Source organism: Streptomyces sp. G-G2 (assembly GCF_030063135.1).
Taxonomy (GTDB): domain Bacteria; phylum Actinomycetota; class Actinomycetes; order Streptomycetales; family Streptomycetaceae; genus Streptomyces.
Genome location: NZ_JASISO010000005.1, coordinates 55,292 through 109,186 on the forward strand (window position 1 = coordinate 55,292; position 53,895 = coordinate 109,186).

Annotated in this window: 56 protein-coding genes and 2 pseudogenes (2 of these 58 only partly in view); 29 read left to right on the forward strand and 29 right to left on the reverse strand. The window is 72.7% G+C overall.

From position 1 onward, the window contains the following. The 3 genes from QMF80_RS05870 to QMF80_RS05880 all read left to right on the forward strand — a co-directional run. Positions 1–548, forward strand: partial view of an ABC transporter permease gene (locus tag QMF80_RS05870; protein WP_283450159.1) — the end only. It extends 2,092 nt beyond the left edge of the window; the window shows 548 of its 2,640 coding nt (coding positions 2,093–2,640); the start codon falls outside the window, past its left edge; its stop codon occupies positions 546–548. Between the two features lie 323 nt (positions 549–871). Beyond that, complete coding sequence (locus tag QMF80_RS05875) at positions 872–1,303, forward strand: hypothetical protein (RefSeq protein ID WP_283450160.1); 432 nt, start codon at positions 872–874, stop codon at positions 1,301–1,303. A 59-nt stretch (positions 1,304–1,362) separates the two neighbouring features. Then, positions 1,363–1,602, forward strand: a complete 240-nt coding sequence (locus tag QMF80_RS05880; RefSeq protein ID WP_283450161.1) for a hypothetical protein — start codon at positions 1,363–1,365, stop codon at positions 1,600–1,602. 86 nt (positions 1,603–1,688) lie between these two features. Here the strand turns inward: QMF80_RS05880 and gap are convergent, their stop codons facing one another. Beyond that, a complete protein-coding gene (gap, locus tag QMF80_RS05885; RefSeq protein WP_283450163.1) occupies positions 1,689–2,702 on the reverse strand; it encodes a type I glyceraldehyde-3-phosphate dehydrogenase in 1,014 nt (337 codons plus the stop codon). Between the two features lie 122 nt (positions 2,703–2,824). Further along, positions 2,825–3,784, reverse strand: a complete 960-nt coding sequence (locus QMF80_RS05890) for a GlxA family transcriptional regulator (RefSeq protein WP_283450165.1) — start codon at positions 3,782–3,784, stop codon at positions 2,825–2,827. Positions 3,785–3,904: 120 nt separating this feature from the next. Between QMF80_RS05890 and QMF80_RS05895 the strand changes: the two genes are divergently transcribed. Together QMF80_RS05895 and QMF80_RS05900 are read left to right on the forward strand one after the other, a co-directional pair. Then, positions 3,905–4,426, forward strand: coding sequence for an SRPBCC family protein (locus QMF80_RS05895; protein WP_283450167.1), 522 nt, complete (start codon positions 3,905–3,907; stop codon positions 4,424–4,426). 53 nt (positions 4,427–4,479) lie between these two features. After that, positions 4,480–5,235: a BlaI/MecI/CopY family transcriptional regulator gene (locus QMF80_RS05900; protein WP_283450169.1), complete on the forward strand. Its 756-nt coding sequence runs from the start codon at positions 4,480–4,482 to the stop codon at positions 5,233–5,235. A gap of 124 nt (positions 5,236–5,359) precedes the next feature. Here the strand turns inward: QMF80_RS05900 and thpR are convergent, their stop codons facing one another. After that, positions 5,360–5,974: an RNA 2',3'-cyclic phosphodiesterase gene (thpR, locus tag QMF80_RS05905; RefSeq protein ID WP_283450170.1), complete on the reverse strand. Its 615-nt coding sequence runs from the start codon at positions 5,972–5,974 to the stop codon at positions 5,360–5,362. Between the two features lie 68 nt (positions 5,975–6,042). Next, entirely contained in the window at positions 6,043–7,182 is a 1,140-nt protein-coding gene (locus tag QMF80_RS05910; RefSeq protein ID WP_283450172.1) for a DUF5954 family protein, read from the reverse strand. 273 nt (positions 7,183–7,455) lie between these two features. Here QMF80_RS05910 and QMF80_RS05915 point away from each other — a divergent pair, with 273 nt between their 5' ends. Then, entirely contained in the window at positions 7,456–8,028 is a 573-nt protein-coding gene (locus QMF80_RS05915) for a dihydrofolate reductase family protein (RefSeq protein WP_283450383.1), read from the forward strand. Between the two features lie 144 nt (positions 8,029–8,172). On the opposite strand, the pseudogene QMF80_RS05920 reads toward QMF80_RS05915, so the two are convergent. The 7 genes and pseudogenes from QMF80_RS05920 to QMF80_RS05950 form a co-directional block, all read right to left on the reverse strand. Then, positions 8,173–9,424 (reverse strand): annotated as a pseudogene (locus tag QMF80_RS05920) (glycosyltransferase). Between the two features lie 218 nt (positions 9,425–9,642). Continuing rightward, entirely contained in the window at positions 9,643–10,827 is a 1,185-nt protein-coding gene (locus tag QMF80_RS05925) for an anhydro-N-acetylmuramic acid kinase (protein ID WP_283450174.1), read from the reverse strand. After that, positions 10,824–12,140: an MFS transporter gene (locus QMF80_RS05930; protein WP_283450175.1), complete on the reverse strand. Its 1,317-nt coding sequence runs from the start codon at positions 12,138–12,140 to the stop codon at positions 10,824–10,826. The genes QMF80_RS05925 and QMF80_RS05930 overlap by 4 nt, the downstream gene beginning before the upstream one ends. Before the next feature lie 92 nt (positions 12,141–12,232). Next, positions 12,233–13,132 (reverse strand): class I SAM-dependent methyltransferase, encoded by a 900-nt coding sequence (locus QMF80_RS05935; RefSeq protein ID WP_283450177.1) that lies wholly within the window; start codon positions 13,130–13,132, stop codon positions 12,233–12,235. A gap of 94 nt (positions 13,133–13,226) precedes the next feature. Beyond that, complete coding sequence (locus QMF80_RS05940; RefSeq protein WP_283450385.1) at positions 13,227–13,838, reverse strand: helix-turn-helix domain-containing protein; 612 nt, start codon at positions 13,836–13,838, stop codon at positions 13,227–13,229. A gap of 155 nt (positions 13,839–13,993) precedes the next feature. Next, a complete protein-coding gene (locus QMF80_RS05945) occupies positions 13,994–14,242 on the reverse strand; it encodes a hypothetical protein (RefSeq protein ID WP_283450178.1) in 249 nt (82 codons plus the stop codon). Positions 14,243–14,690: 448 nt separating this feature from the next. Beyond that, positions 14,691–15,263 carry a TetR/AcrR family transcriptional regulator gene (locus QMF80_RS05950; RefSeq protein ID WP_283450180.1) on the reverse strand — a complete coding sequence of 191 codons (573 nt, stop codon included), beginning with the start codon at positions 15,261–15,263 and terminating at the stop codon, positions 14,691–14,693. Between the two features lie 76 nt (positions 15,264–15,339). Between QMF80_RS05950 and QMF80_RS05955 the strand changes: the two genes are divergently transcribed. The 4 genes and pseudogenes from QMF80_RS05955 to QMF80_RS05970 form a co-directional block, all read left to right on the forward strand. Beyond that, entirely contained in the window at positions 15,340–16,596 is a 1,257-nt protein-coding gene (locus QMF80_RS05955) for an FAD-dependent oxidoreductase (RefSeq protein ID WP_283450181.1), read from the forward strand. 229 nt (positions 16,597–16,825) lie between these two features. After that, on the forward strand, positions 16,826–18,151 hold the full coding sequence (locus QMF80_RS05960) for an AI-2E family transporter (RefSeq protein WP_283450183.1): 1,326 nt from the start codon (positions 16,826–16,828) through the stop codon (positions 18,149–18,151). Between the two features lie 116 nt (positions 18,152–18,267). Then, positions 18,268–18,531, forward strand: coding sequence for a DUF4404 family protein (locus QMF80_RS05965; protein ID WP_283450185.1), 264 nt, complete (start codon positions 18,268–18,270; stop codon positions 18,529–18,531). A 3-nt stretch (positions 18,532–18,534) separates the two neighbouring features. Continuing rightward, a pseudogene (locus tag QMF80_RS05970) lies at positions 18,535–18,866 on the forward strand (TetR/AcrR family transcriptional regulator C-terminal domain-containing protein); the annotation flags it as partial. On the opposite strand, the gene QMF80_RS05975 reads toward QMF80_RS05970, so the two are convergent. The 3 genes from QMF80_RS05975 to QMF80_RS05985 all read right to left on the reverse strand — a co-directional run bounded on the left by QMF80_RS05975 (position 18,853) and on the right by QMF80_RS05985 (position 20,895). Then, positions 18,853–19,494, reverse strand: coding sequence for a class I SAM-dependent methyltransferase (locus QMF80_RS05975; protein ID WP_283450187.1), 642 nt, complete (start codon positions 19,492–19,494; stop codon positions 18,853–18,855). The pseudogene QMF80_RS05970 and the gene QMF80_RS05975 sit on opposite strands and share 14 nt — an antisense overlap. Positions 19,495–19,594: 100 nt before the next feature. Then, the gene (locus tag QMF80_RS05980; protein WP_283450189.1) at positions 19,595–20,212 is read right to left on the reverse strand and encodes a hypothetical protein; all 618 of its coding nucleotides are present in this window, start codon (positions 20,210–20,212) and stop codon (positions 19,595–19,597) included. 86 nt (positions 20,213–20,298) lie between these two features. Continuing rightward, positions 20,299–20,895, reverse strand: a complete 597-nt coding sequence (locus tag QMF80_RS05985; protein ID WP_283450190.1) for a hypothetical protein — start codon at positions 20,893–20,895, stop codon at positions 20,299–20,301. A gap of 257 nt (positions 20,896–21,152) precedes the next feature. Between QMF80_RS05985 and QMF80_RS05990 the strand changes: the two genes are divergently transcribed. The 3 genes from QMF80_RS05990 (at position 21,153) to QMF80_RS06000 (ending at position 23,182) form a co-directional block, all read left to right on the forward strand. Next, positions 21,153–21,776, forward strand: coding sequence for a TetR/AcrR family transcriptional regulator (locus QMF80_RS05990; RefSeq protein WP_283450192.1), 624 nt, complete (start codon positions 21,153–21,155; stop codon positions 21,774–21,776). Then, complete coding sequence (locus QMF80_RS05995; protein WP_283450194.1) at positions 21,773–22,639, forward strand: alpha/beta fold hydrolase; 867 nt, start codon at positions 21,773–21,775, stop codon at positions 22,637–22,639. The genes QMF80_RS05990 and QMF80_RS05995 overlap by 4 nt, the downstream gene beginning before the upstream one ends. Before the next feature lie 246 nt (positions 22,640–22,885). Beyond that, entirely contained in the window at positions 22,886–23,182 is a 297-nt protein-coding gene (locus QMF80_RS06000) for a hypothetical protein (RefSeq protein ID WP_283450196.1), read from the forward strand. Between the two features lie 208 nt (positions 23,183–23,390). On the opposite strand, the gene QMF80_RS06005 is transcribed toward QMF80_RS06000, so the two are convergent. The 3 genes from QMF80_RS06005 to QMF80_RS06015 all read right to left on the reverse strand — a co-directional run bounded on the left by QMF80_RS06005 (position 23,391) and on the right by QMF80_RS06015 (position 26,486). Beyond that, positions 23,391–24,431, reverse strand: a complete 1,041-nt coding sequence (locus QMF80_RS06005; protein ID WP_283450197.1) for a vWA domain-containing protein — start codon at positions 24,429–24,431, stop codon at positions 23,391–23,393. Positions 24,432–24,761: 330 nt separating this feature from the next. Then, positions 24,762–25,868 (reverse strand): chloride channel protein, encoded by a 1,107-nt coding sequence (locus tag QMF80_RS06010; RefSeq protein WP_283450198.1) that lies wholly within the window; start codon positions 25,866–25,868, stop codon positions 24,762–24,764. Positions 25,869–26,060: 192 nt separating this feature from the next. After that, positions 26,061–26,486, reverse strand: a complete 426-nt coding sequence (locus tag QMF80_RS06015) for a DUF3592 domain-containing protein (RefSeq protein ID WP_283450199.1) — start codon at positions 26,484–26,486, stop codon at positions 26,061–26,063. Positions 26,487–26,784: 298 nt separating this feature from the next. Here QMF80_RS06015 and QMF80_RS06020 point away from each other — a divergent pair, with 298 nt between their 5' ends. The 4 genes from QMF80_RS06020 to QMF80_RS06035 all read left to right on the forward strand — a co-directional run bounded on the left by QMF80_RS06020 (position 26,785) and on the right by QMF80_RS06035 (position 30,505). After that, positions 26,785–27,240: an SRPBCC family protein gene (locus QMF80_RS06020; protein ID WP_283450200.1), complete on the forward strand. Its 456-nt coding sequence runs from the start codon at positions 26,785–26,787 to the stop codon at positions 27,238–27,240. After that, entirely contained in the window at positions 27,227–28,831 is a 1,605-nt protein-coding gene (locus QMF80_RS06025) for a phytoene desaturase family protein (protein ID WP_283450201.1), read from the forward strand. Before QMF80_RS06020 ends, QMF80_RS06025 begins: the two co-directional genes overlap by 14 nt. Before the next feature lie 37 nt (positions 28,832–28,868). Beyond that, complete coding sequence (locus QMF80_RS06030; RefSeq protein WP_283450204.1) at positions 28,869–29,738, forward strand: oxygenase MpaB family protein; 870 nt, start codon at positions 28,869–28,871, stop codon at positions 29,736–29,738. A gap of 446 nt (positions 29,739–30,184) precedes the next feature. Next, positions 30,185–30,505 (forward strand): MerR family transcriptional regulator, encoded by a 321-nt coding sequence (locus QMF80_RS06035; RefSeq protein ID WP_283450206.1) that lies wholly within the window; start codon positions 30,185–30,187, stop codon positions 30,503–30,505. A 48-nt stretch (positions 30,506–30,553) separates the two neighbouring features. Here QMF80_RS06035 and QMF80_RS06040 read toward each other — a convergent pair whose 3' ends face one another. Next, on the reverse strand, positions 30,554–31,420 hold the full coding sequence (locus QMF80_RS06040) for an MBL fold metallo-hydrolase (RefSeq protein WP_283450387.1): 867 nt from the start codon (positions 31,418–31,420) through the stop codon (positions 30,554–30,556). Positions 31,421–31,541: 121 nt separating this feature from the next. Continuing rightward, positions 31,542–32,147 carry a TetR/AcrR family transcriptional regulator gene (locus QMF80_RS06045; RefSeq protein ID WP_283450208.1) on the reverse strand — a complete coding sequence of 202 codons (606 nt, stop codon included), beginning with the start codon at positions 32,145–32,147 and terminating at the stop codon, positions 31,542–31,544. Between the two features lie 219 nt (positions 32,148–32,366). Here QMF80_RS06045 and QMF80_RS06050 point away from each other — a divergent pair, with 219 nt between their 5' ends. The 5 genes from QMF80_RS06050 (at position 32,367) to QMF80_RS06070 (ending at position 36,214) form a co-directional block, all read left to right on the forward strand. Further along, the gene (locus QMF80_RS06050; protein WP_283450210.1) at positions 32,367–33,245 is read left to right on the forward strand and encodes a heavy metal-binding domain-containing protein; all 879 of its coding nucleotides are present in this window, start codon (positions 32,367–32,369) and stop codon (positions 33,243–33,245) included. A 1-nt stretch (position 33,246) separates the two neighbouring features. Beyond that, positions 33,247–34,110, forward strand: a complete 864-nt coding sequence (locus QMF80_RS06055) for a heavy metal-binding domain-containing protein (protein ID WP_283450212.1) — start codon at positions 33,247–33,249, stop codon at positions 34,108–34,110. Further along, positions 34,103–34,495, forward strand: a complete 393-nt coding sequence (locus QMF80_RS06060) for a hypothetical protein (protein ID WP_283450214.1) — start codon at positions 34,103–34,105, stop codon at positions 34,493–34,495. Before QMF80_RS06055 ends, QMF80_RS06060 begins: the two co-directional genes overlap by 8 nt. Positions 34,496–34,675: 180 nt before the next feature. Continuing rightward, entirely contained in the window at positions 34,676–35,074 is a 399-nt protein-coding gene (locus tag QMF80_RS06065) for a nuclear transport factor 2 family protein (protein WP_283450216.1), read from the forward strand. Positions 35,075–35,104: 30 nt separating this feature from the next. After that, positions 35,105–36,214, forward strand: coding sequence for an ABC transporter substrate-binding protein (locus tag QMF80_RS06070; protein WP_283450218.1), 1,110 nt, complete (start codon positions 35,105–35,107; stop codon positions 36,212–36,214). Between the two features lie 146 nt (positions 36,215–36,360). Here the strand turns inward: QMF80_RS06070 and QMF80_RS06075 are convergent, their stop codons facing one another. From QMF80_RS06075 to QMF80_RS06095, 5 genes are all read right to left on the reverse strand, one after another. Then, a complete protein-coding gene (locus tag QMF80_RS06075) occupies positions 36,361–36,717 on the reverse strand; it encodes an STAS domain-containing protein (RefSeq protein ID WP_283450220.1) in 357 nt (118 codons plus the stop codon). Beyond that, positions 36,714–38,015 carry a SpoIIE family protein phosphatase gene (locus QMF80_RS06080; RefSeq protein ID WP_283450222.1) on the reverse strand — a complete coding sequence of 434 codons (1,302 nt, stop codon included), beginning with the start codon at positions 38,013–38,015 and terminating at the stop codon, positions 36,714–36,716. The genes QMF80_RS06075 and QMF80_RS06080 overlap by 4 nt, the downstream gene beginning before the upstream one ends. Continuing rightward, positions 38,015–38,824: an alpha/beta fold hydrolase gene (locus tag QMF80_RS06085; protein ID WP_283450223.1), complete on the reverse strand. Its 810-nt coding sequence runs from the start codon at positions 38,822–38,824 to the stop codon at positions 38,015–38,017. Before QMF80_RS06085 ends, QMF80_RS06080 begins: the two co-directional genes overlap by 1 nt. A 70-nt stretch (positions 38,825–38,894) precedes the next feature. After that, the gene (locus tag QMF80_RS06090; protein WP_283450226.1) at positions 38,895–41,231 is read right to left on the reverse strand and encodes an ATP-binding protein; all 2,337 of its coding nucleotides are present in this window, start codon (positions 41,229–41,231) and stop codon (positions 38,895–38,897) included. 491 nt (positions 41,232–41,722) lie between these two features. Further along, a complete protein-coding gene (locus QMF80_RS06095) occupies positions 41,723–42,184 on the reverse strand; it encodes a hypothetical protein (RefSeq protein ID WP_283450228.1) in 462 nt (153 codons plus the stop codon). A 1,750-nt stretch (positions 42,185–43,934) separates the two neighbouring features. Here QMF80_RS06095 and QMF80_RS06100 point away from each other — a divergent pair. Together QMF80_RS06100 and QMF80_RS06105 are read left to right on the forward strand one after the other, a co-directional pair. Then, on the forward strand, positions 43,935–44,117 hold the full coding sequence (locus QMF80_RS06100; protein ID WP_283450230.1) for a hypothetical protein: 183 nt from the start codon (positions 43,935–43,937) through the stop codon (positions 44,115–44,117). Positions 44,118–44,199: 82 nt separating this feature from the next. Then, positions 44,200–45,075, forward strand: coding sequence for a restriction endonuclease (locus tag QMF80_RS06105; protein WP_283450232.1), 876 nt, complete (start codon positions 44,200–44,202; stop codon positions 45,073–45,075). Between the two features lie 92 nt (positions 45,076–45,167). Here QMF80_RS06105 and QMF80_RS06110 read toward each other — a convergent pair whose 3' ends face one another. Continuing rightward, positions 45,168–45,779 carry a TetR/AcrR family transcriptional regulator gene (locus QMF80_RS06110; RefSeq protein ID WP_283450234.1) on the reverse strand — a complete coding sequence of 204 codons (612 nt, stop codon included), beginning with the start codon at positions 45,777–45,779 and terminating at the stop codon, positions 45,168–45,170. A gap of 113 nt (positions 45,780–45,892) precedes the next feature. On the opposite strand from QMF80_RS06110, the gene QMF80_RS06115 reads away from it, so the two are divergent. From QMF80_RS06115 to pip, 3 genes are all read left to right on the forward strand, one after another. After that, positions 45,893–46,900: an alpha/beta fold hydrolase gene (locus QMF80_RS06115; RefSeq protein WP_502962780.1), complete on the forward strand. Its 1,008-nt coding sequence runs from the start codon at positions 45,893–45,895 to the stop codon at positions 46,898–46,900. 119 nt (positions 46,901–47,019) lie between these two features. Next, complete coding sequence (locus QMF80_RS06120) at positions 47,020–47,460, forward strand: VOC family protein (RefSeq protein WP_283450236.1); 441 nt, start codon at positions 47,020–47,022, stop codon at positions 47,458–47,460. A gap of 545 nt (positions 47,461–48,005) precedes the next feature. Further along, positions 48,006–48,971 (forward strand): prolyl aminopeptidase, encoded by a 966-nt coding sequence (gene pip, locus QMF80_RS06125; RefSeq protein ID WP_283450390.1) that lies wholly within the window; start codon positions 48,006–48,008, stop codon positions 48,969–48,971. Positions 48,972–49,040: 69 nt separating this feature from the next. Here the strand turns inward: pip and QMF80_RS06130 are convergent, their stop codons facing one another. The 3 genes from QMF80_RS06130 to QMF80_RS06140 all read right to left on the reverse strand — a co-directional run bounded on the left by QMF80_RS06130 (position 49,041) and on the right by QMF80_RS06140 (position 51,671). After that, the gene (locus QMF80_RS06130) at positions 49,041–49,697 is read right to left on the reverse strand and encodes a pyridoxamine 5'-phosphate oxidase family protein (RefSeq protein WP_283450238.1); all 657 of its coding nucleotides are present in this window, start codon (positions 49,695–49,697) and stop codon (positions 49,041–49,043) included. 38 nt (positions 49,698–49,735) lie between these two features. Further along, positions 49,736–50,800 (reverse strand): globin domain-containing protein, encoded by a 1,065-nt coding sequence (locus QMF80_RS06135; protein ID WP_349372183.1) that lies wholly within the window; start codon positions 50,798–50,800, stop codon positions 49,736–49,738. A gap of 709 nt (positions 50,801–51,509) precedes the next feature. After that, entirely contained in the window at positions 51,510–51,671 is a 162-nt protein-coding gene (locus QMF80_RS06140; protein WP_283450242.1) for a hydrophobic protein, read from the reverse strand. Between the two features lie 390 nt (positions 51,672–52,061). Here QMF80_RS06140 and QMF80_RS06145 point away from each other — a divergent pair, with 390 nt between their 5' ends. Continuing rightward, on the forward strand, positions 52,062–52,415 hold the full coding sequence (locus QMF80_RS06145; protein ID WP_283450244.1) for a hypothetical protein: 354 nt from the start codon (positions 52,062–52,064) through the stop codon (positions 52,413–52,415). Positions 52,416–52,578: 163 nt separating this feature from the next. Further along, on the forward strand, positions 52,579–53,379 hold the full coding sequence (locus QMF80_RS06150) for a TIGR04222 domain-containing membrane protein (RefSeq protein WP_283450245.1): 801 nt from the start codon (positions 52,579–52,581) through the stop codon (positions 53,377–53,379). Positions 53,380–53,578: 199 nt separating this feature from the next. Here QMF80_RS06150 and QMF80_RS06155 read toward each other — a convergent pair whose 3' ends face one another. Then, on the reverse strand, positions 53,579–53,895 hold the 3' portion of the coding sequence (locus QMF80_RS06155; RefSeq protein WP_283450247.1) for a serine hydrolase domain-containing protein. Its footprint extends 817 nt past the window's final position; only the last 317 of its 1,134 coding nucleotides appear in the window; its start codon lies off the right edge, out of view; the stop codon is at positions 53,579–53,581.

Genomic DNA, 53,895 nt, shown 5'->3' on the forward strand with positions numbered 1-53,895 from the left:
TCCAGCGGATCCTCGTCCGTACCGACAGCGCGGCCGCCGTCTCGAAGACCACCGAGGACCGGCTGCGCGCCGCCGTGGGCAACAGCCCGCTGCTCCAGGTGAAGGACCGCGAGGCACTCGTCCGCGACGCCGCCGGAAGTGTGGGTACCCTGCTCACCCTGATGTACGGGCTGCTCGCCATCGGCGCCGTGATCTCCGCCCTCGGCATCATGAACACCCTGGCCATGTCGGTGTCGGAACGCACCCGCGAGATCGGCGTCCTGCGCGCCATCGGCATGGACCGCGCCGGGATCCGGCGGATGATCCGCCGGGAGTCGCTGACCGTGGCGGCCTTCGGTACGGCCCTGGGCCTGGCGGGCGGCCTGTTCGGAGCCTGGGCGGTCGGCGCGCTGGCCAACGGCGCGGTCGCCCAGTACTCCCTGGCGCTGCCCTGGGGGACCCTCCTCCTGGTCTGTCTGGCGTCCCTCGCGATCGGCGTGCTCGCAGCCGCGGTCCCGGCCCGCCGGGCGGCCGCGCTGAGCCCGCTGGAGGCCGTCGCGGAGGCGTGACGCACCCACCGCCGGCGGGGCCTCCGTGAGCTGGTCCGCGAGGACGGGCGGTACGGCCGGTACGACGGCCGACCGAGCCCGCGAGGGGGCGGAGCGGGGACATCCGCATGGTGAGATGGGGCGGCGTCGGCTCGTGGCCTGTGCCAGAATCGGCGCCATGCTGCGCCAGCCGATTATTAGCGCCGGCGTGCCGGCCCGGAGCTGACGGAGCGAACCTCCCCGCAGCCCACCGCCCGCACGCAGACCTCTCGCATCCGCGAGGGGTCTTTTTGTTTTCCGTCACGAGTGGCTTTCCGCCCCACAGGACAGGAGCACCCCCTCTCATGACCCTCGCCCCGCTCATGGCACCCGAGACCCTCGGCGACACCGTGTCGCGGACCGGACTCCCCGAAGGCCGCGAACTCCCCGAGCCCGCCAGCGCGTTCACCGTCACCGTGAATCTCAACGGCCGCGCGCACGCGCTCTCGCGCATCGTGACCGTCCTCAACACCCTGCCGGTGCTGGAGTTTTCGTTCAGGACCTCGGGGACCGACCGGGCCGTGTGCGAAATCGTCGTGCCCGCCGCCGACGCCCACCGGGCCGGGGGACGGCTGATGCGCTGTGTGGACGTGGTCGAGGTCGTCGAGGTCGTCGAAGCGAGGCCCCGCCGTTCGGCGGATCAGGGCCCACGCGGCGACCGTACGGGGGACGCGTCCCGGGGCCGTTCGGGTGGTGTGGCGTGTCCCGTCGCCGTCCGGCCAGGTTTCACTGTGTGACCCGCCGCTCGCATCACTGTCCTGTGGTGTGACCGGCCCCTGGATCTCTTGGAGCACTCATGCGTATGCGCACTGCCCTGACCGCGACCGTTCTCGCCGGTGGCGTCCTGCTCGGTGGCGCCGGAGCCGCCATGGCCAGCTCCGGTGCGGACTTCGAGTCGTACACCGCCGGTGCGACCCGCTACTTCTCCCACTGCGACTCCATCGCCGCGATCCCCGCGCACTTCGGCCCCCTCTACACCTCTTCCTGCGCCAAGGGCGGGGAGACGGAGCACGAGGCCTACCAGCACCTGGGCTGACCCTCCCGCCGTACCGGCCCCGGTCGTCGTACCGGGGCCGGTGCGGTCCATGAAGACACAGGGGGAACCGGAGACAGCGCCAGCGCTCAGTGTGCGGGGGTGGCGGCGAGGAGTTCGAGGGTGTCGATCACCCGGTTCGAGAAGCCCCACTCGTTGTCGTACCAGGCGACCACCTTGATGTGGCGGCCGTCTACCCGGGTGAGTGCCGAGTCGAAGATCGACGAGGCCGGGTTGCCCGTGATGTCGGACGAGACGAGCGCGTCCTGCGAGTACTCCAGCACCCCCGCCAGCGGTCCGTCCGCGGCGGCGCGGTACGCCGCCAGCACGTCCTCGCGCGTCACGTCGCGCGCCACGGTCGTGTTGAGTTCCACGATCGATCCCACCGGCACCGGAACGCGGATCGAGTCACCCGACAGCTTGCCCTCGAGGGCCGGCAGCACCAGGCCGATCGCCTTGGCGGCCCCCGTCGTCGTCGGGACGATGTTGACGGCCGCGGCGCGGGCGCGCCGCGGGTCGCGGTGCGGGCCGTCCTGAAGGTTCTGCTCCTGCGTGTAGGCGTGCACCGTCGTCATGAAACCGTGCTCGATACCGGCCAGGTCGTCGAGCACCTTGGCCAGCGGCGCGAGCGCGTTGGTGGTGCACGAGGCGTTCGAGATGATCGTGTGCACGGCCGGGTCGTACGCGTCGGTGTTCACCCCGAACGCGAGCGTGACGTCGGCGCCGTCCGCCGGAGCGCTGACGAGCACCCGCTTCGCTCCCGCGTCGATGTGGGCGCGGGCCGCCTTGGCCGAGGTGAAGCGACCGGTCGCCTCCAGCACGATGTCCACGCCGAGTTCGGCCCACGGAAGCTGCGAGGGTTCGCGCTCGGCGAGCACCTTGATACGACGGCCGTCGACGACGAGGGTGTCCCCGTCGACCGTCACCGGACGGCCGAGCCGCCCCGCCGTCGTGTCGTAGGCGAGCAGCCGCGCGAGGGTCGCGGGCTCCGTGAGGTCGTTGACGGCGACCACTTCGAGGCTGCTGCCGCTGTCGCGCTCGAGCAGTACGCGCAGCGCGTTGCGTCCGATGCGGCCGAATCCGTTGATGGCGATGCGAGTCATGAGGGGTGTCCTTTCGGGTCACCCCCAGGTTCGCTCGATCCGGCCGCCGGCGACAGCGGCGTGATCGCCACGGTCCGCAAGGATCGCGCCACGCGTGCCCGGCTCGGGGCGCCGCTCGCGCCTCACTCGCCCCGCGCGAAGGTGCGCCGGTACTCGCTCGGGGTGGTGCGCAGGATGCGCTGGAAGTGTGCCCGCAGGTTCGCGCCGGTACCGAGACCGACGTCCGCCGCGATCTGCTCGACGCTCCGCTCCGAACGTTCCAGCAGCTCACGGGCCACATCGATACGGGCACGCATCACCCACTGCATCGGCGTGTACCCGGTGTCGTCGGCGAACCGCCGGGAGAACGTGCGGGCCGACACCGCCGCGTGCCGGGCCAGCACCTCCAGGGTGAGCGGCTCGCCCAGCCGGCGCAGCGCCCATTCGCGGGTGGCGGCGAACCGCTCGCCGAGCGGTTCGGGCACGCTGCGCGGTACGTACTGCGCCTGGCCGCCGCTGCGGTAGGGGGCCGCGACCAGCCGCCGGGCCGTGTGGTTCGACGCGGCCACCCCGAGGTCGCCGCGCAGGATGTGCAGGCACAGGTCGATGCCCGAGGCGGCGCCCGCCGACGTCAGTATGCCGCCCTCGTCGACGAACAGGACGTTCTCGTCGACCCGGACCAGCGGGTGCTGGGCGGCGAGGGCCCGGGTGTAGTGCCAGTGCGTCGTGGCGCGCTTGCCGTCGAGGAGACCCGTCGCGGCGAGCGCGAAGGCACCCGTCGAGATGGCGGCGAGCCGCGCCCCGCGGTCGTGGGCGGCGGTCAGCGCGTCGACGACGGCCCGCGGCGGGTCCTCCCGGTCCGGGAAGCGGTAGCCGGGGACGAAGACGATGTCGGCCCACGTCAGCGCGTCGAGGCCGTGGGCTACGGAGTACGACAGGCCGTCTCCGCCGCTCACCGGTCCGGGCGCCGCACCGCACACCCGGACCTCGTACGGCATGCTCGCGCGGGTCGTGAACACCTGCGCGGGGATGCCGACATCGAGGGGCTTCGCGCCCTCCAGGACGAGGACGGCGACACGGTGCGGGCGGGAGGTCTGGGGCACGGGGAAGAGCGTACGCGGGTGTGGTGTGTGCTCCACGGCCCCGCGAGGCAGTGTTACCGGGTGGTAGCTAAGACGGGGAACCGGCGGTAGCGTGACGCGCGAGAGATCGGAGTGTGTGTCATGCCTCGTCAATTCAGCGTGTCCGACAGCATCTGCGTCGGTGTCAGCCCCTCCACCGTCTACCAGCACGTTTCCGACCCCGTCCGGATGGGCCGTTGGAGCCCGGAGAACCTGGGGGCTACCGTGCGCGGCGACCACCGGGAAGAGGCCTACGTCGGCATGGAATTCGACGGACACAACAAGCGCGGCGCCTTCCGCTGGACCACGCGCTGTACGGTGACGGCCGCCGATCAGGACCTGCTCTTCCGGTTCCGGGTGCACGCCATCGGAATCAAGCGGCCGCGTCTGCCGGGCGCGATCGCCACCTGGGAGTACCGGTTCGAACCCGTCCCGGAGGGCACACGGGTGACGGAGACCTGGACCGATGACCGGCGTTCGTGGCCCGATGTCGTGGCAAACACGTTCGACAAGGTGGCTACGCGCGGGCATGTGTTCGCCGATTTCCAGCGCCGGAACATCCAGATCACCCTGCGCAACCTCAAAGCGACGCTCGAAGATACACCACACAGGTTTCCTGGGTAGAGTCCGCACCCAACACCTCTGCATACGCCGAACACCCCTACCGAGGAGCTCTCATGACCGCTCAGGAGATTCCCACTCTCAAGTCCCAGTACGCGGAGAAGGTCGGGGCGGACCTCGACCTGAACACCGCCGAGCAGGAACGAATCCGCGTGGAGATCGCCTCGCTGGGGGAGCGGCTGGCCGGTCTGGAGCAGGACCACGAACTCCTGACCGGGATGCGCGCGGCCCTCGGTACCTCCGCGGCTGTGGTGCCCGCGCCGCGGGCCGGCCGGAAGGCCGCCACGAGCGCCACGACCGCCCGGAAGGCGACGAAGGCGGCGAAGGCGACCGCGGCGGCGGGGGCGGCGGAGGCGTCGGCGAAGCCCACCACGGCCAAGGCCGCCAAGGCCACCAAGGCAGTGGCGAAGCAGGCCGCCCCGGCCAAGAAGGCGCCCGCCAAGCAGGCCGCTCCGGCCAAGAAGGCGCCCGCCAAGCAGGCCGCCCCGAAGAAGGCCGTCGCCCCGACGGAGAAGCAGACCCCGCTGGCCGAGCTGATCCACCAGCACCTGAGCACCCGCACGGAGCCGAAGACGGCCGGTGAGGTGGCCCAGGCGCTGACGGCCGTACACCCGGACCGCAACCTCAGCGACAACGTGGTGCGCACCACCACCGAGCGTCTGGTGGCCCGTGGCCGGGTCGAGCGTGCCAAGCAGGGTTCGACGGTCTACTACACGGCCGTACAGCAGGGCGCGGCCGCCGTCCCGGCGCAGGCCGCGGCCGCCGACGAGCAGGTCGGGAACAAGGAGTCCGAGGTCCCGGTCACCGTCTGACCGCGTGCGGCTCCGCGGCGCGCTCCTGGTCGACGTACCGCGCTTCGGACCCGCCCCCGTCCCCATCAGCGGCGACGGGACCGGGTCCGGGGCCCGGGGCGCGGGTACGGCTCACGCGGCGGGTTCAGCCGCCGAAGCGCCACGCCTCGATGTCGCGGTAGTGGATCGGTCCCGGGCCCCGGCCGATGTTGCTGCCCACCAGGTGCAGGCGTGCGGCGGGCCAGGGGCGGCCGTTGAACGGGGCGAGCGCGCGGGCGACGTCCACGACGCTGGCGGGGTCGTCGCGCCGGGCCCGGGCCAGGGTCAGATGGGGGCGCAGCGGCCGTTCCGGGAAGTCCACACCGCACTCCCTGACCACGGCGCGTACCTCGTCGGCGAGCAGGTGCAGCCCGTCGAGGTCCCCCTCGATCCCGCTCCACAGCACCCGTTCGTCGAAGTGACCGCCGCCGCGCATCGCCAGCTGTACGGGCCGGCGCCCCGCCGCCAGTTCCGCGAGCGGCTCCCGCAGGCGCGGGACGGCCGCCACCGGCAGTTCGCCGAGGAACGCCAGGGTGATGTGCCAGTCCTCGATGCGGTTCCAGCGCATGCGCGGGTACGCGTCGTAGGCGGGCCGCAGCTCCCGCGCCAGCTCGTCCTTCGCGTCGTCGGGCGGCGCGAGCGCTATGAACACGCGGACGGTGGGGGACTGCGGCGGGGCCTCGGCGCGGCCCTGGGCCGGGGTCCGGATCTGTTCGTTCACAAGGGAATTCGTACACCACCGCCCGCCGGGCCGGACGCACGTCCCGCCGTCGGGCCGGACGGTGAGGCTCAGCTCCCGGTCCCGGTCCCGTTGTCGTTCCCGGTCCCGTTCTCGTTCCCGGCCCCGTTCTCGTTCCCGGTCTCGGGAAGGACGCGGCCGTCCTCGTCGAGCGGGGGATGGATGCGTGTGGGGTCCTGGGAGTTGACGTCGGACGGGCGCGGGCCGTCCGGCCCGTCCGGGCCCCAGCGCAGCATCCGCCGGGTCCGTACGATCTTGTACACGGAGTCCTGGAACTCCAGCCGGTTGACCCGGCCCGCCCGCAGCGCGTCGGCGGCCTCGACGTACGCGGTCAGCTCGGGGTCGGTGAGAGCGCGGGCGTCGGCGTGCATGTCGGCGTCCTCGGGGATGAGACCGCGCATCCGGGGCCACATCCACGTCAGCGCGAAGTCCAGCGACTTGCGGGCGGCGTGCGCACTCACGTGCGGGCCACTGAGCGGGGTCCCGCCGCCCGGGGTCTGTTCCACGACCGTGAAGGTGGGGGGCAGCACCAGGATGTCCGGGTGGGTGTCCACGGCCCGCTCCGAGTCGGCCCGTACGTCCTCGGGGAACCGGTCGCCGGTGTAGCGGAAGCCGCGCAGGGCCAGCCGCTCGGCGGCCTGGGACGGGGCGACGGGCGCGTCGGGGTCCAGCACCAGGGCGTCATCGATGTCCGGACCCCTGACCGCGCGGTCCCAGTCCGGGACGAGGGGCTCCGGATCGGTGGGCCGCGGCTCCTCCATGCCCCCGGGGCCCGTCCCCGCGTACTCCTCGGCGCGCACCACCCGGTACCGGGTCCCGGCCACCGTGAGGTCGTCGACCCGCTCGTTCTCCAGCCGGGCCACCGCCGCGAGCAGCGCGCGCCGCTCCGCCCGGTCCTCGGCCCGGTCCTTCGCGCGGAACCACAGGAGCGAGTTCAGGCTGTCGCGCGCCTGCTGCGGGCAGCCGTCCGTCACCGCGACCACCACCCGCCAGCGCGGGCCCTCCCCGGAGTCCTGCGCCGCCACGCCGAACAGGGGACCGCGTACGACCAACCCGCCCGCACGCATCACGGCGTCCACGGCGTCCGCCTCCACCGCGGCTTCCACCGGCTCCACCGGCACCCGCACCACCACCGGCCTCGAACCGTCCGTCGGCCGTGGCCCGCCCGGTCCCGCATCCCCATGCTCCATGGACCCCATCCTGGCGACCGCGGCCCGCCACCGCCCCGGATTCGCGGATTCCCCACCGTCGCGGGCCCTCGTGTGCAATGGCCCGGGCCGGGTACGCCGCAGGTCTGCGGTCCCCACTGACGCCGGAGCGTGTGGATCTCCACGGCGACCGATGAGTTTCCGTCCGGTCGGCGGTCATAGATCATGAGTGGTGCGCCCGCGACCCTGTGGGGGCTGTGGGCACGCGCCGCCGAACCCGCCGAGAACCAGACACGAGATAACGAGGACCACCAGATGCGCACCCTGATCAGCACCGCCTTCGTCTCGCTCGACGGTGTCGTGGAGGCCCCCGGCGGCGAGCCCGGCTACCGCAACGCGGGGTGGACGTTCAAGGACATCGACTTCCTCCCCGAGGCGTTCGAGATCAAGGGCCGGGAGCAGAGGGAAGCGGCCGCGATGTTGCTGGGCCGGGCCAGTTACCAGGCGTTCAGCGCGGTGTGGCCGGGTATGGAGGACTTCGCCGACTACAAGGCGATGCCGAAGTACGTCGTGTCCACCACCCTCACCGAGGGCGACCTGGTGTCGAACTGGGGCGAGACCACGATCCTGCGCTCGCTGGACGAGGTCGCCGCGCTGAAGGAGAGCGAGGGCGGCCCGATCATCGTCCACGGCAGCGCCTCCCTGAACCACGCGCTCTCGGACGCGGGCCTGATCGACCGCTACCACCTGCTCGTCTTCCCGCTGCTGCTCGGCGCGGGCAAGCGGCTGTTCAGCGCCACGGACAAGGACACCCAGCAGCTGAAGCTGATCGAGCACGAGGTGTACGCCAACGGCCTGCAGAAGAACGTCTTCGACGTGGTCCGCTGACCGTTCCGGCCCCGCCGCACCGTCGCCCGTCGCGTCGCCCGTCGCGCCCCCCGTCCCCGCCTTCCCACCGGCCGGGCGCGGGAGGCCGTGGAGATCACGAAGCGTCGGCTCCCGCGAGGACGACCAACTGCCGCGTCGCCCGGGTCATCGCGACGTGGCGGCGGTGGCGAGCAGCAGCTCTGCCGCGACCGTCGCCCCGTCGGTACGGACGGTGCCGGCGACGGCGGCCGCCCGGGCGCGGGTCCCGGGCGCGAGCGCGGTGGCGAGTGCGGCCGACAGGGACGCGGCGTCCGGGACCGGCCCGTCGTGTGCCGCGCCGATGCCCAGCTCGGCCACCCGGTCCGCCCAGTAGGGCTGGTCCGCCGACTGGGGCACCACGACCTGGGGCGCGCTCGCCCGGGCGGCCGTCGTCGTCGTCCCCGCGCCTCGGTGGTGCACGACGGCGGCCACCCGGGCGAACAGGGCCTGGTGGTTGACCTCGTCGACGACGAACAGGTCGTCCCGGTCGCCGCGATCGTCCCGGCTGTCGTCCAGGTCCAGTCCGGCCCAGCCGCGCGAGAACAGGACCCGGTGGCCCTGTGCCCGGACCGCCTCGACGGCCCCCCGTCCGGCATCCGCCGCGCCGTGCAGGGGCATGCTGCCGAAGCCCACGTACACGGGCGGCGTCCCGGCGTCCAGCAACGCGGTCAGCCCGGCCGGGAGCGGCCGCTCGTCGGGCAGGACCCATGCGCCGGTGTGGACGACGTCCAGGTCCGCCGGTACCCGCCACGGGTCCAGGACCGGATCCGTGGCCAGCCACGGCCGCTCGCCGACGACGTAGTCGCGGACGTTGACCACCGGGGGCAGGCCGACCCCCGCCCGGCTGGTGTTGAGCGCCTCGCCGAACAACACGTCGATGGACTCGGAGTCCAGCTCCCGCAACACCCGGTTGTCGCGCACCTCCGGCGGGAACGGCCGCCCCGGATACGCCGGCGGCGGGTGGTGCGGCGAGGGCAGGGTGAGCTGCTGGAAGGTCACCGACACGGAGCGGATGCCCCGTCTCTCGGCGATCGACAGCGCTCCGGCCGCGGCGGGCATCATCCAGGTCGCCACCAGCACGTCACATCCCTCGGCCGCCGCCATGACCACGTCGAACTGGGCGGCGATCACCTCGGCCGCGCGCTGGGGCAGGGACGACGGCCAGGACGACGGCCGCGGCGCCGAGGTCGTCAGCGCACGCGCGGACGGACCCGACCGGCACCAGCGGCACGCCGACCCCTGCCAGCCGCCGCGCGAAGTCCTCGCCCGGCGGCGCACACACCCGCACCTCAGCGCCCAGCGTCCGCAGCCGCACGGCGAGCGCCACCAACGGCTCGACGTCCCCCCGCGACCCGTACGTCGACAACAACACCCGCATCCCCGACCCCTGTTTCCGCCGATTCTGCCCTCAGCCGGACATTCTGCGGCAGCGCGGGGGCCTTGCCGCAAGCCCCCCGGTGCGCTAGAAGTTAAGAGTGGCAAGGAGTGCCTCTTCCTCCTCAGCCGCCTTCCCCCTCCTTCCCTTCCTCCTCCGTCCTGTCGCACGACCCCACCCCGCTCTCCGGCGGCCCGCCGTCGAGCGGTCGGCCCATCGGCTCAGCTCGGGTCCCGCACCGCCAGGGCGTACGGGGCGCGGGCCGCCGTGCCGGGCAGCCGCAGGGGACGGCTGCCCGGGGTCAGCGAGCCGAGGACGCGGGGACCGGACGCCCCCGTGCACCGGGGCGCGTTGCCCGGGAGGCCGTGCAGCGTCAGGTAGCCGAGCACGGCGAAGGCGTACGCCTCCTTGGTCGCCGCGGGCAGGCCCAGCTCGTCCGACGTACGCAGCGCTGTGGCGCCCAGTTCCTCCCGGAGCATCCCCGTCAGCGTCGGGTTGCGGACGCCGCCCCCCGATGCGAAGACCTCGGTCACCCCCAGCGGCCGCAGCGCGTCCGCGACGGTCCGGGCGGTGAGACGGGTGAGGGTCGCGAGTACGTCCCGGGGCGGGAGCGGCCCGAGGCCGGCCAGCCGGGACCTCAGGTAGCCGGCGTCGAAGAGCTCCTTGCCCGTGGTCCGGGGCGCGGGCAGCCGGTAGTACGGCTCCGCCAACAGCCGCTCCAGCAGGGGCGCGTGGACCCGCCCGGTGGCGGCGAGCGCGCCGTCCTCGTCGTACGCGAGCCGCCCGGAGGTCAGTTCGCGCACCGCCGCGTCGATCAGCGCGTTGCCCGGACCCGTGTCGAAGGCCACCGGATCACCGGTCGGCGGCACGGCGGTGAGGTTCGCGATCCCCCCGATGTTCAGGGCCGCGGGCACACCCGGCCGCCCGCGCAACAGCATCAGGTCGATCAGGCCCACCAGCGGCGCGCCCTGGCCGCCCGCCGCCACATCGCGCGGCCGGAAGCCGGAGACCACCGGGCGGCCACTGGCCTCGGCGATCCAGGCGGGCTCACCGAGCTGGAGCGTGCCGTGCACGCTCCCGTCCGTCACCCAGTGGTACACGGTCTGCCCGTGGGAGGCCATCAACTCGGCCCGGCCACCGCACAGTTCACGGTCCGCGCGGACCGCGAGCCGGGCGAAGGCCTGCCCGATGCCGGTGTCGAGGCGGCAGACCTCCGCCAGGGTGGTGGCCGCGGGCGGCAGGGCCGCCTCGAGTGCCGACCGCAGGGCCGCCGGGTACGGCTCGCTGACCATGCCGAGCGGTGTGAGGGAGAGGGTCCCGCTGTCCTCGCCCTCCTGCCGGAGATCGCAGGCGGCGGCGTCGATGGCGTCGTACGAGGTCCCCGACATCAGCCCGATCACCCTCATCGCAGCGGCTCCCGGTGGCCGTTGCCGCGCAGCGTGAGCAGCGCGAGGGCGCTGACGCCACAGGCGCCCGCGGCGTAGTAGGCGGGAACGGCGGTGTCCCCCGTCCGGGCGACGAGCGCCGTGATGACGAGCCCCGCGCAGCCCGAGAACACCGCGTTGGCCAGGGAGTAGGCCAGCCCCAGGCCCGTGCAGCGCACCCGTCGCGGGAACATCTCGGCGAGCATCGCGGGCCCGGGCCCCGCCATCAGCCCGACCAGCGCGCCCGCGACCAGCACGGCGGCGGCCCTGATCGCGGGGGAGGCCCCGGGAGACTGGAGGAGCCGCAGCAGCGGAAGGGCCAGGACGACCACACCGAGCGCGCCGCCGAGCATGACCGGGCGGCGCCCGGTCCGGTCGCTGAGCCGCCCGGCCGGGAGGACCGTCAGGGCGAACCCGAGGTTGGCTAGGGCGGTGGCCAGCAGGGCCTCCCGGAGGGTGGCCCCCCGCGCGGCCTGGAGGTAGGACGGCAGGACGACGAGGAAGGTGTACCCGGCCGCCGACCAGCCCATCACCCGTCCGGTACCGAGGACGACGGCCCGCGCCAGCTCCCCCCGGCGGGGCGGCTTCCCGTGCTCCGGGGTTTGCGAGTGCACCGGTGGTTCCGCCAGGGCGGTGCGCAGCCACAGCGCGACCAGGCCGAGCGGCAGGGCCAGCAGGAAGGGGATCCGCCACCCCCAGGCGTACAGGGCCGGGCCGGACAGGGCCGCCGCCAGGGCGGCGGCGGTCCCGGCGCCCGCGAGCAGCCCGAGCGCGACGGTGAAGGACTGCCAGGCACCGTAGAGGCCGCGGCGGCCCACGGGCGCGTACTCCGTCATCAGCGAGACCGCGCCGCCGAATTCACCGCCCGCCGAGAGCCCCTGGAGGACACGCAGGACGGTGAGCAGCCAGGGTGCGGCGGCGCCGATGGCGGCCTGGGTGGGAAGGAAGCCGATCAGGGTGGTGGCGAGGGTCATGAGGCCGACGACGAGGAGGAGGGTGGGGCGTCGGCCGAAGCGGTCGCCGAGGCGGCCGAAGAGCAGCGCGCCGACCGGGCGGAAGAAGAACGCGAGCGCGAAGGAGGCGTACGTCGCCACGAGCGCCCCGGCTCCGACCCCCGCTCCCGCGGCGTCCGCCCCGGCCCGGGGGGTGAAGAAGTTGGCGGCGATCACGGTGGCGAAGCAGCCGTACACGCCGAACTCGTACCACTCGACGAAGTTGCCCACCGAACCGGCGAGCAACGCCCGTCGGGCAGTGGTGCGGGGCGGCGCCGCGGGGCGCAGGTCGGTCGGGGTCACACGTGCTGCGTGCCCCTTCGGCGGCCCCCCGACTCCTGCGGACGCTCCGGTTCAGCAGTCCGGCCGCGCGCCGGCCCTTCGGACTGGTCCGGTCAGCGGCGGGCGGCCCAGACGGCGCGCTCGGTGCGCACCCCGAGGTCCTCGCGGCGCAGGATGCTGTCCGGGCCGTGGGCGTCGAGCAACCGGTCGAGTACGGCGAGGTCGTCGGCGGACAGCTCGGCGGCGGCCGCGGGGCGCATGCGCCGCAGGCTCGCCAGGGCGTAGCGGCCCACGGCCTCGGAGCGGGAGTTCTCGATGGAGACGGTCATCGTACGTTCGGCTTCGACGGTGAACCCGGCGGTGGTGAGCATCGGGCCCCAGTCGGCGCCCCGGTGCGGCAGGTGCGCGGCGTGCGGGCGATCGCCGGCGGCCCGGCAGCGTTCCAGCAGGCCGGGCGCCTCCCGCGGGGCGTCAGCGGGCAGGAAGCTCGGGAGACCCGCCAGCTCGACGACCGCGAACAGGGCGCCGGGCGCGAGCGCGCCGTGGACCTGGCGCAGGGTGCGGGCGGGGTCGGCCATGTGGTGCATGGAGGCCGACGCCCATACGAGGTCGGGTGAGCCGAGGTCCGGCCACGCGGTGTCGAGGTCGGCCTGGACGGTCCGCACGCGATCGTCCACTCCCCGCGCGCACGCCTTGGCCCGCAGACGGCTCAGGTGTACGGGGGAGGAGTCGACGGCGGTGACGTAGGCGTCGGGGAAGCGCGCGAGGAGGGCGAGGGTACCGGCGCCGGTCCCGGCCCCCAGGTCGACGATGTGGCGCGGGGCGGCTGCGACGGGGAGCCAGTCGGTGAGGGCGGCGAGGTGCTCGGCGAGGACTTCGGCGTCCAGGTCGAGGACTTCTGTCTGGTCGGCGTCGTGCGGCGCCTGCGCGTGATCGCTCGAGTGACCGTGCTGGTGGGCGGCTTGGGTGGGGTGGGCGCCGTGGTGTGCCGTGTGCGGCGTGGGGTGGGTCATGCGTGCCACGCTAAGGCGGTCATGTGCCCGGGGCCCGCCCCCTTCCGCGATGCGCAAGACGATTCCCCGCCCGGTTGCCGAAAGCGCAAGCGGGTCATGCTTTCCGGGGTGGTGCGGGGGCCGCCGGGGCGCCGTCCTCGCCGCGCTGGTGGCCGCGGCGGGCATCGCGGTCGAAGATGCCCAGGATCTCGCACGGTCCCCCCTCGGCGCCGATGGCGTGGGGCAGCATCGTGGGGAACTCGGCGGCCTGGTTGGTCTCGATCCGGAAGCGGCGGTTGCCCAGCAGGAGGGTGGCCGTACCGGACAGGACGACGAGCCACTCGCGGCCCGGGTGCGCGCGCATGCGCGCGAGGTTCTCCGGCGGCGGGTCCGTCATGCGCTGGCGGACGACCGTCATGCCCGGATCGGCCTTGACGGGCCAGCGCATCAGCGAGTGGGCCGCGTCGATCACCGGGCTGGAAATGACGTCGTCCGCGGCCGTCTCGACCAGTTGGTCGAGGGTCGTGTCCAGTGCGCGGGCGAGGGCGACCAGTTGGTCGAGGGTGAGTCGGCGCTGCCCGTTCTCGATGCGGCTGAGCGTGGACTGGCTGACCTTGACGCGGGAGGCCAGCTCCCCCAGCGACCAGCCCTGTGCCACCCGCAGCGCCCGGATCCGTTTGCGTACCAGGCCGTCCAGCTCACCAGCTTCTTGCGTCACGAGCAACATCATATGCCTGTGGTGCATAGCGGGCTCGCGCTCGCCACGGAGTCGCGTCCCGCGGCTCCGTTCGAAGAGACCCGCCCGCGGAGCGTCGTACGCGCGACGGACGGGGACGGGCTCACCTGCGGGCCCGTCCCCGTCGTGCCGAGCGGTGTGCCCGGTCAGCAGCCGCCGTCGTGGCCTCCGTCCCAGCCGCCCCAGTCGTCATCGTTGTCGTACCAGCCGTGGTGGTAGCCGTTGTAGTCGCTGTTGTCGTGGTCCCAGCCGCCGCCGCCGTGGCTGACGTAGGTGACGGAGTGGGTGGGCGTTGCCGCGGAGGCCGTACCGGCTGCTCCGAGGGCGGCGCCACCCGCCATCAGAACACCGATGGCGGACACGGCGAAGAGCCGCTTCACTCTCAGTGCTTGCATGGTCATAACCTTCCTCGATGGGGTGCCGCTCGCGGCGGCACGGAGCCACGCTCTTCCGCGCAAGGGATGTGCGCGGATCGCGCCAATGGCCACGGCTCCGATGAGCGCGTCTCCGTCATCAACGTGGCCTCCAGCCACGGACCTTCAGAGGGACGCACACACGATCAAGCCTCTGACCGAGCGTCTGATCAAATCCTCTGATCAGGCTCCGAACAAGCCTCGCGCTGTGGCGCATCACCGCGGGGGGCGCGAGACGCTCCCCGCAACTGCGGCTCTCATCTGCTTAGGCTAGTCACACACCAGCGACTCGGCATCTGGGGGAGCCGTTCACTTCGCGGGGTGGCGCGGTACGGCCGCTCCCCGACGGGTCGTTCGTCGCCATCCCCGTTCTCCGAACGAGGGCGACCGTCGCGCGGCCCGGCCGCGCATCACTCGGCCCGGCCGCGCGTCATCCGGCCAGGGCGGCGTCGAGCATCCGGCGGGCGATCGTGGTGAGTTGTGCCGGGCCGGGTACGGGCCGGGTACGGGCCGTCGCGCCGACGAGACGGTCGTAGAGCACGCCTTCGGTCCAGGCGACCAGCAGGTCGGCGGCCTCCGCGGGGCGGGCGGCGCCCAGCGCTTCGAGCATGGCGGCCGCGCGGGCGCGGGCCGCCAGGCCCGCCCGGTGGAGAGCAGGCTCCAGCTCCGGTGTGCGGGCGGCCTCGAGGGTCAGCTCGTACCGGGCGAGCTGGCGCTCCCGGCCCGTGGTCAGCCAGCGGCACAGCACCTTCCCGAGTACGGCGGCGGCCGCTTCCCGAGAGACCGGCCGGCTCGACTCGAAGTCCTCCAGGTCCAGTTCCGCGATGCGCGCGTAGCAGGCGCTGATCAGCGCGGTGCGTGTACGGAAGTAGTACGAGGTACTGCCCGGCGGCAGCGCCGCGGCGGCGTCGATGGCGCGATGGGTCAGGCCCCGCAGGCCGACCGTGGCCACGGTGGTGATCGCGGTGTCCGCGATGAGGATGCGGCGGTCAGGGGTGGACATGCCCTCACTCTACAGTTGTAGAGTGAGGATCCTCTACGGCTGTAGAGGGCGCGGGGACCGGACGGGGAGATGTTCCATGCCGAAGCGACACGCAGTGGTGGTCGGGGCCGGGATCGGCGGCCTCACGGCCGCCCTGGCGCTCCACCGCAGGGGCTGGGACGTCACCGTCCTCGAACGCGCCCCGGAACCTCCCGCCGCGGGCGCCGGTATCGGCCTCGCGCCCAACGCCCTGCGCGCACTCGACGCCATCGGCGTGGACGCCGCCCGTGCGCTCGGCGGCGCCGTGCCCACGACGATGGGCGTACGCCGTCCCGACGGCTTGTGGCTCACCCGGACCCGTACCGCCGACATGGTGGCGCGTTACGGTGTGCCGCCGACAGCCGTCCCGCGTCCGGCGTTCACCGCTGCCCTGGCCGCCGCCCTGCCGCCGCGGGCCCTGCGTTACGGGACCGCCGTGACCGCGGTGGACGGTGCCGCCGGCCGCCCGACCGTCCGTACGGCGATCGGCCAGGACCTCCGCGCCGATCTGGTGGTCGCGGCCGACGGCATCCACAGTCCGCTGCGCCGTGCGTACTTTCCCGCGCACCCGGGGCTGCGCTACACCGGCGAGACCGCCTGGCGGACCATCGTGGACGCCCCGGACCTCCGGGTGCGGGACATGAGCGAGACCTTGGGGCGGGGCGAGCGGTTCGGCGTCACCCCGCTCTCCGACGGCCGGTTGTACCTCTACGCCACCGCCGTCGTCCCGGCGGGCACCCGGTCCGCGGACCCCCGCGACGAACTTCGGCGCCGCTTCGGCTCGTGGCACGACCCGATCCCGGCCCTGCTGGACCACGTCGGCCGCCTCGGCCCCGCCGACGTCCTGCAGAACGACCTCTACGATCTGGCCGCCCCGCTGCCCAGCCTGCACCGCGGCCGGATCGCCTGGCTCGGCGACGCCGCCCACGCCATGGCCCCCAACCTCGGTCAGGGCGGCTGCCAGGCCATCGAGGACGCAGTGGTCCTGGCCCACCTGCTTCCCGCCGGAGAGCGCGAGGGCGGCGAGGGCGGCGAGGGCGGGGCGGACGATGCGGGCAGTGCGGACGATGTCGGCAGTGCGGACCCGGTCCTGGCCGCCCTCGCCGCGTACACCGACGCCCGCCGCGACCGCACGGACGCCGTACGGGTCCGGGCCCGCAGGGTCGGCCGCATGGGCGCTCTCCGCAACCCGCTCGCGGTGGCCGCCCGCGACCTCGCGGTCCGCGCCGTTCCCGCCCGCCTGGCCCTGCGTGGCATGGACGACCTCTTCAACGGGTTCCACCTGCCCGCGCGACAGGACCCCGCGCCGCGGTGAGGAGCCCACACCCCGGTGTGTGGTTCCGGCCCCAACCCACGACGAACTGCCTGCCGCCCCGGGGTCGGATCACTGTCCCGGCGCTCTCCCTCCACGCGGCCACGCACCGCGAGCGGGACGACGGCTCCCGGCGCGGGCGACCGCGCACGGCCCCGACCTTCTCCGGTCGGACACGGCTGACCGGCCGGAACGGGGGCAGACGGGCAGTGAACACGGAGGGAGGATCCGGATGCCCGGAATCCACAAGTGGTTGGACCGCGTGAAGAACGGCTCGGCCGCACTGGGCGAGCGCCGCGCGCGGGTCCAGGCACGCCACGACGCCGTCTACGGGGCGGAGGCCGAGCGCGAGCGCGCCGCCGCGGCCCGGCGCGTCCGACCCCACGCCCCCGATCCGGCCGGGGCGGTTCCCTGGGCGGTACGGGTGGCGGCGGAGGCGGGCTGGCGGTTCCTCGTGCTCGCCGCCACGGTGTGGGTGCTGATGCGGGTGATCGGCGCCGTCCGGATCGTCGTCCTCGCCTTCGTCATCGCCCTCCTCATCACCGCGCTGCTCCAGCCCACGGTGGCCCGGCTGCACCGCCTGGGCCTGTCTCAAGGACTGGCCACCCTCGTCACCGCGATCTGCGGGTTCGTCGTTCTGGGGCTGGTCGGCTGGTTCGTCGTCTGGCAGGTGCTCGAAAACGTCGACACCCTGTCCGGCCGCCTTCAGGACGGCATCGAAGAACTGAAACGTTGGCTGCTCAACAGCCCGTTCCACGTGACCGAGCAGCAGATCAGCGATGTCGCGAAGAACCTGAGCAACGCGATCGGCACCAGCACCAGCCAAATCACCTCGACCGGTCTCCAGGGCGTGACCGTGCTGGTGGACATCCTGACCGGTGCGCTGCTGGCGATGTTCTCCACGCTGTTCCTGCTGTACGACGGCAGGCGCATCTGGGAGTGGACCCTCAAGCTCGTCCCGGCCGAGGCGCGGCCCGCGGTGGCCGACGCGGGCCCGCGGGCCTGGCACACGCTGACGGCGTACGTCCGCGGGACGATGATCGTCGCCTTCATCGACGCCCTGTTCATCGGAGTGGGCATCTACTTCCTCGGGGTGCCGCTCGCCGTTCCCATCGGTGTGGTGATCTTCCTGGCGTCCTTCGTCCCCCTGGTCGGCGCCGTCGCGTCCGGCGCGCTGGCCGTGGTCGTCGCGCTCGTCACCCAGGGCGTTTTCACCGCGCTGATGTCCCTCCTCGTGGTCCTCCTCGTCCAGCAGATCGAAGGCCACGTCCTCCAGCCCTTCATCCTGGGCCGCGCCGTCCGCGTCCACCCGCTGGCCGTGGTCCTGGGCGTCGCCACCGGTGGACTGGTCGCCGGAATCGGCGGAGCCGTCGTCGCCGTGCCGCTCGTGGCTGTCTCCAACACCGTCATCAGTCACCTCCGCACGCACGCGGGCACCGCCGCGGAGGGGGACGAGGAAGCCGGTGCGGGCGAAGAGCCGCCGGGTCCACCGGACGCCGACGAGGACCGGGCCGAGGGGCTCCCGCCCACCACCGGACAGCCGGACGCCACCGCATAGGCCCCCGCCGGCTCCCCGCGCCCATGTGGCAGCCGCGCGGCGCCGGCGTCATGATCGAGGACGCGTCCGACGCCCCGGGCGCCGTCAGGTTTCCGACCCAAGAGGAATGATCCACCGTGTCGACTCGTGAACTGCAAGAGCAGCTGAAGACCCTGCGGGACCAGCTGGAGCAGAACCCGCCCCTGTCCCTGAAGGAGCGCGATCACCTTCAGGAGCTGAGCCAGCAGATCGAGGCGCGGATCCGCGCGGAATCGGCGACGGAGGACCCGAAGCTCGCCGATGGCGTCAACCTGGCCGTGGAGCGCTTCGAGATCGACCATCCCGCTCTCGCCGTGACCCTGCGGAACATCGGCGTGGCTCTCGCCAACATGGGCATCTGAACCGGCCGCCAGGTCCGCGCGCTCGGCGTGCACGAGGCCGACTGGTTCACGGTGACCTCGGCGCTGGTGCACTACATCCTCGGCGCCGCCGGACAGAACGCCGCGAACACCGCGATCGCCCGCGGTCTCGGGCCCGACGCGGACCGCGCCGAGTTCCTCGACGCCGCGTCGACGGCGTGGGAAGGGCTCGACCCCGACGAGTACCCGTTCACCCGGGCCGTCGCGGCCCAGGTGCGCAGCACCACGACCGCGAGCAGTTCCTCGCCGGGATCGCTCTCATCCTCGCCGGGATCACCGCGGTCCACCCGCCGACCGGGTCGGTCAGCTGCCGGTGAGCGCGGGCCGCCTCGCGTAGCAGAAGAAGTGTTCCTCGGGACCGGCGAGCGGATCGGCGGGGACGAAGGGCGACGTGTGGTGGTGCAGCACCTCCAGGCCCGCCTCCGTCAGCCGCCGCAGGTGCTGTTCCGCGGACAGGCTGCTCACGGTGACGGGGTGGCCCATCCACTCGATGTCCAGCCCCCGGATGTCTCCCGGCACCGTGGCCAGGACGAGGTACCCGCCCGGCGCGACCCAGGACGCCATCCGGTCGAGGGCCGCCTCGATCTCGGGCTGGTCCATCACCAGGAGCGGGAAGAAGGAGCACACGGCGTCGAAGCCGCCCTCCTCCGGTGCGTACGTGCGGACATCGGCCTGCTCGAAGCGCGCGCCCGGAACCAGCGCGCGGGCCGCCTCGACCATGGCCGCCGACACGTCGATGCCGGTCACGGCGTGCCCGGCCCCGGCGAGCGCCTCGGCCGCGGGGCGACCGGTGCCACTGCCCACGTCCAGCACCCGGGCCCCGGCGGGCAGCCGGGCCGTGAGCCAGTCCAGGGCCTCCAGTTGCTCCGGCACCCGCCCGAACAGGTCCTCGTACCGTTCACCCAGCGCGTCGAACACCTCGGCCGCGGACTTGCGTCGTGTCATGGCCCCTCCTCGTGTTGGCCGTTGCCACGCTACCGGCGACCGCGGCGCCGCACGCCGGGTCTGCGCGGCTCGGTGCGGGCACACCTGCCGGAGCCGCGCCTCAGTACGCCCGCGGGCCGTCCTCGGTGGCGCGCATCGGCTGCGGGTAGTACAACTGGCCGTCCTTCATGACCTGCTGGCAGGTGTACGGGGTCGGCCCCATGGGCACCGTGACGGCCTCGGGGATGTCGTTGCACCGGATGTAGTCCAAGGTGCCATCGGCGTTGCCGAAGATGATCCGCTGAACGCCCTCCCTCGACATGATCCCCTTGCGGGGGGTCGCCGTGAAGGTCACGTAGTTGTCCGACCAGACCGACGTGTCGCCGATGGCGACGTCCCACTGCACCTCCGCACCCTTGTAGTGGGAGGTGCAGAGGGCCGTGGAGCCCTTCTTCGAGCCCACGTCCTTCGGGCACTCGGCAGTCACCTCACCGGTGGCGTTGGCCAGGGAGAGGGTCTTCTTGCGGAGCTCGTACTCCAGGTTCGCCGCGAACGGCGCGTCAGCGGCCGGAGACGGCCGCAGTTCACCCTCCGGGCGGGGGCCCGGCCGATCCAGCCTGTTCGGCAGCTGACTGATGGACGGCCGCGGCGCGGCGCCCTTCGAGCCGGCGCCCCCACACCCTGTGGCCAGCAGGCCCGCGCTCACGACTCCCGCTATGCCGATGATCTTCTTGTGCATGATCGAAAGCCTAGTGCCGCGTCGGGCGATGTCTGCCCGTTGAGGAGCGGCGTCCGGCACCGGCGGGACCGCCTGCGAGTGGGACGTCACTCACCCGATCGGCGCGGAGCTCCGTACCTGCGGCGCAGCGCCACCGCCACCTCCTGGTCGGAGCGTCGGCGCTGGCCGGCGGAGAACAAGGCCGCGCCTGTCAGCCCGAACAGGGCGCCGGTGATCCCCGATCCGACACCGTCAAGAGCCGGGTCTGCCGTGGCCTCCACCCAGGGATCGAGGCCGCCGAGCGGGTCCGAGAAGAGGACGACGTGCTGCTGCGGCGTGAACTGGCCGTGGCAGTTCTGTTGTTCGGACACGTCCTGGACCCTGCCCGAGGTATCCACGAGGCGGCAGACGGCCAGCTCCGTCCCCTTGGCGTTCACGCGCTTCCCGGTGTCGGCGACCAGGGCGTCGACCCGCTCGCCGAACTGCTTCACGTACAGCTCGTACAGGGTGGGCCCGGCGAAGAGCGCGAGCGCCAGGGCGGCGACGGACGCGATGGTCGCGGCGCCCGCCCGGTTCCAGATGCCGCCCGCCACGATCGCCGCGGCGGCCGCCGCGCCGAGCGCGAGGACCACCCCGGCCCACAGCATGCCGTAGGGGTACTGGGCGAGGAAGCCGGCCGCGGTGGCCGCCAGCGGTATGAGCACGGCCCACAACAGGCTGTTCAGCGTGCGCCGGGGGCCGGACCGAGCGGCTTTCTCCCCAGCCTCGGGAGCCCCGAGGGCTCGGGATGTGGCCACGCGGATCCCCCTGCACTCCAGCTCACGTCGTCCGGACCCACGATAGGGGACTCGCGGCGCGGTCGGTCCCCCCCCCGGTCCGCCGCCCTCGTGGCTCTTGCCTCTTTGTGGAGACACCTCTAAATTTAGAAGGCACTATAGAAATCTATGAAGGGTGTACGCGTATGCAGAGCACCGAAGAGGGGCTGCGTGAGCGGCACAAGGCGCAGCGGCGCATCAGGATCCTCGACGCGACACGCGAACTCCTGCGGGACAGCCCGGAGTCGGTGATCAGCACCGAGCGGATCGCCGAGCGGGCGGAGGTCGCCCCGGCCACTGTGTACAACTTGATCGGACCGCGCGAGAAGATCTGGGAAGCGCTCGCCGCCGGGTTCATGGACGAACTCGAACACCGCCTGACGGCGGTGGGAGCCGGTGACCCGCGCGAGGTCGTCCGGGCGACCGTGGGCCTGTTCGTGGGCGACCCGGTCGTATCGCGCCGCATGGTGCGTGAATGGGAGGAGAGCGGCCTCGTACTCGCGCGCAGTCCACTCACCCAGCTCCGCCGGGCGATGGCCGAGGCGCAGGCGCAGGGCATCCTGCGCGCCGACGTCGACACCGACGCGTTGGCCGCCGTGGTCGGCACCTCGTGCGTGGGCGCACTGCACCAGTGGGTCGCCGCGCTGACGGACGACGACCGCTTCCTCGCGCGGGCCCTGTTCGCACTGGACGTCGCGCTCGCCGCCGGGGCCGCGGACCTCTGCCGTGACCGACTCCTGGCGCCACTGCGGACCCGGGACCCGGTATGACGGCCGGTGCGGCACCGCGAACCCGGAGCTTCGTGGGCGGCGGCGGGATCCTGCTCGCGGCAGACGAATGGGGCGAGGCATCGTCGCCGCCCCTCGTCCTGTTGCACGGCGGTGGCCAGACACGTCACGCCTGGGACCGGTCCGGCCCCCGGCTGGCCGCGCTGGGGTGGCGGGTCGTCGCGGTGGACCTGCGCGGGCACGGCGCGAGCGAATGGTCGGCCGATGGCGACTACGACCTCGGCCTGTTCGCCGAGGACGTACGGGCGCTCGTCGCCGAAGTCGGCGGCCGGCCAGTGCTCGTGGGGGCCTCGCTCGGGGGCCTGAGTTCGCTGCTCGCCGCCGGGGAGGCACCCCGGGCGGCGATCGGCGCTCTGGTGCTCGTCGATGTCGCCCACCGGCCGGATCCCCGGGGGGCCCGCCGGATCGTCGCGTTCATGCGCGGTCGGCCGGACGGGTTCGCCTGCATCGAGGAAGCCGCCGCGGCGGTGGCCGCCCACCAACCGCACCGCACGCGACCGTACGACCCGGAGCGGCTGCGGAACAACCTGCGGCGCCGCGGCGAGCGTTGGGTCTGGCACTGGGACCCGCGTCTCCTGGACAGCTTCGAGGGCCGGATGGACCCGCCCGGCATGGCGGAGCGTCTCCTCGACGCCGCTCGCAGCGCCGGCGTACCGATCCTGCTCGTGCGCGGCGGGATCAGTGACGTGGTGCGCGAGGACGTCGCCGAGGAGTTCTGCGACAGGGTGCCCAACGCGCGGTACGTCGATGTGGCCGACGCCGGGCACACGGTGGTCGGTGACCGGAACGAGCCCTTCATCGACGCGCTCGTCCCGTTCCTGAAAGCCGCTCGGCTCTCCCGCTGACCGTGCCCCGCTGGTGTCGTGACTCCTCGTCGATCCGCCTGCGCCAGAGCGGCACATGGCGGCAACTCCGGCGAGAACCGCGGCCGGCTCTCATCAGTGGCCGTCGTGCGGAACCGGTGGTGGGGGCGCGGCGTCCCGGGGGGAGGTACAGGCGGCTCTGCGGAGGAGTGCGGATGCGGATCACAAGTGTGGTGGCGGGATTCACGACGGCGTGCGCGGTAGGCATTGGCGGTCGTGGTGGTGCCGATGGGCGGGACCGCCTACGCGGGCGGTGGTGAGCCCTGCGACGCCAAGCCCGTCGGGAACAACTCCAGTGCCTACGGGACGCTCAACGGCACCCACACCCTGCGGGTGCGGCCCGCAGCCGAGTGCGCCGGTATCATCTCCGTGCCCTCGGGCACGGGGTTCTACGCGTGGTGCCACACCGTCAACACCTACAACAACGAGTGGGTCTACGGCCGGATCAAGGGCACCCAGCGGACCGGCTGGCTGTTGGCGAGCAACCTCAAGCTCGACAACGGAAGTCTCAACCCCTGCCAGTGAGGCAGTGGCGGACCTCGGCCCGCTGCGACGTGGCGTCTCGGAGCCGCGCGTGCCTCGCGGCTCCGGGGAGCGGTCTCGGGTGCGGGGTCGGTCCGTGGTGCCGTTCGGTCCGTGTATCGGCCGGTCCGTGTACCGGCCGGTCCGGGCCGCGTTCAGTCCGTGGCGCCGTCCGGTCCGTCGTACCGGCAAAGGCGCTGTCGGGGATCCGTCAGACCATCAGCAGGAGCCGCGTGTTCGGTACGAGCTTGCGGTTCACGCTGGTGCTCTGCACGAAGATCGTGAAGTCGTCGTTGTGGTCGGACGTGACGCGGACCTCCGTGTCCGGCAGGCCGAGCAGGGCCCGGGCCCGCGGCCCCGTGTACACCCGGTCCGTCTTCTTCTCCAGCACCGCGATCTTCTTCCGCGCCTGGATCTTCTCCGGCTTGCTCAGCTGGTAGAACGCGCAACCGGTGCGGTACGCGTGCCCGGATTCCACCACCCAGTCCCGGATCGCCGCTTCGCGGGCCACCGGAATCAGCTGGTACTCCGACGTGTCCGCCGGGGCGAGGCCGGCTGCCTCGATGGTGTCCTTGTTGACGGCCTCGGCGCCCGTGGAGAACACCGCCCGCGATCCCCGGATGCCCTTGGAGCGGCCCACCATGAACTTCTCGGTCGCCTCCTGGATGACCTGCCCGGCCTCCTCCAGGCCCTGTGTGCTCGTGGCGTCCCAGACGGCGATGTTGTCCTTCGGGAAACCGCACCGCATGGCCTCGTGCTTGCCCATCTGGTCCGGCACCAGCACGGCCAGGGTCCAGTTGTCCTGCTGCGTCTCGATCATCTCGGCCACGCCCCGCACCAGTTCCTGCGGGTTCCGGGAGGGGGCGTCCTGGCAGCGGTGGCTCGCGTTCTCCTGGCCGTCGGTCAGCACGAACGTCAGGAAGCTGTGGTCGCCGTACAGCTGGGCCGTCTGGGCCAGCTCCCGCTGCGACTTCAGTGTGGCCGCCAGCAGAGCGGTCATTCCACCGACCCGGTACAGCTCCTTCAAGGACGGCATCCGCAGCACGTCCTTGTCGTAGATGACGCACTGCACCTGGTCCGCGAAGACGTACACCGTGACGCGGGTCTCCTGGTCCAGTTCCTTCGACCGACGGGCCAGATACGCGATCTGCTGGTCGGCGACCTCGACGACCTTGCCGTTCAGGTGCGACATGGACGTACTGGCGTCCAGCACAAGAGCGACGTGGTTGATGTAGTTCTGGGTTCCGGACATGGATGCTCCCCCTGTTGCGCCCTGCTGAGCGCTGCTCTCCGACTGATGTTCCTACCTTCTCACCCACCACTGACAATCGATCTTGGCTGTGCTGACGCCCCGTCAACTGGCCGCCGTCAGCGCCCTGCACGGGTCCGAGCCGGCCGAGGAGAAGCGTCGGCGACAGCGGATCGTCAGCCGAACGTCAGCGACGGACGGCAGGCTCGTGGCCACGAGCAGGTCCGCCTGCGCGTCGTAGTGCCGTAGTTGAGGAGCACGTGCGAATGAAGAGGACCAGGACCGCCGTTCTCGCGGCCGCCGTCCTGACCGGTCTCGTCCCGGCGAGCCGGATCAGGGGCGTTCCGGCATGCGCCGCCGCAGGCTGTCGTAGATGGGCTCGCTCTCCAGGTGGTCAGCGGCCAGGGCCGCGGCGAAACAGGCGAGCAGCAGCGGGACGAGGAGCGGGGCGAACAGCCCGCCGGGGGTCGCGGCCGCGTAGCTGAGCGGCCCCGCGACGAACCGGACGGCGAGATAGGCCGCCAGCGTAGCCACCGCGGGGCTCCCGCCCGTCAGTAGCCGCTGGGTCAACGGGTCGCCGCCCCCGGCCAGCACCGGGTCGTACGCCATCAGCAGACCGACGGCCGCCCCGATCACGGCCGCCCGGACCACCAGCGGCACCCGCGTGAGGCGGTCGCCCACGGCCAGCATCCCGACGACGAGCGTGCTGTACGCCGCTCCCAGCGCCCCGGCCGCCGCGCCGACCAGCAGGAACACGAACAGCATCCACACGGGCGGGACGGGAACGCCGGAGACCGGGAAGACCGGCGCGTCACCCACCAGGAACCGGCAGCACACGACCGCCGAGGTCGTGCCGAGGAGAGTGAGCAGCACCAGGCGGGGCCGGACGGTGCGGGTCACCTCCTCGCAGACGAACAGCAGCCCACCGAGCGGGGCGGTGAACGCCGCGGCGAGGCCCGCGCCGCTGAGCGCGGTGTGCAGCAGCCGGGCGTCCTCGGCGTTCAGCCGGGTACGCCGTCCCGCCTCGGCCCCGATCGAGGCCCCCATGTGCACGATCGGGCCCTCCCGTCCGAGCACCAGGCCCGAACCGATGGCGACGAGACCGCCGAAGAACTTGGTCGGCAGCAGCCGCGGATCACGGGGTCCGGGTCCGGTCTCCTCCCGCCACACGGCTTCCACGTGCTGGATTCCGCTGCCCGCCGCGTGCGGAACGCGCCGCGCGATCGCGCACGCCACCGCCGCGCCCACCGACGCGAGCGCCATCGGGATCAGCCACCCCGGACCGCCCAGCCCGGCGGCGGACTCCAGCAACTGGCCGCGCAGCATGTCGGCCCGCTCCAGGCACCACCGGAACGCCCCGCCGACCAGCCCCACCAGGCACCCGGCGGGCACCGCGACGAGGTAGGCGCGGTAGTCGTCCCGGATCCAGCGGGCCGTCACCCCGCTCCCGTACGACCGGGACCGGGTCGATTACCGGGCATGCGCTGCCTTCCCACGAAGCCGTACTGGACGTGGTCCGAGCGTGGACCCGCGGGGCGCCCTCCACGGTGAAGCTCGCCGGGCCCGCGCCCCGAGGCGCCTGACCGGACGAAGGCTGGGAGTGGCGGCGGCGGGTGGCGTGCAGGGGCGCGGTCAGAGGGTGAGCAGCCGGACGAGCAGCACGGCCACCGTGCCCCCGGTGAACAGCGTCCCCAGCACGGTGAATAGCAGGTCGACCGTCTTCGTGTCCCAGCCCTCGATCACGAAGCGCTGCGGGGTCCGCGGGTCGTAGCGGACCGTGACGTACGCCCCCACGCCGAAGACGCGTCCTACGGCTGCGCGGCCGAACCTGGACGCGTACGCGTACGAGCTCCCGTCCCGGGCCGTCCAGGCCGCGACCGGGTGGTGGAAGACGGCGCCTTCGTCGCTCCGCCTGACCTCGTGGCGGACGATCCGGGCCCTGGCGGTGACGCCCGTACGGCGGAGCGCGTCGGCGCGCCGGAGGCCGTGGACGCCGAAGCCGAGGAAGGCCGTGCCGATTGTCAGGGGGATCAGGGAGAAGAACCATTCGCGTTCCATGTGTGAGGCGACGCGTGGGGCGGGGTCCCGGTTGCAGGTGGGGCGAGGCGGCGGGGGCGCGACGGCGTCAGCTTCCGCCGTCGGGGGCCGTGAGCCGTCGTCGACCTGGGCCCTCTCTTCCGGAGCCTGCCCGCCCCGTGCGCCCGGGGCGGGCGCCGCCCCACCATCCGGGCGTGAAAGGGCCATGCGGAGCGAGCGGTGTGAGCCCCCGCCCCAGGGGTAGGCGCCGGGTGCACCACACACCTCACACGACGCACCACGCGCTGAAATGCGCCGCACACGGATGAGGGAGGACGCCATGGCAGTGCAGCACCAGCTCATCCACCGCCCCTGCTCCTGGGTGTGGGACGTCCTGAGCGACGGCAGCCGTTATTCCTCCTGGGTCGTCGGAACCCGCTCCTCCTGGGAGCAGCAAGGACGCTGGCCACTGGTGGGATCCACCCTCGGCTACGAGGTGAAGCTGGGCCCCTGGTCGTACGAGGGCAGGACCGTCGTACGCGTCCACGAGCCGCCCCACCGGCTGGAACTGGAAGCCATGGCGGGCAAGGGCGGCAGCGCGCGGATCGCCCTGGAGATGCGCCCGTGGGGGGACGACACCCTGGTGATCATCGACGAACATCCGCTGCGCGGGAAGCAGGGCCTCCCGCACAACGCGGCGATCGACGCCCTCGTCGGGCTCCGTCACCGCGGCCTGCTGCGCCGCCTGCGGCGCGTCGTCGAATCGATGGGACCGAGGCCCCGTGGGGACGCCTGACGCGGTCGTCATCGGGGCGGGGCCGAACGGTCTGGTGGCGGCCAACGTCCTCGCCGACGCCGGGTGGCGGGTCGTCGTCCTGGAAGCGTCGCCCGAGCCCGGCGGCGGGGTCCGCAGCGACCGCGGCCTCGATCCGGCCTACGTGCACGACCTGTTCAGCGCCTTCTACCCGCTGGCCGCCGCCTCGCCCGTGCTCCGGGCGCTGCGGCTGGAGGACGAGGGCCTGCGCTGGACCCGGGCCCCGGCCGTCGTCGCCCACCCCTTCCTGGACGGGCGCTGCTGCGTCCTGTGCGGCGACGTCGAGGACACCGCGGCCTCGGTCGAGCGGTTCGCACCCGGCGACGGGGAGTCCTGGGAACGTCTCTACGCCCTCTGGCGGCGTATCGGCGACGACGTGCTCGGGTGCTTCTTCACCCCCTTCCCACCCGTCCGCTCGGGCCTGCGGCTCGCGGCGCGGCTACGGGCGGCCGAGGGACTGCGCGTGGCGCGCTCGATGCTGCTGCCCGCGCGCCGGTTCGGCGAGGAGGAGTTCGCCGGGGAGGGCGCGCGGATGCTGATCGCGGGCAACGCGCTGCACGCCGACCTCGGCCCCGAATCGGCCCTCGGTGGCGGCTTCGGCTGGCTGATGTGCATGCTCGGGCAGGCGTACGGCTTCCCCGTCCCCGTCGGCGGCGCGGGTGAACTCACCGCGGCGCTCGTCCGCCGCCTCGAAGCGCGGGGCGGCACCCTGGTGTGCGGACGCGCCGCGGTCCGGATCGTGGTGCGCGGCGGCCGCGCCGTCGCGGTGCGCACCGAGGACGGTACGGAGATCCCGGCGGCGCGGGCCGTACTGGCCGACCTACCCGCCCCCCTGCTGTACGAGCGTCTGGTGGGCGAGGAACACCTCCCGCCGCGGCTGTGCGCCGACCTGCGCCGCTTCCAGTGGGACTACGCCACCGTCAAGGTGGACTGGGCCCTGTCCCGGCCCATCCCCTGGCGGGCCGAGGAGGCCCGCCGTGCCGGAACCGTACACCTCGCCGACGGGGTGGACGAGCTGACCCTGTTCGCCGGGCAGCTCGCCATGAGCCAGGTACCCCGGGTCCCCTTCCTCGTGCTCGGCCAGATGACCACCACCGACCCCAGCCGGTCGCCCGCGGGAACCGAATCCGCCTGGGCCTACACCCACGTACCGCAGAAGATCATGGGGGACGCGGGCGCGGACGGCCGCGACGCCATCACCGGACGGTGGGACGAACGGGAGAAGGACGCCGTCGCCGCGCGCGTCGAGGCGCAGATCGAGCGCTTCGCCCCCGGTTTCGGTGCCGCGATCGGGGCCCGTCGCGTCCTCGCGCCACCCGACCTGCAACGCCTGAACCCCGCCCTGGTGGGAGGCGCGGTCAACCAGGGCACCACCAGCCTCCACCAGCAGCTGATGTTCCGCCCCGTCCCGGGCAGCGGCCGCCCCGGTACCCCCGTACGCGGCCTCTACCTCGCCTCGGCGACCGCACACCCGGGCGGGGGCGTGCACGGCGCACCCGGAGCCAACGCGGCGCGCGCGGCCCTACGCGCCCAGCGGCTGCGCTCCCCCCGGATGCGCTCCCCGCGCCGGTGAAGCGCCCCGTTCCCGCGGGGCGCGGCACAATGGAGGCATGAGCACGCCCGTACCGCAGGGTCACGGCCGTGGCCTGCGCGAACGGATCGGGGCCGGGCTGTTCACCCGCGTCGCCGGACCGGCGGGCCCGGCGAACCGTGCCCGCATCCACGGCGCGCCCGGCCCGCGCTGGTTCGGCCCCGAGCGGCCGGTCCGCACCGTGCACGCGGACGCCTCCATGTTCATCGGCGGCCTGACCGCCCTGCTCCTGCAGTCCCTGCACCCGCTCGCCATGGCCGCCGTCGCTGCGCACTCCGGCTATCGCGGGGACCCCTGGGGACGGCTGCAACGGACCAGCACCTTCCTCGCGGTCACGACGTACGGCGCCGCCGAGGACGCGCAGCGCGCCGTGGACCGCGTACGGGCCGTGCACGAGCGGGTCCGGGGCACCACCGCCGCGGGCGAGGCCTACCACGCCGCGGATCCCCGTCTGGTGGGCTGGGTCCACGTCGCGGAGGTCGACAGTTTCCTGCGGGCCCACCAGCGGTTCGGCGCCCGCCCCCTGGACGCCCAGGGCTGCGACGCGTACATCGAGGACACCGCCCGGGTGGCCCGCGCCCTCGGCGCGATCGACCCGCCGCTGAACCGGGCCGAACTCGCGGCCCGCCTCGCGTCCTACCGCCCCGAGCTGCGGGCCACCGCCGAAGCCCGGGAGGCGGCCCGCTTCATCCTGCGTCGGCCGCCCCTGCCCCTGGCCGCCCGGGGTCCGTACGCCGTCCTCGCCTCGAACGCGGTCTCCCTGCTCCCGTCCTGGGCCCGCGCGGAGCTGGGCCTGCGGCGCGCGCCACGCCTCCCGGAACAGTGCGTCCGCCTCTCCGGCCGGGCCCTGACGGGCACCATCCGCTGGGCGATGTCAGCGCCCCGCTGACGGGAGCCCTGGCCTCCGGGCGGCCGGACCGGTGCCCTACCCGGCCAACACGCGAAAATCTATGTCGGCCGGAGTAGACATTGGGCGTCGGCGTGGTTATGGTTTCTCTTGTAGCTGAGATCGAGAAGTCCGGCAGAGATGAACTGCCGGACAGTCGTACCCGTAAGCAAGTGCAGTGCCAATGGTTGATTCAGAGGGAAGAACGGAGGAGCCGAGCGCCATCAGGATCGCCCGGGCGGAGGTCTGAGCCCGGGTACCGCAGGACATCGATAGTGAGGTGGTCTCCGGTCAAGCAACCGCGATCCCCGCGCCCCCGGCAGCACGTCCGCCGGGTCCGCGGAAACAGAAGGCCGACGAGGCATGAGGGTCGGCGGATGGTGTAGCAGTTCCTTCGGGGCCCTGGTGCCGTACGGCACCAGGGCCCCTCCGCGCGTAGAGAGGTGCACATGACAGCGGGTGACTCCAAGAGCCGTCTTGACGACGACGACTACCCGGCCTACACCATGGGCCGGGCCGCCGAGATGCTCGGTACCACCCAGGGCTTCCTGCGCGCCATCGGCGAGGCCCGCCTGATCACCCCGCTGCGCTCCGCGGGCGGGCACCGCCGCTACTCCCGCTACCAACTGCGCATCGCCGCCCGCGCCCGGGAACTCGTCGACCAGGGCACTCCCGTCGAGGCGGCCTGCCGCATCGTCATCCTCGAAGACCAGCTCGAAGAGGCCCAGCGCATCAACGCCGAATACCGCCGGGCGGTCCAGGACCACTGAACCCGGGCCCGGCCCGGCCGGGAGCGTCGTCCGAGTCGTCGGCCGCCGTCAGGCGCGTACGGGCGCGGGGTCGAGGCGGAACCCGCTGCCCTCGCGTCGTACGAGTCCGGCGGTCGGGGCCGGGAAGTGGGTGCCGAGCAGCAGGGTGTCCGTACCGGCGATGCCGTTCAGGAGCCGGGTCCTCGTGGCGACGGCGGCGGCCGGATCGGTGTCCACGCAGCTGCACAGGGCGGGGTCGGCGAGCTGGACCGGATGGTGGACGCAGTCGCCGGTGATCACGGCCCGGCCGCCACCGCTGCTCAGTACGACGGCGACCTGCCCGGGCGTGTGCCCGGGGGTGGGTACGAGCATGAGGCCGGGCAGGAGCTCGGTCCCCTCCGGCGCCACGTCCACCGGATCGAGCTGGCCGTGGGCGCGGACCGGTTCCACCGAGTCGGCGAACATCTGGCGACGGCTCTCTTCCAGCTCCACCCCGGACCAGTACGCGTCCTCCGCACGGGCCGTCACGTAGCGGGCACGGGGGAAGGTGGGCCGCCAGGTGCCGTCGGCGTCGCGGCGGGTGTTCCAGCCCACGTGGTCGGCGTGCAGGTGGGTGAGGATCACGTAGTCGACGTCCTCGGGCGCGAAACCGGCGGCGGCCAGCCGGGCCAGGTAGTCCGTGTCGAGCTGGTGCCAGGCGGCGTTGGCGCGGGTCTTGCCGTTGCCGATGCCGGTGTCCACGAGGACGCGCAGCCCCGCGACCTCCACCGCGAAGGTGTGCACGGCCAGGCGCAGTTCGTTGTCGGGACCGGCGAAGGAGGGCTTGAGCCAGTCGAAGCCGCCGACGGTCTCGGGTGTGGCGTCCGGCAGCAGCCAGCGGCCGGTGTCGGCGGGGAGCGTGATCTCGTCGATGCGGTGGACGGCGATGTCGCCGATCTGTCAGTGGGACAAGGGAGTTGCTCCTAGGTCAGGGGAGGGGTTTCCCTTGTGCCAGGTACACCATCAAACCCTCCCGCAAAAAGCAACTTCTTAGCTTTAGCGCTGCGTCGGTGCTGTGTCAGTGCTCCGTAGCCGGGCGGGGCGCCCCCTCGGGGAACGCGAGTCCGATGGGCGCCGGGCACACAGTGGTCACGAGGGCGTGCGCGTAGGCGGCGGTCAGCGGGCCCGGACGGAACAGGACGCGATACATCACCGGCGCCACCACCCGGTCGAGCACCTCCTCCAAGCCGGGCGCCGCCTCCCCGCGCTCAGCACCCCGGGCGAGGGTCACGGCGAGCTGCTCGGCGGCGTACGCGGAACACCGGCTCGCCTCACGCCCCTCCGGGGCGCCGAGCGCGTCCCGGACGAAGCCGCGTCCGGCCGGGGCCGACATCTCGTCCACGAACTGCTCCGCCCAGGCGTCGAGGTCGGCCCGCAGGGAACCGAGGTCCGGCGGCGGGCCCTCGGGCCGCAGCCGCTCGACCGCCACGTCCGCCAGCAGCTCCTGCAGGTCGCCCCAGCGCCGGTACACCGTGGAGGGGGTGACCCCGGCCCGCGCGGCGATCGCCGGCAGGGTCAGCCCCTCGCGCCCGCGCTCCGCCACGAGGGCGCGCACGGCTTCGTGCACGGACTGCTGGACGCGGGCACTGCGCCCCCCGGGGCGCGTCGCGGGACTGCGGCTCATGACACGCAGCCTAAGGGCTGTCCCGTCGACGTACCGTCTGGCTGGTGGGCCGCCCGCGGTCCGGCCGGGCTGGGTCCTCGTACACAACAGCCGGTACGGGCAGGGCGGTTAAAGGCCGCCGTCGCCGTCCGGGTGGCCCAACCGATGACATAGGCTCTCGAAGAGCGACGCGATCCGCTGTCCGCGCGGCGAGTCGAGAGGCGAGGGGCGCAGGAGTCGATGACACACCGACCAGACGCCGGCCTGCCGGGGGCCGGGGCCGCCGCCGGCGCGTCGGCAAGGCTCCGGGGCGAGCGCCCCTGGGACTCGACGCTGTCGTCGGACGAGTTCGCCGCGATCAAGGGCGTCGGCTTCGAGCCGGTGGGGCAGGTACTCGGCACGGCGGTGTTCAACATCGGGTACACCGGCCTCTGGGGCTGTCCGGGCGCGTGGTCGGTCACGGACGGCACGCGTGCGCCGTCCTCGCGGTGGGCGCCGTCCCTGTCGCAGTTGGCGGCGACGATGTACGCGGCGCGCAGGCTCGCACTGTCCCGCGCGGTGGCCGAATGCCGGGCGCTCGGCGGTGACGGGATCGTCGCGGTCGACCTGTGGATCGGCGAATTCCCCGCGGGGGGTATGGAGTTCACCGTTCGAGGGACCGCGGTCCGGGCCCGCTCGCGCATCCGGCCGCACGATCCCTTCACCTCACACCTGAGCGGCCAGGACTTCGCCAAGCTCGTGCACACCGGATGGGTTCCCACCGGACTCGCCATCGGCATCGCCCTCGCGATCCGACACGACGACTGGCGCACCTCCCGCCGGACCCGCTGGACCGCCGAGAACCAGGAAGTCGACGGCTACACCCAGCTGATCAGCCACGTCCGCCGGGATGCCCGCAGACAGCTGGCCCTCGACGCGGCGAAGTACGGCGGGGACGGGGTGGTGGTGGACGAGGTGGAGCTGACGGTGAATGAGAGCGAGTGCCCCACCTCCGGCTACGAACGCGACATGACCGCCGAGGCGGTCTTCGTCGGCACCTCCATCACCCGGTTCCGCCGCTCCGAGCGGCCCGTCGGGCCCGAACCCCTGACCATCATGAGACTGGAGCGCGAGCACTGACATGACCGAGCGAACGGGGCAGGAACTGGCCGGGGGAGCCGCGGGCCTGGCGGCGGAGGGCGTGCCCGAGGACGCGATGCGGCGCCTCGCGCAGCTCCAGCCGGGGGAGAAGGGCCAGTTCTTCACCTCGGACCTGACGGTGAACGAGTTCCTGCTGGTGCGCGAGGCGGGCTTCCGTCCGCTCGGCCTGGTCCTCGGCTCCTCGGTCTACCACGTCGGCATCCAGCTCGGCCGGTGGTCGAAGAACCAGGAGCTGACCAAGCTGTCACAGGCCATGTACGAAGCGCGCGAACTGGCGATGAGCCGCATGGAGGCCGAGGCCGGCGCCCTGGGGGCGGACGGGATCGTCGGCGTCCGGCTGGACATCGAGTTCAAGGAGTTCGGCTCGGACATCGCCGAGTTCATCGCCGTCGGCACGGCGGTGAAGGCGGACGGAGCGGACCCGGGACCGGGCGGAACCTGGCGCAACAACAAGGGCAAGCCGTTCACCTCGGACCTGTCCGGCCAGGACTTCTGGACCCTGATCCGGGCCGGGTACGCGCCGCTGGACATGGTCATGGGGTCGTGTGTCTACCACGTGGCGCACCAGCGACTCGGCCAGGCGCTGAGCACCACCGGCCGCAACGTCGAGATCGAGCCCTTCACCCAGGCGCTCTACGAAGCACGCGAACTGGCGATGAGCCGTATGCAGGCGGAGGGGAAGGCCCTGGAGGCCGAGGGGATCGTGGCGGTCCAGCTGCGGCAGCACTCGCACAGCTGGGGGGCGCACACCACCGAGTTCTTCGCCATCGGGACAGCGGTACGCCCGCTGCGCGACGACCACGTCATCGAACGGCCGACCATGGTGCTGGGCCTCGATGACTGACGCGGAAGTGAACATGCTGGCCGCGGCGCTGCGCCAGGACAGCGCCGACCTGACCCTCTACGCGAAGGTGCTGTCGGCGAAGCTGTCGGACGCGCTGCCGCCCGGCGCCGTACGGATCCGGCGCGGCCGCTCCCTCAAGGAACGGCTGGCCGGGCGCGAGGGTGCGGTCGCCGAGCTGGACGTCGCGCTGGGAGAGCAGCGGCTCTCGCTGCGGATGGACCGGGGCCGGGTGGTCGGGGAGATCTGCCACGAGGTCCGGGGCATCGTGCTCTCGCGGCGCCAGGTGGGCCTTGACGAGTGGATCGACACCCTGGCCCGGTCCCTGGCCGCCGCCGCGGCATCGAACGCCCGCGCCCGCGAGGCCATCGAGCGCTTCCTGACCTGACCACGCCCGCCCCACGCCCGCCCCACCCCCGCCCCCTGCCCCAGCGCACGGCGCGGACCGCGGACCGAGCCGTGGCAGCGCTCCCCGGCGTCCCAACCGCTCCCGCGTCCGGCTGTCCGCGGCCGTCCTCACCGCGAGCCTGGACCACGCAGGACGGACCGCCCGGTGCATCATGGCGGCATGAGTGATCATGACGATTTCCTGGCATGGGTCAGGACCGCTCTGTACGAGGCGGAGCTCGCACTGCACAACGGCAACGCGGCCCCCCGCCGAGCCCTTTGGTCGCGGAACGAGCCGGTCAGCGTCCTGGGGGCCTGGCGCAACGCCAGCGGGCAGCTGGAGATCGACGAGCTCTTCAGCGCTCTCGCCCGGAGCTTCTCGGACTGCACGTCGTACGCGTTCGAACTGCGGACGTACGACGTCGTGGGTGACCTGGCCTATACCGTCGGCTTCGAGCACACCTCGGTGTCCGTCGACGGACAGCCGCGCACCTACACGCTGCGGGCCACGCAGGTGTACCGCCGGGAGGGCGGCGAGTGGAGAGTGGTCCACCGGCACGGTGACACCGTGACCGAATGAGCACATGACCGGACGAAGGAGATACCTCGCATGACTACGCCGCCGCCCACGGGAGCGGGGCGCGCCGACGGCTCGTCCGTGCCGATCGGCGCTCTCGTTCCGCTGACCCGGCCCGGCTGGGTCGAAGCGGGCCGGCACCTGCTCGCCGGTATCGAACTGGCCGTTCGCGAAGTCAATGACGCCGGTGGGATCGCCGGAAGGCCGCTCGAGCTGGTGGTCCGCGACACCGCCGCCGATCCACAGAGGGCCGCGGCGGCCGTGGACGAATTGGCTCGCCTGGGCGTGGCTGCCCTGGTGGGGGAGTACCACAGCGTCGTCGCTCGCGCCGCCGCGGCGCGGGCCGACGCCCTCGGCCTGCCGTTCCTCTGCTCGTCAGCGGTCCTCGACGCGCTCACCGACCAGCCGACGGACTGGGTCGCGCGCCTCGCTCCGGCGCAGTCCCGCGGCTGGCAGGTCTACGCGGACTACCTCCTCGGCGCGGGCCACAGCCGCATCGCCGTAGCCGTCCAGCCGAGTGTCTACTGGGCGTCCGGGGTCCGTATCCTGCGGGACCACCTCGCTCCGCGCGGCGGCACCGTCATCGAACTCGACACGCGCGAGGCGGCCCCCGCGGCGCTGTGCGACGCAACTGTCGACCATCGCGCGACAGCCCTCCTCCTCCTCGTCGGTCACCCGGATCCGGCGGTTACGATCGTCAAGGCCGTCCGCCGCGACCAGCGCCTCGCCGAGATCGTGATCGGCGCTCCGGCCGGACAACCGGAGTTCGCCGAATGGGCGACGGCGCTGGGCGACGACGGCGCCGCGGTGCCGTTCTTGCGCTACCTGCCGGAGCGGCCCACGCCCCTCGGCGCACGCGTCGCGACGGCCCTGCGCGAGCGGCTGGCCGCAGCGCCCTCCTTCGTCGCCTTCGAGGGCTACGACGCGGTCACGGTTCTCGCCGACGTGCTGCGTTCGCACGGCGCGGACCGGGTGCGCACGGCCGAATCCTGGCCGCGGGTGTCGGTCGAAGGCACCCGCGGGCAGATCCGGTTCACCCGCACGCCGGGCATCGGCGTGTGGCAATGGGCGTCGGCGCCGATCCAAGTCGTCGACCGGGATCCGGTGGAACCCGACCGCTTCCGGATCCTCCACTCCGGCTGAGCCGGGCCGTTCGGCGCTTCGCGGTCACGGGTCGGTGCCTCGCGCCGACCCCGCTGACGCGCCGACGCCCACGGCCGTCCCACCGGCGCTGTCCGGCTCCGCCAGGTGTTCGCCCTCGGGAGCACGGCCGGCACGCCCCAGGGTGTTCAGGCGGCGGGGGGCGCCCAGGCGGCTTCGGCGGCCTGGCTGGTGGGGTGGACGGGGAAGACCTGGTCCAGGCCGACGATGCGGAAGATCCGGCTGACGCGATCGGGTACGGCGGCCAGGGCGATGGTGGCGCCGCGGGTGAGGGCGTGGTTGCGGGCGGCGAGCAGGACGGTGATGCCGCTGGAGTCGCAGAACGTGATCCCACCCAGGTCGAGGAGGAGCTGCTGGCCCTCGTCCAGGACCAGGGTGGGAAGGAGGGTACGGATCTCGGGCGCGCTGTGGTGATCGAGGTCTCCGGCCACCTCGACGACGAGGCCGCAGGGGGCCTTCCGGGTGCGGATCGTGAGCTGGTTCACTGCTGCTCTTCACTCTCGGGGCGGGGCACGCTGACGGCCAGGACGGCGGTGTCGTCGTCTACCCCGCTGCCGAGGGTGTCGAGGAGTTGGCGGATCGCGCTGACGGTGTCCTGGGCCGTGGTGGGGGCCAGGGCGCGGGCGAAGTCGAGGAGGGCTTCGTCACCGTAGCGCCCGCCCGCGGCGGTGGTGTGGGCTTCGGTGAGGCCGTCGGTGTGCAGGAGGAGGGTGTCACCCGGGTCGAGGCGGACGGTGGTGGAGGCGATGTGCGCGGTCGGCAGGGCGCCGATGAGCTGTCCGCCGGGGGTGGGGAGGTAGTCGGCGCTGCCGTCCGCGCGCAGGAGCAGGGCCGGGGGGTGGCCGCCGCTGGCCAGGGTGATCCGGACGCCGTCCTGGTCACCGCCCGTGGTGAGCAGGCCGAAGAGAACGGTGCAGAAGCGGGGGTCGTCGCCGTTGTACTCGTGGCCCAGGACGGTGTTGAGGTTGGTGAGGACGGCCACCGGGTCGGAGTCGTAGACGGCGGCGGCGCGCAAGGTGTACCGGGCCAGGGAGGTGACAGCGGCGGCCGCCGCTCCCTTGCCGCACACGTCGCCCAGGAACAGCCCCCACGTCCCGTCGGCGAGCGGGAACAGGTCGTAGAAGTCGCCGCCGACCTCGTCGGCCGAAGCGATGTGGTAGTGCGCGGCCACGTTCAGACCGGGGACGTTCGCCAGGGCGGGCGGCAGCAGAGTCTGCTGGAGCGTGGTGGTGAGCTGCTGGAGGCGTGCGCGTTCACGCTCGGACTCCTGGCGCGCGCGCAGCAGCTCGCTCTCGTAGGCGCGCCGGTCGCGGGCGTCGAAGACCGTGGTGCGGATCAGCAGCGGCTGCCCGTCGCCGCCGGTCTTGACGGTCGAGGTGACCAGTACCGGGAGCCGGCCGCCGTCGGCGGTCTTCATCTCCAGGGCGATGCCGTTGATCTCGCCCTGCATGCGCAACAGCGGGGCGAAGTGCGTCTCGTGGTAGATGCGCCCGCCGACGGTGAGGAGTTCGGAGAACTTCCCGCGGCCCACCAGGTCGCCGCGCCGCAACCCCAGCCAGTTCAACAACGTGGCGTTGACCTTGGCGATCGTGCCGTCCAGCAGCGTCGACAGATAGCCGCACGGTGCGTTCTCGTACAGGTCCTCGGCGCTGTCCTCCAGCAGGGCGGAGAAGGCCTGGTCGTCATCGCGGCGCCGCGACGGGTCGGCTCCCCGGCTCAGGTCGTCACCGCAGCGCCGGCCGGAGCCGGGTTCGCCGTCCTGGTCGTCGTCGGTGCCGCACATCATGAGAGGTTCCCCACGAACGCGATGATCGCCTCGGCGGTCTCCTCGGGAGCACTGAGCTGCGGACAGTGCCCGGTGGCGTCCAGGGTGACCAGCCGGCTCCCCGCGATCCGGGCGTGGACGAAGGCACCCACCTCCGGCGGGGCGATCGCGTCGTCGGAGCACTCGGCGACGAGGGTGGGGACCGTCAACCGGGCCAGATCGGCCCGGTTGTCGGACAGGAACGTCACGCGCGCGAAGACCCGCGCGATGTCCGGGTCCGTGGCGCAGAAGCTCGCCGTCAGCTCCTCACCGAGCTCCGGCCGTTCGGGGTTGCCCATGATGACCGGGGCCATCGCTCCCGACCAGCCCAGATAGTTCGCGTCCAGGGACTGGAGCAGCTCATCGATGTCCTCGGCGCTGAATCCGCCCCGGTATCCCGTTGAAGGGTCGTCGACGAAGCACGGCGAGGGAGCGAGCAGCACCAGACCCGCGAAACACTCGGGCCGTCTTACGGCGGCCAGCACCCCCATCATCGCGCTCACCGAATGCCCCACGAACGTCACCGGCCCCAGATCCACCTCACGGCAGACCTCCAGCACGTCCTCGACGTAGCCGTCCAGGCTGGAGTAGCGCTCCGGACTCCACGCCGACAGGTCCGAGCGCCCCGCCCCCACGTGGTCGAAGAGGACGACGGTGAAATCACGCTCCAGCGCCGGAACAACCAGCCGCCACATGTTCTGATCGCATCCGAAACCGTGCGCCAGCACCACCACCGGCCCACCGGGGCGTCCTGACACCCTCACCCGGTTCCTGCTCCGCACGTCCATGTGTCTCATCCTCGCAGAACCACGGAGCGCTCCGTCCGAACCGAGGGCGCGGCGACTCCGGCGCGACGGCTCACGGACCGCCCGCCAGTGCTTCCAGGGCGCGCAACTCCTCCGCCACCTCGCCCTGCCGGGGGCTGTTGAGCCGCACGAGTCCCTCTCGGGCGGCCCGCAGGACGTGGCCCGCCTCCTCGTGGCGGTCCAGACGCCGCAGCACCGCGCCGAGGTCGAGGCGCACCGGCTCGCTCCAGGCGGGCATCCGGACAGCCTCGAAGTGCGCCAGGGACTGCCGCAGCGGGCCCTCCGCCTCCAGCCAACGCCCCAGTACGGCAAGGTCGTTACCGGTCTGGTGGCGCGCCGCCGCCCCGTAGACCGAGAGCAGCTCGGACGGCTGCCCCGGCATCCCCGCCGCGCAGATCGCCTCGCAGCGCCGGTGCATGACCAGGGCCTCCTCGGCGTGGCCGGCCTCGCGCAGATAGGTGCCGAGGGTGTTCAGCGTGGTCAGCTCGCCGAGGCGGGCCTGGGGCGAGTCCTGGGCGCCGAGGCAGGTCGCGGCCGCGCGTATCCGGACGATCGACTCCGCCACCCGGCCGAGCCGGTGCAGGGCCCCCGCGCCGTAGCCCAGTGCCCAGCCCGTCTGCAGTTCGTCACCGGTGTCACGGGCCGCGGCCAGGGCGGCGTCGGCGGCCTCCAGAGCCGCGGGGTGGTCGTGGACGCAGATGTTGTTGGCCCACGCCAGATAGTTGAGGTGGACGGCCTCCTCCTTGCGGCTGCCGAGTGTGCGCGCGCACTCCACGGCCCTGCGGAACACCTCCACCCACAGCTCCCAGTGCTGGTTCAGGTCGGAGAACCAGTGCATGGCCTCCGCCGCGTCGAGGACCCGGCGATGGTGTCCGGCCGTGTGGGCCCGACGTAGCGCGGCCAGCCACTGGTTCCGCTCGGCCTCCAGCCACGCGCGCGCCTCCTCGCGTCCGGCGGGGGCCCGCGCGGGATCGGGATCGCCGGTGGGGGAGTCCCCGTGACGGTCCACGTCGAAGCGGAGCGCGGCGGCCGTGGCCCGGGCCAGCATCCACCGGTCCGCCCGGTCCTCGGCGGCGCCGCACGCTCCGGGGGCGTCCTCGGCGGTGACCCGCTCGGCGGCGAACAGCCGCAGCAGGTCGTGGAACCGGTACCGCTCCGCGTCGGCGTCGGGCTGGAGCAGACCGGCGTCGGCCAGCTCCTCCGCGATCCGGGCCGCCCGGTCGGGAGCCAGCCCTGCCAGGAGTCCGGCGGTCTCGGCGGAGAAGTCGGGCCCGGCGGCGAGGCCGGCGCGGCGCAGCAGGGTGCGGGCGTCGGGCTCCAGTTGCCGGTAGGACAGCGAGAAGGCGGCCCGTACGCGCAGCCCGCCCGCCTCCAGGACGTCCAGCCGCCGCCCTTCGTCGGCCAGCCGGGCCACGAGCCGGGCGAGGCGTTCGCGCGGTCGGACGGCGAGCCGCTGCCCGGCGATGCGCACGGCCAGCGGGAGGTGACCGCACAGGTCGGCGAGGTCGCGGGCGGCCTGGGCCTCCTGGCGGATCCGGTCCGGGCCGACGATGCGGGTCAGCAGCTCCACGGCCTCCTCCCGGCGCAGCAGGGCGAGCTCGACCCGGTGGACGGCTTCGAGACCGGCCAGGGCGGACCGGCTGGTGACCAGCGTGAGCGAGCTGCCGGTGCCGGGGAGCAGCGGCTGGACCTGGGCCTCGTCGGCGGCGTTGTCCAGCAGGAGCAGCACTCGACGCTCGCGCAGTACGGAGCGCAGCAGCCCCGAGCGGTCCCGGATACCGGCCGGGACCGACCGGCCGGGAACGCCGAGTGCCCGCAGCAGCCGGCCGAGGGCCTCGCCCGGAGCGGTCGGTTCCGGGTCCATGCCGTGCAGGTCGAGGGCGAACTGGCCGTCGGGGTAGTGGGGCGCGAGCCGGTGCGCGGCGTGCACCGCGAACGAGGTCTTCCCGAGGCCGGGCTGCCCCGAGACCACGACGACCGGTGCGCAGCCGTCCACGGTGCCGCCCGCGTCACCGGCCCGGTCGGCGCCCTCCGCCAGCGCGGTCAGTCGGTCGAGGGCCGGGCGGCGGGCGGTGAAGTCCCCGAGGTCACGGGGCAGTGCCAGGGGGTGGCGGGCGGCCGGCGCGGCGGGCGCCCGGGGCCGGGGGCGGCCGGTGCGGGCGACCGCCTCCAGTTCCGCCGCACCGTCCGGATCCAGACCGAGCGCGCCGGCGAGGGCCTCCACGGTACGCCGCTGCGGTCCCCGGGCACGCCCCCGTTCCAGGTCGGCCAATGCGCGGACGCTGACTCCGGACTTCTGGGACAGCTCGTCCTGGCTGAGGCGGGCGCGGGTGCGCAACGCGCGCAACCGGTTGCCGAACTCCCCCTCGCCCGGCGTACCGGTGCCCATGGCTGACGTCCCCCGATTGGTGTGCCCCGGCCTCTGCAGAGACCCGGCAGAAGTATGACGGACAGTATTCCTGCCGGTGGAACCGCCTGGAAGGCGATGCCCGCGCCGTGATCGACTGGGGGCGGGGTGGGCAGCCCGTCCGACTCCGGTTCAGGGCCGGGTGCGTCGGCGGGCGCAGCGGTGCCGGACACGGAGGGCTGCCCGACCCCCCCGCTGGACCATGACGGGGTCCCGCGTCGGACATCGGCGGAAACTCGGCCGCGTCCGCCTGGTCCAGCGGCTCCCGGGCCGTCGGCCCGCAGACGCGGCCTGCAGCACGCGGCACACCGCGTCGTCCTGCCCGAGTACCGTCGGAGCAGCCTGATCCGGGATCTCCCTCCCTTGCCCATCGCCTCACCCGATGTCCACCGATCGGCCCGGAGATGCCATGCCCCTGCCGATGAAGTTGGTCGCGATCACCCTTGATTGCCCGGATCCGCGTCCGCAGTCGTTCAGGGGCGAGCTGCTGCGGCCGCGGTGATCCAGTTCCTGAAATCGACGGCGTAGTGCCGGAGGTGGTGCTCCAGGACGTCTGCCGGGCGCGAGGTCGGCACGTAGACCGTCAGGCTCGCACGGAAGCCGTCGGCGGTGTCGCCGAACTGCGTCAGCGCCCGCCCGACGACCGTGCCGTCGCCCAGGAAGAGGTTCGAGGACATCTTGTGCGGAAACGCGGACTTGGGGAGGAGTTCGTCCGCGTCCGCGGCCCAGGCCATCGCGTCCGTTGCCCGGCCGCCCATGGAGAAGGAGCAGACATGGGGGCCGATGTTCTCCACCACGTTGAACGCCCCGTCTTCCTCGGGGGCCATCACGTAGTGCTCGGGATGCGCCGCGAGGAGTGCGTTCTCGTCGGCCGCGAAGGCCGTGTCCATCCAGGCCAGGAACTCGCCCGAGGTGAGGCCCCGCGTCGCGAGCACGGTCGTGCCCCCCCGTGAAGCCGCCGCCGGAGGTACGAGCGCTCTCGCGCAGGAAGGCGGTGCCTTCCTCGATGTCCTCGGCCAGGAGGTCGAGCAGCCCCTGGCGACCCAGCCGCGCCCTCACTCCCGTATCTCCTCACTCCCGACCGGCACCGCACCGGCGCACCGACGCCATGACCCGCCAGGGCGCGCGGAGGTCGGCCGAAGTCAGGGTGTGCGGCCGATCGGGTGATGCCCGGACGGGGGCTCTGTGCCGCTCGGCGGGACGTGGCGCCACGACCGTAGGGGTATCCCCGCAGGTGAGAGCGCCGCTACGCCCTTGTTTCGTTCGAGGGTGACTACCTCGCTGCCGTAGCTGCGAAAACCTATGTCGGCCGGAGTAGACATTGGGCGTCGGCGTGGTTATGGTTTCTCTCGTAGCCGAGATCGAGAAGGGCCCGGCAGAGATGAACTGCCGGGCAGTCGTACCCGCAAGCGCAGTGCGCAGGACGGTGCGGTGGTGGAGTTTCGGAGCCAGAGCGGTTGCAGGACGGCGACGGGACTGACGACCGGACCGGGTGGCCCGCAGTGATCAGGGGCCGCCGTGAGCAGTACCGCGTTAAGTGCAGTGGCAGTACCCGCAGTAGGTAAGTGCGGTTCTCGGTACCCAGCAGTGCAGTTGAGTGGAGTGGTACCTCGGTGAAGGCGTCGGCTGCGGGCGCGCGCACCGGGAGGTTCGGCAGTGGGGTTCTAAGCCAGAGCAGACGCAGGACGGGCGACGGGGCTGGCTGCCGGAGAATGGCGCTTTCGCAGGCCATCAGCAGTGCGCAGGACCAGCGGTACGAGCAGTTCGCAGTACCCGTTTGATGAGTGAGTGATCCAGAGGGAAGAACGGAGGAGCCGAGCGCCATCAGGATCGCCCGGGCGGAGGTATGAGCCCGGGTACCGCAGGACATCGATAGTGAGGTGGTCTCCGGTCAAGCAACCGCGATCCCCGCACTCCCGGCAGCATCTCGGCCGGGTCGGCGGAAACAGCAGGCCGGCGCAGTACTAGGGCCGGCAGATGGTGTAGCAGTTCCTTCGGGGCCCGGGTGGCGACATCGCACCCGGGCCCCTCCACGTGTTCCCCAGGAGGTCCTCGAAGGACCTCGAACTCCGGCGCGGCCGACCGGAATACGAGTTGGCATGGGCCGGCGAGGCGGCCCGCAGGAGCCGGGTCGTGAGCTGCGCTCAGGGGGTGAACATCTCCCGGGGGCGGGCGGCGGAGATCTTCGCCGCCGGGCTTCGCCAGGTCCACCCGCGCTTCCGCGCTCGCTCGTCTCGTCCACCGCGCCCTCGTCCACCGCGCCCTCGGCCGCCGCGGCCACGACGTCGGGCGGATTGGTGGCCGTCGTGGCCTGGAGCAGCATCACGGTCCAACCGCCGAAGACGGGCCGAGGGGTGGGCCCCCGCAACAACGACCTCGGCATCAACTCCACCCGCGTCGAAGCCGATACGCAGGCCGCGTCAGGGTCTCCGGTCCCCAGTCCACCGACTGGGTCCCCTGGGTCCAGCTGGACAACGTCTCCCCCCGTACCGCGCTGGCCTTCCGGCCCGGCGGCCGGGCCGTGCAGTCTGCCGGGGCAGGCGGCCGGCGGGGGAGCGGGGACGGGCTCCGGGGCCTGCCCAGGGTTTCGGCGTCCCCGCCGACGGATGAAGTCGGCCGGAACTTCCGCTCATGTCCGGGCCGTTGCCGGGCACACGGCGGTCATCGACCGAAAGGGGCCCGACCATGCTGGGCATCGCCGCCGCCGTCCTCTTCTTCATCGCGTTCCTCATCAACGCCGCGAACATCGTCACGAACGACATGCTGAGTTCCACCAACTTCATGCTGATCGGTCTCGCCCTGCTCGCCCTCCAGGTCGCGGGCGTCGGCCACGGCTGGGCGGCCCGCGGGCGCGGCCGCAGACGCTGACCCCCCACACCCGGGCCGGGGCAACGGCCGCACGAGGAACGACGGGCCGCCGTACGGCGGACGACGAGGGGAGGGCTCCGGCATGGAACAGCGGAGGACCAGGAACGGGCAGGGCGGGTACCGGGGCCGGAGTCGGAGCCGGGCCGCGGCGGTGGGGCGCGACGTCGTACTCGCCGTCGGGCTCGTCGGGATATGCGTGGGCGGACTGGCCGCCTTCGTCAAGGCCGTGGGAGGGGACGGGACACGGATCCCGGTCCTGCCGGTTGTCGTAGTGGTGGTCATCGTGATCGGGACCGCGCTCGCCAAATGGAGCCTGTCACAGGGATCCCGGCGCTCCCTCGCGGACCCGTTCGCGTACCCGCAGGCCGATCCGCTCGCGTACCCGCAGGCCGATCCGCTCCCGCCTCCGGAGGCGCCCGGCGTGGGAGCGACCGCGCTCGACCACGAAGCCGTCGACGCCGACGGCTTCGAGCACACCGTCGCCGCGCTCTGCGCACGGGACGGCTGCAGCCCGGTGGAGGTGGTGGGCGGCGCCGGGGATCTCGGCGCCGACGTGATCGCCACGACCCCGGACGGCCTGCGCCTCGTCGTGCAGTGCAAGCACTACGGCGAGAACAACCGGGTCGGCTCGCAGGACCTGCAGCGATTCGGCGGCACGTGCTTCGCCGTCCACGACGCGGATGTGGCCGTCGTCGTGACGACCAGCTCCTTCACCGCGCCCGCCCTGGAGTACGCCGCCACCTGCGGGATCGTCTGCCTCGACGGTGACGCGCTCGCGGCGTGGACCGAAACGGCCGTACCGCCGCCCTGGGAGGCAGCCGGGGAACCGTCGGCGGGTCCCGCCGCGGCGACCGTCGGCGCATCACCCCACGACCCGGCCGCGGAGCCCACCGGGATTCCGCTCTGGGAGCCCGCCGGAGCCCCCCTCGACACGTCCGCCGTCGCCCCGCGCGGCTGAGGCGGCGCCTGCCCGTGCGTCGGATGGCGGCGGGAGGCTCCGGTGCGGCGGCGGTGTCGAGCGTCACGCGCCCGCGGAATGCCGGGCCGTTGTCATGCTCGGGGAGAGCTGAAGATGCGGTTGAGGTGGTGACGCAGTACCGCGATGGCTGAGGCGGGTTCCCGTTGGCCGACGAGGATGCTGGTACCCATCGTCGCGGTCATGGCGAGGAGGCTGATCGCCTCGGTGCGCGCATCGGCGCCGACATCCGCCAGGCCTGACGCCTGGGCCTGTTCGATCAGGCCGGTCAGGGCGTTCTCCGCGGCGTCGGGGTTGTCGATGAAGGGCTCGGCCGCCAGGGCCGCGTCGGTCACGGACAGGATCGAGTAGGAGCTGTAGAGCAGGTGAAAGGTGCGGCTCTCCTCGTCGGTCGGCAGGGAGGCCAGCAGTAGCGCCTCGATGGTCGCGCGCGGGCCGGGGTCCGGACCTGCGGCGGCCAGCCGGGCGCCCACCCGCGCGGTGAAGCGGGTGGTGAGGTGCTGGAGCCCGTAGAAGAGCAGCTTCTCCTTGGTGTCGAAGTAGTACTGCACGAGCCGCAGCGACACCCCTGCCTCCGCCGCCACGTCGCGCATCCCGACGGCGTGCAGCCCTTGGCGCCCCGCGACCTGGATGAGCGCCTCGGCGATCTGGGCGCGCCGTTCCTCGTGGTCAACGCGCTTCGGCATGTTCGGGTATCTCCGCCTGTAGGTGGTGAGGTCGCGTACCGGGCACCCCCGGGTTCCTTCATGGTACCGCCGTACCAGCATCGTGGTACGGTCGTACCACGAACGACCGAACCATGGATCTGCGGATCTTCCTGGAGGTGCCCGTGCCCGAGAACCCGCCCCGCCCGCGCCGAGACATCGGCCGCTACGTCAACGACACCCTGCGCGAGCGCTATTTCGCCGCCAGCGATGTCCTCTACGCGATGGGCGCACCCGCCCGCTCCGAGACCGACGTGGAGACGAGTTTCGGCACCACCCACGTCTACCGGTACGGTCCCGACGGACCCGCCGCCGAGTCCCGCACTCCGATCGTCCTGATCCACGGTGCCGGCTACTGCTCGGCGATGTGGTACCCGAACACCCCGGCCCTCAGCGCCGAGCGGCCCGTCTACGCCCTCGACACCCCCGGAGACGCGGGCCGCAGCGTCCACCGCGAGCCCATGTGGCAGCCCGAGCGCGCCGCCCAGTGGCTCGACGAGGCCCTCGACGCGCTCGGCCTCGACCAGGTCCACCTCGTCGGCTCCTCCTACGGCGGCTGGCTGGTCCTCAACCAGGCCCACCGCAGGCCCGAACGCCTTGCTTCCGTGACCGCCCTCGACCCGGGCGGACTGGAGAAGGTGGGCCTGCGCTTCTTCGCCTGGGTCTTCGTGAGCCTCTTCGCCAGCTTCGCTCCCCGAGCGCTGCGGCCGCGCCTCGCTTCCTGGCTGGAGCAGCCGGTCATCGCCGTACCGGAGTTGCGCACGTGGGTCCAGGTGGGCGCCCGGGCCTTCCGGATCCGGCGCCCCGCACCCCTGCCGCTGGCCGAGGACGCGCTGCGCTCCATCCGGACTCCGCTCTACCTGATGATGGGCAGGCGGAGCCTGCTCGTACACCCGGAGCGGCAGCTGGAGCGGGTGCCGCGCCTGGTCCCCGGAGCCCGCGCCGACATCGTCGCGGCGACCGGTCACGGCCCGCAGATAGACCACCCCGACCTGGTCAACGCCCGGATGCTGGACTTCATGGAGGACATCGACTCCCGCGCCTCGGCGCCCGCCCCCGCCGCTGCCCCGCCCCCCGCCGCCCCGGGCGCCGTCGACGCGTAACCTCGGTGCCGCGGTTTTCGCGGGGGCCGTGGCCGAAGATGTGGACAGTGGCCCGTCGGCTCCGTCGCACGGGCAGGTGCGGCCACGGTGCCCGTACTGCGCGAAGGAGGCCCCCCGATATGGCGATCCACCGGATGGACAACGTCCTCATCGTCGTCGACGACCTTGATGCCGTGATCTCGTTCTTCGTCGAACTCGGAATGGAGCTGGAGGGCAAGGGGCCACTCGAATGGCGCGGGGCGGAGCGTGTCATCGGGCTCGATGACGTCCGGCAGGACGTCGCCATGCTGCGGATCCCGGATGGCCAGGGGCGAGTGGAGCTGGCGAAGTTCCACCAGCCGAAGGCGATCAGCCCCGACCCGAAGGACGCTCCGGCGAACACGCTGGGCATTCGCCGCATCATGTTCGCCGTCGACGACATCGACGACGTCGTTGCCCGACTGCTGGCCCACGGTGCCGAGCTCGTCGGTGAGATCGTGCGGTACGAGGACATCTACCGGCTCTGCTACGTCCGCGGCCCCGAGGGCATCGTCGTCGGACTGGCCGAAGAGCTCGCCTGACGGCTCCCGAAGGGCCGTGTCGGCGCAGGCCTGCGCGGCGCCTGCGGCGCCCCCCCTCGCCGAGATCGGCGCCCTCTGCCGCCGCCGCGGCCGCACGCTGGTGGCTGATGAGTCCCACGCCCTCGGCGTCTACGGAACGGGTCGTCGACTGGCTCCCGTTCCATTTCCTCAACGCCCTCTACGTCTCCACACCGTTGCCGCAGGACATCGCAGGCCTGCACGCCGCCCCGTACGTCATCCGCACCGACGACGTACGCCGCAAGCGCCTGTGGTCGGTCACCGAGCGGCTGCACTCGGCCCTCCAGGAGGTCGGCTGCGACACCCGCCAGCGAGAGCCCCATCCTCCCGCCGCCCCCGCCCCAGGCCCGCCGCACACCACCGACCGTCTGACCCCGGCGGACCGTTACGACGCGCTCCGTTGGACCGCCTCCGGCGCGCGGGGCCGGCCCGAGTGCCTCGACGCCGGGGGACACATGCGCAGACATCCTTGTGGCCGTCGACTAGCCTCACGAGGTTGTTCTTCGCGTACTCATGGTGAGGCCGTCATGGCAGAGCTGTTCGCGCCCATCGAACCGTACGAGCACGGGCTCCTCGATGTCGGCGACGGAAACCGGATCTACTGGGAGACCAGCGGGAACCCCGAGGGGAAGGCGGCCCTGTGCGTGCACGGCGGGCCCGGCAGCGGAGGGCGCCGTGGCAGTCGCAGGATGTTCGATCCCGAGATCTACCGGATCGTGGTGTTCGATCAGCGCGGCTGCGGTGAGAGCCGGCCGCATGCCTCCGACCCGGGTGTCAGTCTCGATGCCAACACCACCGACCACCTCATCGCCGACATGGAGCGGCTCCGCGAGCACCTGAACATCGAGCGCTGGCTCCTCCACGGCGGGTCCTGGGGCTCGACGCTGATCCTCGCCTACGCCGAGCGCTACCCGGAGCGGGTCCGCGAAGTCGTCATCGTCGGCGTCACCATGACCCGGCCGCAGGAGACCGGCTGGCTCTACCGCGGCGTGGGACGCCTGCTGCCCGGCCCCTGGGAGGCGTTCCGCGACGCACTGCCGGAGGCAGACCGGGGCGGTAACCTCGTAGCCGCCTACAACCAGCTGTTGAACAGCCCGGATGACGCGACCCGGTACAAGGCCGCGCGGGACTGGTGCGCCTGGGAGGACGCTGTCATCGCCCACGAGGTGCTCGGTCATCCGGGCTCCTACAGCGACAGGGCTGATGACGCGCTGATGGCCTTCGCCCGGATCTGCGCGCACTACTTCGCGAACGACGCCTGGATCGAGGACGGACGACTGCTCCGTGACGCACACCGGCTGGCCGGCATCCCCGCGGTGCTGATCCACGGCCGGCTCGACCTCGGCAGTCCACTGACGACCGCGTGGGAGCTGTCCAAAGCATGGCCCGACGCGGAGCTGAAGGTCATCGATGACTCCGGACATACGGGGAGCCGCGCGATGCGGGATGCGACTCTGGAGGCGATTGCGAGGTTCAGCACGAGCGGGCGGTGACCGACCGGTGGTGGTGGCGTGCGTCGAAGCCCGACGAGCATCGAACAGCAGCGTGCCGAAAGGCGAAGGTCACCCCTGTTCCGTCACCCGGGCCGCCTCGACGTATCCGCCGTGCCCGCCGGATTCGGCCGGTGCGGTGCGGTACCCGCTGAAGTAGTCCGCGTCCTTCGGCCGGTCGGCCGGATGGCTGGAGCGGGGGCCCGGCACCAGGTGCGGTATGTACTTGGAACAGTGGATGTAGGCCTCTTCGACGGTGAGGTGGACCCACATCTCAGGGGGGCGCCCGGGCGCGATGTCGATGGGCAGGCCGGGCTGCGCCGAGCGGAGGTCGGCGTCGGGGTAGAGCCGGGCGACGCCGTTGACGTGCAGGCCGACGTGATGGTGCGTGAAGTCGACGAAGAGCATGCCGAGGTGGGGGTTCTCCGTCATGTTGCCGGCGCTGGCGAATACGCCGTTCCCCCGGAATTCCGGATAGGCGAGGGTGTGCGCGTCCAGCACGTGCACGAAGCCGGGCGGCCCGGCCCGGAAGCTGGCGTCGCATTCTCCGTGGGAGTCGGCGGTGGCCAGGAAGACCATGCTCTGACGGCCGATGAACTCCCGCATCTCGCCCGTCAGGCAGGGACGCACCTGCTGGTCGTAGAACCGCGCGGCACGGTCGGCGCTGCCCATGCGCTGCTGCAGTCGGCGTTCACCCGCTGATCCGAAAGGCGGTGGGGGGAAGGTCATGGGGGCGTTCTCCTGGCAGGATCGGCAAGGCGCGTGGCTCAAGGAGCGGACAGGACGGGGGTCTCGAACGGGTCGTGGTGGATGCGTTCGGGCAGGGTGCCGTGCAGCGTGAGCGTCTCGCTGGCGGAGACCACCATCGGCGCCGGTCCGCTGAGGAAGGCATCGTGCTGGTACCACGGGCCGTACTCGGCCAGAACCTGCGGCAGGGATCCCCGGATGCCGGGGATGTACTCATGGGAGACGGCGCCCCTGATGGACAGCCAGTGGTGCTGCTGCGCCATGCGGAGCATGTCGTCCACCCCGTACAGCTCCGCGCCGGTACGGGCTCCGAGGAACAGGTCGACCCGGTGCCGTCCGCCACGACGGGCCACTTCCTCGACGATCGCGCGGATCGGTGCGAGACCGGTGCCGCCCGCCACACAGAGCAGGTCCCTGTGGACGGCCGCGTCCAGCACCATGTCGCCCATCGGCGCGCCGAGTTGGAGTACGTCACCCACGGCGGAGCGGCGGACGAGCGCGTCGCTGACCGAGCCGCCGTTCACCGCGCGCACGTGGAAGGTCAGGGTGCCGTCCGGGCGGGGAGCGTTGGCGGGGGAGTAGTAGCGCCACTGCTTGGGCCACCACTGGGTCTCGAGACTGACGTACTGCCCGGCCGCGTACTGGTACGGGATGTGGGGCCGCAGGGTGATCTCGGCGATGCTGTGTCCGCGCAGCACCTTGTGCACCACCGTGGCGGGCCAGACGGCGGGCCGCTGCGCCTCGTCCTGCTCGGCGGCGCTGATCATGACGTCGGCGACCACACCGTACGCCTTGGTCCAGGCCGCGGCGATGTCCGCGGTCCAGGCAGGACCGGCGTAGCGGGCCAGCGAAGCGAGGAGGCACTCGCCCACGGCGGGGAAGTGCGCGCTGAGGGTGCCGAACTTGCGGTGATCGCGGCCGAGGTGACCGCAGAAGCGGACCAGGCTCTCCGGGTCGTCGACCAGGTCCACGATGCGCAGCAGCGCACGCAGCAGGCGGCCGCGCTGGGCGTCCATCCCCGGGGGGAACATCGGGCGTACTTCGGGGTAGCGGGCGAAGAGGATCGCATAGAAATAGACCGTCATGTCTGCGGCGAACGGTTCGACGACGGTGACGGAAGCCCTTATGAGCGCTGTCTCGTGGGCCGAAAGCGGCGGCTCGGCGGTGGCCGGCTCGTCGCCGGCGTGGGCGGGAGCCGCATGGGGTGCGGGGACCTCCGGGTGCGGGTCTGTGGACGGGTTGCTCGGGCGTCCGATCCGGAACCTCAAGAGACCAGCGCCCCGCCCGTCGTTATTCGCCCTGGCGATCGTCCGGTGCCGGAGCCTTCCACGAGGTCGTCGCCCGGCAGCACGCCGTGGGCGGGGCCCTGGCCCGATCTGCCTCTGGGGAGGGCGGCGGTCGTGGCAGCGACGGGAGCGGGCATGAGTCCTCCTGCTGAGGTGTGGGTTTCGATTCGGATCAAACGGTTCCGGAGGCTACATGACCACGGGGGCGACTCAGAAGTAACAACGGCCCGCGGCAACCGGCGCGAGCGCGTCCCTCCTGGCCCCCGAACGCGTCCCCAGAGCGCCGTACTTGCCCGACCGGGGGGACCGTCGACCGGTGGTGGCGAGCAGGCCCTCCGCTTGCGTCACGGCGATCCTCCGGGCTGCCGCGCGCCGACCCGCGCCGTCGGCATTCTCACCGCCTCCGGCGCCGTCCGGGCATGGCTGCGTGGCGGTGGTCCGTCACCCCGTCCAAGGGGGGACGAACCACCGCCACGCAGCCGTGGGGACTCGTGTCGTCGTGGTGCCGCTACCAGCGGTACCAGCGGCCGCTGCCGCCCGCGGGTCGGGCGACGAAGCCGATGAGCCACAGGACCAGGACCGCGATGGCGACCCACCAGAGGATCTTCACCGCGAATCCCGCGCCGAAGAGGATCAGAGCCAGCAGAAGTACGAGAAGCAGGGGAACCATAGTTATCAACCTCCGAGCCCTCGCTTGCCCGGCCCTTCCCCGATCATGCATTCGATCTTATGTGTTTCTTATGCCGACGGCCGGGCAGGAGAGCACGCTTCCCCTCTACGTCACGGCAGGCGTGCGGAGCATGACGCGACCCGTGTCCCGCGACCCGCGTCGAAGGCGCTCATCGCCACCGGCTCGGCGGGCTGCTCGAGTGCCCGGGATCGGGTGGTGCGCGCTTGCCCGGGATAAGGCGGTGCGCGCTGTCACGCCGCTCCCGCCGTGCCTGTTGCACCCGTCCCGGTGAAACCCCGGACATGCGGCCCGGGCAGAACCGATTCGCTGCCCCGCCATCGGCCTACGGTCCGCTGTGACCCCTCCCCGATCTTGAGGAGCCCCATACTCATGAAGCTGCGCAGCGCTCTCACCGCGGGCCTGGCCGGTCTGGTCCTGGCTCTGGCCGTTCCCGGCTCGGCCTTCGCCGCGACCGGCGATTTCCGCTACTCCTTCACCGACGACAAGGGCGACGCGCTGACCGTCGGCCTGCACGACCCCGCCAGCGACACCTGTGTCGACCTCCCGTACGTCGGAAGCGAGTGGGTCACGCCCGGGCACTCGCCCCGCAACGACACCGACGAGTGGGTGACCGTCTTCGAGGGTGCCGGCTGCCAGGGCCCCGAGTGGCGGCTGCGCCCCCACGGGAAGCAGGCCACCGAACAGCTGAAGGTCCGTTCGGTGTACTTCCACGGCTCGAACTGATCCGCCGCCGCTGTACCTCCCGTCCCGGCGGGAGGTACACAGCAGCCCCACCGGCAGGTTGACGTCCCGCGACCGGTGTCGCCGCCCTGGTTCCCGTCCCGCCGCCGTCGTGCAGGCTTGGGGCGGCGGGCAGTCGGGGAAGGTAAGGGCCGGGGTGGTTCGCATGGACGTGACGAGTGGGGTGCCGGTCGGCGCGGCGTGGTGTCTGCTGCTGCTCGCCGGGGTGCTGCGACTCAGCGGCGGGCGAATCCGGCCACCGGGCAGCGCGCTGTCTCCGGTCGAGGTGGGGCTGTTGCGCGGGGGCGCGCGGGGAGCGGCGCAGACCGGGCTGGTCGAGCTGTACCTGGCCGGAGCGGTGGAGTCGGGTCTCCGGCAGACGGTCCGGGGTGTTGAGTCCCTGCTGCCGCCGCAGGGCTGCTCCGCGGTGGCCCGAGCGCAGTACGGCGCGCTCTACCGGCGGATGCACCCCCGTCGGCTGCAAGGCGCCGACCGGGTACGGGATGCCATCGGGGAGACGGCCCGGGGGCTGGAGCGTGCGGGGCTGCTGATGTCCGCGAAGCGGCGGTGGGCCGTACGGGCCGTGCTGCTCCCGGTGTTCGCCGCGGCGCCCCTCGGGGCCGGGGCGGGTGGACGGGCGGCGGTGTGGCTGTGGCTCGCCCTCCTCGCCGACGTCGCCGCGGTGGTGTTGTGGGCGGCCCCCCGGCGCACCCCGCGCGGGGCGGCGCTGCTCGCCCGGCTGCGCCAGAACCACGCCGGAGCCCGCCGGGCCACGGAGCGGGACGACCCGGGCGCGCTGCTGCTGAGCGCGGCCCTGTTCGGCGCCCCGGCGCTGCGCGCCCAGCTTCCCCGGTTCGTCGAGGAGAGCGGGCTGCTGACCCGCCCCAGGGGGGAGGGCATGGACCGGAGCGGGCGCGGCGGCTGGCACGAGTCGGCAGGAGGATGCGGCGGGGGGTGCGGGAGCTGACGAGCGCCGCCCCGGGCCGCGGTTCGACTCCGCAGACCTACTGGGTGAAACCATGGGGATCCCGGCCGGGACGCCGACGGCTCCGTACGTTCGTGCCTAGCCCGCCAAGCCCGCCAAGCCCGCCAAGCCCGTCACGCGGGCATCGTGCCCGAACAGGTGGGGGCGCGGTCCGGATCTCCTGGCCGCGCCCCCACTGCCGTCAGCCGAGCGCCCGGACCACCGACCACAGCAGGCGCTCGTTCTCCGAGGCCGCACCGCCCGGGAAGGCGTATCGGCGGCGGGTGTAGGCGTAGGCGAAGCCCTGCCGGGGGTCGGCGAGGGCGAGCGAGCCCGAGGCGCCACTGTGGCCGAAGGCGCCGGCGCCGGTGGAGTTGAAGCGGGCGCCGAAGGTCTGGAACCCCAGGCCGAACGCCTGCGGCTGGCCGCCCACCAGATCCTTGCCCTCGGAGTGGATCCGGGCGAACTCGGCCGCCGTGTCCGGCTTCAGGAGGGGGCTCCGGCCGTCCAGGCCGAAGG

Excerpts from the sequence above, each read along its gene's own strand:
- pip (WP_283450390.1), top strand. The coding sequence starts at position 48,006 with ATGGCAGAGCTGTTCGCGCCCATCGAACCGTACGAGCACGGGCTCCTC.
- QMF80_RS05910 (WP_283450172.1), bottom strand. The coding sequence starts at position 7,182 with ATGGAGCATGGGGATGCGGGACCGGGCGGGCCACGGCCGACGGACGGT.
- QMF80_RS06120 (WP_283450236.1), top strand. The coding sequence starts at position 47,020 with ATGGCGATCCACCGGATGGACAACGTCCTCATCGTCGTCGACGACCTT.
- QMF80_RS05945 (WP_283450178.1), bottom strand. The coding sequence starts at position 14,242 with ATGCAAGCACTGAGAGTGAAGCGGCTCTTCGCCGTGTCCGCCATCGGT.
- QMF80_RS05975 (WP_283450187.1), bottom strand. The coding sequence starts at position 19,494 with ATGACACGACGCAAGTCCGCGGCCGAGGTGTTCGACGCGCTGGGTGAA.
- QMF80_RS06065 (WP_283450216.1), top strand. The coding sequence starts at position 34,676 with ATGAGTGATCATGACGATTTCCTGGCATGGGTCAGGACCGCTCTGTAC.
- QMF80_RS05880 (WP_283450161.1), top strand. The coding sequence starts at position 1,363 with ATGCGTATGCGCACTGCCCTGACCGCGACCGTTCTCGCCGGTGGCGTC.
- QMF80_RS06045 (WP_283450208.1), bottom strand. The coding sequence starts at position 32,147 with ATGAGCCGCAGTCCCGCGACGCGCCCCGGGGGGCGCAGTGCCCGCGTC.
- QMF80_RS06050 (WP_283450210.1), top strand. The coding sequence starts at position 32,367 with ATGACACACCGACCAGACGCCGGCCTGCCGGGGGCCGGGGCCGCCGCC.
- QMF80_RS05990 (WP_283450192.1), top strand. The coding sequence starts at position 21,153 with ATGCAGAGCACCGAAGAGGGGCTGCGTGAGCGGCACAAGGCGCAGCGG.
- QMF80_RS06105 (WP_283450232.1), top strand. The coding sequence starts at position 44,200 with ATGGAACAGCGGAGGACCAGGAACGGGCAGGGCGGGTACCGGGGCCGG.
- QMF80_RS05940 (WP_283450385.1), bottom strand. The coding sequence starts at position 13,838 with ATGTTGCTCGTGACGCAAGAAGCTGGTGAGCTGGACGGCCTGGTACGC.
- gap (WP_283450163.1), bottom strand. The coding sequence starts at position 2,702 with ATGACTCGCATCGCCATCAACGGATTCGGCCGCATCGGACGCAACGCG.
- QMF80_RS06145 (WP_283450244.1), top strand. The coding sequence starts at position 52,062 with ATGAAGCTGCGCAGCGCTCTCACCGCGGGCCTGGCCGGTCTGGTCCTG.
- QMF80_RS06090 (WP_283450226.1), bottom strand. The coding sequence starts at position 41,231 with ATGGGCACCGGTACGCCGGGCGAGGGGGAGTTCGGCAACCGGTTGCGC.
- QMF80_RS06055 (WP_283450212.1), top strand. The coding sequence starts at position 33,247 with ATGACCGAGCGAACGGGGCAGGAACTGGCCGGGGGAGCCGCGGGCCTG.
- QMF80_RS06015 (WP_283450199.1), bottom strand. The coding sequence starts at position 26,486 with ATGGAACGCGAATGGTTCTTCTCCCTGATCCCCCTGACAATCGGCACG.
- QMF80_RS05915 (WP_283450383.1), top strand. The coding sequence starts at position 7,456 with ATGCGCACCCTGATCAGCACCGCCTTCGTCTCGCTCGACGGTGTCGTG.
- QMF80_RS05875 (WP_283450160.1), top strand. The coding sequence starts at position 872 with ATGACCCTCGCCCCGCTCATGGCACCCGAGACCCTCGGCGACACCGTG.
- QMF80_RS06115 (WP_502962780.1), top strand. The coding sequence starts at position 45,893 with ATGGATCTGCGGATCTTCCTGGAGGTGCCCGTGCCCGAGAACCCGCCC.
- QMF80_RS06150 (WP_283450245.1), top strand. The coding sequence starts at position 52,579 with ATGGACGTGACGAGTGGGGTGCCGGTCGGCGCGGCGTGGTGTCTGCTG.
- QMF80_RS05980 (WP_283450189.1), bottom strand. The coding sequence starts at position 20,212 with ATGCACAAGAAGATCATCGGCATAGCGGGAGTCGTGAGCGCGGGCCTG.
- QMF80_RS06110 (WP_283450234.1), bottom strand. The coding sequence starts at position 45,779 with ATGCCGAAGCGCGTTGACCACGAGGAACGGCGCGCCCAGATCGCCGAG.
- QMF80_RS05960 (WP_283450183.1), top strand. The coding sequence starts at position 16,826 with ATGCCCGGAATCCACAAGTGGTTGGACCGCGTGAAGAACGGCTCGGCC.
- QMF80_RS06080 (WP_283450222.1), bottom strand. The coding sequence starts at position 38,015 with ATGTGCGGCACCGACGACGACCAGGACGGCGAACCCGGCTCCGGCCGG.
- QMF80_RS06135 (WP_349372183.1), bottom strand. The coding sequence starts at position 50,800 with ATGACGGTCTATTTCTATGCGATCCTCTTCGCCCGCTACCCCGAAGTA.
- QMF80_RS06000 (WP_283450196.1), top strand. The coding sequence starts at position 22,886 with ATGGGCGGGACCGCCTACGCGGGCGGTGGTGAGCCCTGCGACGCCAAG.
- QMF80_RS05895 (WP_283450167.1), top strand. The coding sequence starts at position 3,905 with ATGCCTCGTCAATTCAGCGTGTCCGACAGCATCTGCGTCGGTGTCAGC.
- QMF80_RS05925 (WP_283450174.1), bottom strand. The coding sequence starts at position 10,827 with ATGAGGGTGATCGGGCTGATGTCGGGGACCTCGTACGACGCCATCGAC.
- QMF80_RS06035 (WP_283450206.1), top strand. The coding sequence starts at position 30,185 with ATGACAGCGGGTGACTCCAAGAGCCGTCTTGACGACGACGACTACCCG.
- QMF80_RS06060 (WP_283450214.1), top strand. The coding sequence starts at position 34,103 with ATGACTGACGCGGAAGTGAACATGCTGGCCGCGGCGCTGCGCCAGGAC.
- QMF80_RS06085 (WP_283450223.1), bottom strand. The coding sequence starts at position 38,824 with ATGGACGTGCGGAGCAGGAACCGGGTGAGGGTGTCAGGACGCCCCGGT.
- QMF80_RS06140 (WP_283450242.1), bottom strand. The coding sequence starts at position 51,671 with ATGGTTCCCCTGCTTCTCGTACTTCTGCTGGCTCTGATCCTCTTCGGC.
- QMF80_RS05955 (WP_283450181.1), top strand. The coding sequence starts at position 15,340 with ATGCCGAAGCGACACGCAGTGGTGGTCGGGGCCGGGATCGGCGGCCTC.
- QMF80_RS06020 (WP_283450200.1), top strand. The coding sequence starts at position 26,785 with ATGGCAGTGCAGCACCAGCTCATCCACCGCCCCTGCTCCTGGGTGTGG.
- QMF80_RS06100 (WP_283450230.1), top strand. The coding sequence starts at position 43,935 with ATGCTGGGCATCGCCGCCGCCGTCCTCTTCTTCATCGCGTTCCTCATC.
- QMF80_RS06030 (WP_283450204.1), top strand. The coding sequence starts at position 28,869 with ATGAGCACGCCCGTACCGCAGGGTCACGGCCGTGGCCTGCGCGAACGG.
- QMF80_RS06130 (WP_283450238.1), bottom strand. The coding sequence starts at position 49,697 with ATGACCTTCCCCCCACCGCCTTTCGGATCAGCGGGTGAACGCCGACTG.
- QMF80_RS06005 (WP_283450197.1), bottom strand. The coding sequence starts at position 24,431 with ATGTCCGGAACCCAGAACTACATCAACCACGTCGCTCTTGTGCTGGAC.
- QMF80_RS05995 (WP_283450194.1), top strand. The coding sequence starts at position 21,773 with ATGACGGCCGGTGCGGCACCGCGAACCCGGAGCTTCGTGGGCGGCGGC.
- QMF80_RS06070 (WP_283450218.1), top strand. The coding sequence starts at position 35,105 with ATGACTACGCCGCCGCCCACGGGAGCGGGGCGCGCCGACGGCTCGTCC.
- QMF80_RS05900 (WP_283450169.1), top strand. The coding sequence starts at position 4,480 with ATGACCGCTCAGGAGATTCCCACTCTCAAGTCCCAGTACGCGGAGAAG.
- QMF80_RS05950 (WP_283450180.1), bottom strand. The coding sequence starts at position 15,263 with ATGTCCACCCCTGACCGCCGCATCCTCATCGCGGACACCGCGATCACC.
- QMF80_RS05935 (WP_283450177.1), bottom strand. The coding sequence starts at position 13,132 with ATGACCCACCCCACGCCGCACACGGCACACCACGGCGCCCACCCCACC.